The following is a 55,722-nucleotide window of genomic DNA, read 5'->3' as shown; positions in this document are numbered from 1 at the left end:
GCGGTGGCTGATGCTGAGCTGCTTGCCGATTTCCTTGCTGGTCAGGCCATCCATGAGGAAGGCCGCCACCTCGCGCTCGCGGGGCGTGAGCTCCGCTTTAACCGCGCGGCGTGAACTCAAGTCCTCGAAGCTCCAGATGCCAGCCGCGTGCGGCGCGTCGCGGTTCAGCGCGCGGCCAGTCACATGGCACCAGAAGGTCTCGCCCTTGAGCTGGCCGCCCACGCGCTTCATGATTCTGTTGTCCGCGTAGGTGCCGTTGCGGCCCAGCAGGGGCTCGATGCGCGCGCCCGTGCGTTCGTATTCGTCGGCGCTGGGGTAGAGGATCTGGAAGCTCTCGCCGATCAACTGGTCGCGGGTGGCGCCGAACATGTCACACAGGGCCTGGTTGCAGTCGACCATGGCGCGCTGGCGCGAGAGCGCCAGCCCCACGGGGGCGAGGTCAAAGGCCAGGCGGTAATCGATGTCCATAGGGTTTGGCTTTACGAAGTACTACGTATGTCTTTACGTAGTATCGTAGCGGCCTGTTTGCTTCCCTCCTGGAGACCATTCCGTGAACAAGATCTATCCGAGCGCGGCCGCTGCGCTGAAGGACATCGTTGCCGACGGCCAATTGCTGGCGGTCGGCGGCTTCGGCCTTTGTGGCATCCCCGAGGCGCTCATCGATGCGCTGCGCGACAGTGGCGCAAAGAACCTCACCGTGATTTCCAACAACGCCGGGGTCGACGGCTTCGGTCTGGGCAAGCTGCTGGAAACACGGCAGATCAGCAAGATGATCTCCAGCTACGTGGGCGAGAACAAAGAGTTCGAGCGGCAGTACCTGGCTGGTGAACTGCAACTGGAGTTCACGCCCCAGGGCACGCTGGCGGAAAAGCTGCGCGCCGGCGGGGCCGGCATTCCGGCCTTCTTCACCAAGACGGGCGTCGGCACGCTGGTGGCCGAAGGCAAGGAACTGCGCGAGTTCGATGGCGATACCTATGTGATGGAGCGCGCTCTGGTGCCCGATGTCTCGCTGGTCAAGGCGCACCGCGCCGACAAATCGGGCAATCTGCAGTTCCGCCTGACCGCTCGAAACTTCAATCCCGCCGCTGCCATGGCCGGCAAGATCTGCGTGGTCGAGGTGGAGGAGGTTGTGGAGACTGGCGCGCTGGTGCCCGACGAGGTGCACCTGCCCGGCATTTACGTGCACCGCATCGTGCACAACCCGAACCCCGAAAAGCGCATCGAGAAGCGCACCATCACCGAGAAAGCTGGAGCCTGACCATGCCCTGGACCCAAGACCAAATGGCCGCGCGCGCGGCACAAGAGCTCGAAGACGGCTTCTACGTCAACCTCGGCATCGGCATTCCAACGCTGGTGGCCAACCACACCGGCGACAAGGAAGTGTGGTTGCAGAGCGAAAACGGCATGCTGGGCATTGGTCCGTTTCCCACGGAAGACCAGGTGGATGCCGACCTCATCAACGCCGGCAAGCAGACCGTGACCACGCTGCCGGGCTCCAGCATCTTCGGCAGCCACGACAGCTTCGCCATGATCCGCGGCGGCAAGATCAACCTGTCCATCCTGGGCGCGATGCAGGTCAGCGAGAAAGGCGACTTGGCTAACTGGATGATCCCGGGCAAGATGGTCAAGGGCATGGGTGGCGCCATGGATCTGGTGGCCGGCGTGAAGCGCGTGATCGTGCTCATGGAACACGTGGCAAAAAAGAAGGACGGCACCGAAGACCTGAAAATCCTGCCGGCCTGCACACTGCCCCTCACCGGCGTTGGCGTGGTGGACCGCATCATCACCGACCTCGCCGTGATGGACGTGACGCCCGACGGCCTCAAACTGGTCGAGCTGGCGCCTGGCGTCACTCGCGAGTACCTGCAATCCAGGACCGGCGTTGCGCTGATCTGAGCCGGTAAAATCGCCCCTGTGCAGCGCCCGCTCCTCGCGGGCGTTTTCTTTTGTTCACCGAGATCCCCTTGGAAGCCTTTCTTCTGTCCACCGGCATCGTCGCCCTCGCCGAGATGGGCGACAAGACGCAACTGTTGTCTCTCGTGCTGGCCGCCCGCTTCAAAAGGCCCTGGCCCATCGTCTGGGGCATCCTCGTGGCAACCCTGCTCAACCACGCGCTGGCCGGCGCAGCGGGCGCCTGGATCATGGCAGCCGTGGGACCGAATGTGATGCGCTGGGTGCTCGGCATTTCGTTCATCGCCATGGCGGTGTGGATGCTCATCCCCGACAAACTCGACGACGAAGACGCCGTGCCCAAGCGCCAGATGGGTGTGTTCTTCGCCACCACCTGGGCTTTCTTTCTGGCAGAGATGGGCGACAAGACCCAGATCGCCACCGTGGCGCTAGGCGCGCAGTACGAACCGCTGATCGCCGTGGTGTTGGGCACCACCTTCGGCATGATGCTGGCCAACGCGCCCGTGGTCTTTTTTGGCGATGCACTCACGCGGCGTGTGCCGATCAAGGTGGTGCACATCGTGGCCGGGCTGATTTTCGCGGTGCTGGGTGTGCTCGCGCTGCTGGGTGTGGGATCGTCGCTGACGGGCTAGGCCGCGCCGCCAGATTGCGGCACTGTCCTACGGAACGGGTGGTGATTTCTCGGTATGGTCACTCGACGTTGCTCCCCACGCGGCAACGCACCCACACGGAGAGAACCCATGGACAACATTTACGACGCACTGCGCGAGAGCCACGAAGTTCAGCGCAGACTGTGCCGGCAACTCACGCGCATCAAGACGTACGACGCGCGCGCTCAGGAAATTTTTCGGGAACTGCGCATCGAGCTCGCGGCTCACGCCGCCGCCGAGGAACGCTTTCTCTACGCGCAAATCCTGCTCGACGACATGGGCCTCAAGTCGTCGCGGCACGCACTTTCGGAGCACCACGAAATCGATGAGTGTGTCGAAGACATTGCCAAGGCGCGGGGCAAGCCCGAAGAATGGCTGGCCGGCGTGAAAAAGCTGTCTCACGAAGTGCACCACCACCTGAAAGAAGAAGAGCGAAAGTTCTTTCAGGTGTCGGGCAAGATTCTGAGCGAGCGACAGAAGCAGGTGCTGGCGAAGAAGTACCGCCGCGATCTGGAACGCATGCGCGAGGTGGTTGCGCCCTGAAGGGATTTGGAGCGGTGAAGGGAAGCCAAAAATCTCCGTAAGTGATTGATTAATCTGGCGTAGAGATCGCTGAGCTCTCACCTGTTCCCCGATTTGTTCCCCGATATTGGGTGGGCTACCCACGAAAGACGGCTTGCCTCGTTGCCGGTGAAAGTCTCCGTCCGGCCATCCCAACTTGGCGGGACGCAACTCACACCTCAGAAGCTAGACTACAGGAATCAGGAATCGGCCAGAATCGGTCGCCACCAAGAGTCTGCTTTCGAGTGCGTTGCTGCTCCTGTGGCCGAGGAACCTACATGGGCCCGTATTGGTCTGCTGCATCAGTCGGCTGCCAGCTGCAAATAAACCTATTGGGGAGGCACACCGCATGCGCACGGCCATTGCCATTCGCGACGAGTACCTAGACTCATTAGCTCACATCCGCGTCGCCTACGGCAAGGTGTGCAGCGGCGTCGGACGGGGGGGGCTGTTCACGTTCCCAGACGTGCACAAGCTATCCGAGGGGCTTTTCATCAGCGCGTTGACCTATTGGGAAGCGTTCTGTAAGGACGTAATCACCACGGACCTGGCGACGCTTGCGACCGGAACTCTTCGCTCGGAGGTGAAGGCGTTTCGGACAAAGAACGCCTCCTACAGATTGGCCGAGAAAATCTTGAACCATCCGGACCATCCAGCGAGATTCGTCGAGTGGTCAAGTTTCGACACGTTCGTTAGTCGTGCAGATGCCCACATCGGGGCCGGGCATCGATTCGTTCTCCCGCAGGCAACGGTGCAGGACTTGACCAAGCTGAAGAAGATACGGAATGCCATCGCGCACAAATCTGACAAGGCTTGGGACGACTTCTCGAAAATGATCCGAGCAGCACCGTTCAACCTTACGGGCGCACAGTGCAGGGGCGTAACGCCAGGGCGTTTCATTTACTCGACTCAATGGTCCGGGACGACCGTGATTCTTCACGCCTTGACGACCCTAGAGAACGCCGCGAATACGCTCGTCCCGTAGCCTCCCAGAGCGCACTACTGACCGCCTCTAGTTGAGCAAGGTGCGTATTTGACTGAAGGCAACGGGCCCCGAGCAATCTTGTCCCAGGTAAACCAAGAGTTAGGCACCTATGTTTGCGAATCTGACAGCCGCTGCATTTGACGACCCAGACTTCAAGGAGGACTCTGTTCGGGAGTTGGTGATCGTCCCAATCCTTTCGCGACTTGGATACCTGCCTTCTGGCGGGGCTCGAGTCTTGCGCAGCAAGAAGCTACGACAGCCGTTCATTCGATTGGGCACACGCAATCATCCGGTGACGATCATCCCTGACTACACCCTTGTTTTGAAGGACAAACCTGCTCTTATCCTTGATGCAAAGGGCCCGAATGAAGGGGTCCTTGACCCCATGCATGTTCAGCAAGCGTATAGCTATGCCGTTCATCCCGAGATTCGTTGTCGAGAGTTTGCGCTGTGCAACGGCCGAGAGCTTGCAATTTTCAGTACCGATCACGCCGACCCTCTCTTACATCTCGCGTTTGACGAATTCGAGTCGCGGTGGGAGGAAATCGTGAAGTACATGTCGCCGGAGTATCTGGCCGAACCCGCGCGCCGCAAATTCGCGCCCGACTTTGGGTTCAAGCTCCACCGACTAGGGTTTTCTCACGACTCGGCTTTGGTCATGTTCGGCACTCGTCTGAACCTGTTTGGACGAGTGAACGACAATCTCATCACTGCGAGCGCGAATACAGAGTTTGCGGGAGAACCTCACTGCGTCAGCTTCGATTTCTCACCGTCGATGCTCCCAACGATCGTTTCAGGCCTCCCTCAGCCACTCGCCGAGCAGTTCTGTGAAGCTCTCGGTCGCTCTCCCTTCATGGCTGCCGCGGGCTTGGCAATAGAGCTAGACCTGGTCGCGCACTTAGGGCCTGAGACGCAAGGCCAAAGTGAATCTTTCATGCCTCTGATCATTGAACAAGTGCGCGAGTCTCGCTTCAATCCTGAAGCAGTGGCCGGAGATCCGAACGATGTTCCCCCACATGTGTTCAAGCTTCGCGACGCGTTCGTCATCAAACATGGGCCGGAAGATGCCTAACTGGTCGGCCGACTCGGACACATTGCGGTAAGTGGCCGCACATTGCCATTGGAAGTCCGGCACGGTGCAGCCCTAACCGCAACGTGCCGCTCACCGTCACGTTGAGCGACTGCTTTCCTCTTGACCATCCGGCCGCTTTGTGGCCGATGGGCGTCATGCGATCTCAAGCTGGACCGGGCCCAAAACTGCATTGCAGCAGTTATGGGCCACGAGCGACCATCCCTTCACTGGCGAGAAGGCTTGGGCTCAAGATCGGCTTCCATCTGCTTCACCAAGTCACTCAGGCACTCCGCACCTTGGTTTCTGTCTCGGTCGGACAACTGTGCAACGCCTGAATAGATGCGGTCGATGCCTTCCCCTTTGACCCTTACGCCTATGGTCAGCGGCGTGCCGTCAGCCACTGAGTCAAACAACTTCGCAACAGCAGCAATTGATTCGCCGTAAAGCAGGTAGCCCTGATTCTCCCCCGGGATCACTTTGCCATTCAGCGCCTTGGTCGGCTTCTCGCCTTGTGCCTTCATCCAAAAGCTTGCGATCTGTCTGTTCTCGGCCTTCCCCGGCGCGCCAGCTTTGACTGCAACGCGAACAGCCCCGCCCTTGAGCAACGCCACACCCTCTGCGTAAATGTTGAAGGACGTATCCAAAATGATGACTGACGTAAGCCCCGCAAGGGACTGCGGAATGCTTTTGAGGCGATAGCCACACCCCTGAATCGCACCATCCTTGATCTGCATCTGAGGTTCTGCAATGACCGTTGCCTGTTCAACAGTCCCAGCCATTGCAGTTGACGCAGCAATGACAAGCGCGCATAGCGCGGAGCAATGTAGAGGCAATTTCAAATGTGTTCTCCCTTGGTCAGCGGGGTAACGCGGTCAGCAGTTCCCGCGCTTCTTTAATCTCGGCACTCACCAGGCGCGACAACTGTCGGAGCATTTGCCGATGACCGCCTTTGTAACCGTTCTTTGACGCGGTGGCCTTACCGCTGGATGTCTTCGGTCCGGTGGACTGCCTCCAAGGTTTCCATGTACGGATCAGTGCCGCTTGCCGCGCCCGTCGTTCTGGCGTCCATCCGTTTGACATGCAGTGCTCCTTGGTTGAATTTCACCATGTTCGTTGCTGTCTCGACGAACGCAGCCAGATTTCAGATGTTTCGTGACTTTTCCCATTGGTCAGAGATGTTTCCTGATGAAGAATCCAAGGAGATCCGTTGCTGTCGGGATCTTTTATGAGGTCAGTGAGCATGAAAACAGGAAAATGGTTGGTGGTGCTGCTCGCGGTAGGTACTGTGGTTTCGGTGTGTGCAGAGATGTATCGAGTCAATGTCCGTCGAGTTGATCAAGATCTTTACAAGACGAGCGAGGGCTTCTTCATCCAGACGAAATACTGCTATGAATACACCTATGGCGACGATGCTGTATTGAGGTACGAGCGCTACTCCTACGACAACAAGCTCATCTTCGATAGCGGGACTACCTGCGAGGTCGCAAAGGTGTTCAGGTGAATACTCGGTTCTGGACAACCCGCAGACTAAAAGCAACTTGCGAGTCATGCGGTTGTACTCCGCACGCTCCCCGTCGTCGCTGCGGCAAGTGTGATCAACTCGTTTGCGTCTCCAACTGTTGGGATCGGAAGATAAACGTCTGCCGCTCTTGTGCCAGAAAAGTTCTTCTAACATTGAATGAGGGAAAGGCGGGCGGGGCGGTGGCACCCCTCCCAACTAAATCACAAGATGCCAACAAACCGCCTATAAATGCAGCGCAGTACGTTCCAAAAACCGTGATCTGCACCAAATGCCACCAATGGACAACGCTACCCTGCGCCAGGTGCGGATCGCGCGAAGGTCGTTGAATCACCTACTCCCTTGAGTTTTCCGGTGTCCATCCGTTCGCCATGCTGTCGCTCCAATAGTTCGGTCTGCGCGGGTTTTGTTTCTCCCGCGTGCGCGGGGGCGTGCGTACTGGTCGCGTAAGGCGGTGCCGCCCCGTTGTTGACCTGTTGCGGGCCGTGGGCAATGTTGGCCTGCTTCACGAAAGTCGCCTGCCGTGGATATTTCAAATCCACCAGCGCCGAAACGGTGGCCCGGCTTTGGGCTTGGGCCTTCAGTGCCAGCGCCATGAAGGTTTCAAACTGCCTTAGCTGTTGCTGGTTCGCCGCCCGCCGTGCGAGGCTGGTGAACATAGTTTGCAGCGCCGTGGCCTGCGATACGAGCATGGCCTCAAGCCTTGTCAGGTCTCCACCTTTCACCTCTTTGATGGTTTCGCGCAGGCACTCCACCATTTCCGCAAGGTCACAGTCTTTGCCCATGATGTTGCCCTGATAGGCCTCGATTACCGATGCCGCATTGATTGAAGGCACCAGCGCCGCCCGCGACAAAGATTGCTCGGGGGTCTGAGACGGCGTTGCCGGTATCGGCAGGGACTTGGGATCGTGTTTCGGTTTGGTCTTGCTCATGGCTTTTTCCTTTCTCGTTCGCGTGGACATAAGGCACTCACGGGGTGAAACCGTGGCAACGCTGCGGCATCGTCACCAGCTCACGCGACAGCCCTTGAGCCGATACGTCCGCGCTCGTTGCATTGCCGCAGCTCCAGCGGCCTGCGCCCGCAAGGTGTGAGCACTCCAGACACAACCGCCGGTCATCGGCCTCCCTGTCTCGCATCACCAGCTTGTCTGCCAGGCGTTCCGCTTCATTCAGCCCCATGCCTTGGTCCGTGAACCGCGCCAGCCGCCGCGTGAACGTGTCAATCTCCCCCGTGTTCATCGCGGTGGTGTGCGGCCAGCAATACAGGTCGGGGTCTGGCGGTGGGGCTGCGTCGTTTGCCGCATCTGCCTCGCCCGCTGAATTTTGAGAAAGGGCCGCCGGGTTGCCTACGAAACCTACGAAACCGGGTTCTGTAGGTTTTGTAGGTGGGGCGCAGGGCACTACCGCTGTTTTCTTCAGTCGCTCAAGCCAACTCATGCGCCAGCACTCCCGATCAACGCCACCGGGTTGATGGCATAGCGGTCACTTGGCCTACCGCCCGCTGGCACCGTCTGCCCGGGCCCCAGCTTGAGCCAGTCGAAGTCGGCCAGTACGTCAGCAGCCTTGCGCACCGCGTCGGGGGTCGCCAGTCCTGCCCATCCTTTTTGAGCCACCAGACGGGGGGTGAAGCTGTCCATCAGCACGCCGTCTCGGTCTATCAGCTTGCCGCCTTTGATCTTCGTCAGCAGCGCCGCCGCTGCGACTGTCTCAGGGATCACTGCCGCCGCATACAGGCGCTGTGCATGGGTGCGCAGGAAGTCGCCCCACACCAGCGCCCGGATCAGCTCACGCTCTCCGATCACGTTGCCGCTGTCGGGCGTGTCGATCAACGCGAACACCAGCGCCAGGGCAGGGATCAGCTTTCGGTACTTGGACAGGTGCGACACCATCGCCGGGTGCATGTCATCCCCGCGAATCTCGATTTCAAAGGGCACCAGCCACTCCACAAACAAAGCCTGCGCAGCGGCATCAAAACGCCATACATGCGCGTCTGTCTCGCTTGCTGGCGCTAGGGATGCGAGGCGCTCGAAAACTGCCCAGGCGGTCTGTTTCGCCGGGGTGTCGGGCCACTGGTCAACGTGGACAAAATCACCACTGGTGTCAGGCCACACCGTCAAGCCGAACCGCTGCAGCAGGCCATCATCTGCACTGCCACCCGCAACGGCACCGCGCACGTATTCCTGAACGCGGCCCGGCTGGATGCCGCCCAGCATCGACAGACAAACACGGGGCACATGCACGGTGCCTCGCTGGATGCGGTCAAAGGTGTATCCCTGATTGCCGTCATAGGCTTGGAGATAGAAGGCGCGTGATCCTTCTTGCCCTTGCTTGTCCAGGCTGGTCAGCAGCCCGTACAGTTCATCCCGATAGGAGAGAGTGCCCCATGGGTTCTCTTGCAACAGTTCGCCCAGCTTTTCCACCGTCGCGTCGTTGACGATGTAGCGCCGGGCCACGGGTTCGGCGGGTGCGTCGATTGGCTCTAGCAAGGCACGCGCTGCCGCCGGGTCTTTTAAGGCAAGCCCCTTGGCCTTCTTGCCGTTGGCGTCGCCCGCCAATTCGGCCACCTTGCAATCGAGCGCCCATGCATCGTGTGCCACCTGCCATTGCTCAAACTCGTTCGCCTGCAAACGGTTGAGCGGTCGCAGTGTGTCGGCCAGTGCAGGGCTTTTTTTCACGCCTGGCCGGCCTACCGTCATACCCCACAGATTCGGCACTACTTGCCAATCATCGCGTGCCTTGGGTTGCACCACAGCACGGGCACCGATCAGGCTTGATGCAGCCACCAGTGCGGCTACAGCCGGGAAATCAGGCGGGCATTGCATCCGGTGGGCAATGTCCATCACCCAGGGCCGCAACGCGTCTGGCATCAACTCCGCGTCGAAGGCTTGAACAGGTGGCAACGCATCAGGCAAGGGCGTGGGCTCCGGCCATGCGCCGCTTGATATGGCGGTAGCTTGCGCCGCTTGAATGCATTGGCGTACCGCGACCAGCCCGGCCAACTGGTGCAGGTCATTGAAGTCCGTCGCCTTGTCTGGTCGGCCTGCCGGGAACACGGGCACAGCCACACATCCGCCCACAGATTGCGCCGCCGCAGTCGCCTTGCTCAGCCCGGGGTTGCCCTCGGTCATGTGGTCATCGTCAGCGGCCACCGTGATCTTCAGCGCCTGGTATTTGATGCGCAGCGCAGATGCCACGGCCTCCAGGTTGCCCGCATTGAACGCCACCGCCACCGCGTGCCCTGTCGCCTCATGGATGGTCGCGCCGGTGGCGTAGCCTTCGCACACGATCAGCACGCCATCAGGTTTTCCGATGGCGAAGTAACAGCCCTTCACCCGTCCGCCAGGTTGAAAACGCTTGCTGCCGTCCGGTGCGATGGTTTGCAGGCTGTGCAGTGCCCCCGATGTATCCCGCATCGGGATCAACAAGTGATGGCCGTCAGACTTCACGCCGTGGGGCTTGATGCCCTTGCGCGTCAGGTATTCATGCTCGGTCGTCGGTGTCGCCTGAGTCAAGATCAGTGCCGCCGCCGCTGCAGCCTGCCGCTGCCGTTCCACCTGTTCTGCCTCGCGCTGCATCCGCATGGCGTTGACTCGCTGGCGGTGGGCATCGCGCTCCGTCGCAGTCATCTCGTTGTCGGCCTTGCCGCACCAGGTGGATTGCAGGCCCTCGCGCCAGCATCCGAATGCACCAGACGGGATGCCGTCCAGGTGCAACAAATACCAGCCCGAATCATCAGCCCGCTTGCCGCTGGTGCTGAAACGGTGGATGGCGCCGTCCGCCTCGATCGCGTCTGGCGGTGTCAGGCCAGCCGATGCAATCGCGGCCCGGAAATGCTCGGAGGGATCAGACCCTGCAATCACAGCCGCCCCCCAATCTGCTCCAGGAATCGCCGCGCCGTGTCAATGGTGGGCAGGTAGCGCACCAGTCCGCAACGTTCGGCCCAATATGTCACCGCCCCGTCTGCCGGGTCTGTTCGGTGTAACGCGTGGCCCTTCATTGCGAACGCTGCCCGCAGGTTAGAAAACGCTTTGTCGTTGCGCTCCGCCGTGGGAAAATTGAGATCGTTGATCGTGTTGCCTGCCGTGGGATTGCCGTCCCCGGTGGGCGTTTCTTTTGGGGTGGTGTTGATCGTCATAGTCACCCCTTACGCGGCCAGCAATACGGCCAGCTTTTTTCCCCGCTGCGAATGAAGCAGATTCACCAGTTCGCGGATCTCGTCCTCTGATTGACCGCTGATACGTGCCGCGTTGATGGCTTCGACTTCATTTGATGGCCAGCCAACAGACCTCTGCCCGATCTGCACAGGCTTGGTGAAAAGACCGGCCTTGATAGCGTTGTAGATGCTTGCATGGGAGCGGTGTCCCGTTTCAGCCTTAACGGCTGGCATTCTCAAGATAGACATTTTTGCCCCTATATGACATTGGCGCAACTTGCCAACGGGGCTAAATATCAAACCTAGTGTTCTCGATGGAGGGCAGTTGCCAAAATCAATGGGCAAATGCCCGCCGATGTCTTACTTGGCGCGACTTCCTAAGGCATCAGGTATTTTTTTCAGGTGCTCCTCTATCGCTCGTTTTGAGACGGGCGCACCCATGCGGACGGTTAAATCTTCTATCACCACCGCAGCCTTGCTGGGAGTAGAGATCTTGATATTCGCCTCTTGCGCCAAGGCGGCAATGATGGTCAGCAAGGTGTCGCGCTCGCGGGTCAGCAACGGTTTCTCGGCTCGTTCTGACCCTTCACTCATGCTCTGCTCAAGCTGTCTCAGTGCATCGGTCCGGACTACTAGAACGCTGTCTGTCGGTAAGGCTCCTGCTGGAAAATATTCAACACTGCGACGCGTCGGAGATCGCTTTTGTTTGTCGATGATTTTTGATTCATTGAATTCAAAAGACGTCTGAATTTCGTAGAGACCTCCACTTTCTGAAGCAACGAAAATACCTTCAAGCGTTACCCCAGTGACCTCTGGTCCGTTCGTTAAGTTTTGATATTCATGCTCTACATCTATCCGCTCACCGCCCGTCAATGGCAAATCCCAGATGCCTTCATTCAAGCGAGTGACGCCTTCCGTTACTTGAAATGTGCCTCTTGAATCTGACCAGATTCGTCCACCAGCAGGAATACTCACCGTGCGCACGCCATCCAACGAAGGCATTTCAACCCACTTAATGTCATCGACATTAACTGGTGTGCAATAGCGGCCATATGCTCCGTTGACCAATTGAACTGAAAGCTTTAAGTGACCATCAAGTGCAAGTCTCAAAACATCTGCTTCACCCACCTTTTCACCGAAGATCGTAGATAGTCTTATTGCAGTGTCGCTAATCGACATCCACTTTTTCAGCTTGAATAAGTTACTCATGCGCCCCTCGCGCCACCCTGAATTGAGGTGCCAGCCCAGCCCGTCAGGGAAACGGGTTTTTCGGGGATCAGCCTAGGGCTGGCAAAAATCTTAGGCCCGTTTGAACTCGATCACCTCGGCACCGGCTCGCAGCTTGTCCAAATAGTCGGCCCACGTCTGCATCATCTGGCGACGCTGCCCCAGGTAGTCGGCACGGTCATAGGCGCTGCCTAGCGGCCCGCTTTTCCCGTGGCCAAGTTGAGCTTCCACCATGTCAGCGGGAATACCGGGGATGCGCTCCGCGATCATGGTGCGGGCCATCGCTCGAAACCCGTGGGCCACATGTTCATCGTTTCCAAAGTCCAGCCGACGCAGCGCCGCATTGATCGTGCCGTCGCTCATTGGTTTGTTGCGGTCCCGCGCCCCCGGAAGCACATAGCGCCCGCCCCCGGTCAACTGCTCCAGCATTTTCAGAATGCGCACCGCTTGGGTGGACAGGGGCACGAGGTGGGGCTTGCCGTTGACCTTCTCGTGTTTCTTGCGCTTCATGTCAGACGGTGGAATGGTCAGCATGGCCCCCTCCAGATCAACCCATGCCCATTCCATTGCCCGGATGTTGCCGGGCCGCTGAAAGAACAGGGCAGAGAGTTGCATTGCCGCCAGCGTGGCCGGTTGCCCGGTGTAGCCGTCGATGGCCCGCAGCAAGCCCCCGGCCTCCACCGGATCAAGCACCGCTGAAAAGTGTTTCGCCACATGGGGCTTGAGTGCGCCCTTCAGGTCGCCCGCCGGGTTGCTCTCACAGTAGCCTGTCTGAATGCCGTAGCGGAACACCTGCCCGGCCATCTGTTGCAGGTCTTGCGCCGTGCTGAGAATGCCCTTCGCCTCTGCCTTGCGCAGCGCCGCCAATAGAGACGGGGCTTTGATTTTGCTCACCGGCAAACTGCCGATGTGTGGGAACAGGTAAATCTCGTTCATCCGCAGCCACTTGGTGCCGTGGCCGTCGCTCCAGCCCGCCGCCTTGACGGCGTGGAACTCACGGGCCACCGCTTCAAAGGTAGTTGCCCCGGTCGCGGCCTTGGTCAGCTTTTCAAGCTTGCGCGACTCTATCGGGTCACGGCCCTCCGCCTTTTGCACCTTGGCTGCATCCCGCTTGTTTCGTGCCTCCCTCAAGGTCACTGCCGGATAGCTGCCCAGCGCTAGGCGCGTCTCCTTGCCCCCCTTGTACAGCTTCAGAAACCAACGCTTTGAACCGCTCGGACTGACTTCCAGGTACAGGCCTGCCGAATCGGTCAGGCGCATCCGCTTCTTGTCGGGCGGGCAGGTGCTGTTCTTGCAATCAGGATCAGTGAGCATCGGGGAACAGCTTTCCAGGTTTGTGCCCCGGTTCTACGGGTAGGGGTTTGTTTGTTCCCCGCATTGTTCCCCGCTCTCGTTCCGACTGTCAATGTCTGCCGCTGGACGTTGCTGCAACGCAGAGTGTTGATTCACCAATGAAAAAGGCCGTCAGGTGCATGTCCTTGACGGCCTTTAGATGCTCATGTGGAGCGGGTGAAGGGAATCGAACCCTCGTATGAAGCTTGGGAAGCTGCCGTTCTGCCATTGAACTACACCCGCGAAGGCGTGGAGTTTACTTGAGGATGTCGCCCATGCAGAGGAACTTGATCTCCACGTAGTCGTCCATGCCGTGGTGCGAACCTTCGCGGCCCAGGCCTGACTGCTTGACGCCGCCGAAGGGCACATGCTCGGTGGCGAGAATGCCCACGTTGATGCCCACCATGCCGTATTCCAGTGCCTCGCTCACCCGGAAGATGCGGCCCACGTCGCGGCTGTAGAAGTAGCTGGCCAGGCCGAACTCGGTGTTGTTCGCGGCGTCAATCGCTTCCTGCTCGGTGTCGAACTTGAACACGGGAGCGAAGGGGCCGAAGGTTTCTTCCTTCGCACAGAGCATGTCGGCGGTGGCTTCGGCCACCACGGTGGGTTCAAAAAACTGGCCACTGCCCATTGAGGTGAGGCGTTTGCCTCCGGCCACCACGCGCCCGCCTTTGGCCAGCGCGTCGTCCACATGGCGCTGCACTTTCACCAGGGCGGCTTCCTCGATCAGCGGGCCCTGGTTCACTCCCTCGTCGAAACCGTTGCCGACCTTGGCGGTCTTCACCCGCGCGGCGAATTTCTCCACGAAGCTGTCGTACACGCCAGCCTGCACGTAGATGCGGTTGGAGCACACGCAGGTCTGCCCGGCGTTGCGGTACTTGCTGGCAAAGGCGCCTTCCACCGCGCTGTCGATGTCGGCGTCGTCGAACACGATGAAGGGTGCGTTGCCGCCGAGTTCGAGCGACATCTTTTTGACGGTGGGCGCGCTCTGCGCCATGAGGATACGGCCCACCTCGGTAGACCCAGTGAAGCTGATGTGGCGCACCACGTCGCTGGCGCACAGCGTCTTGCCGACCGCGATGGATTGGTCGCTGTCGGCGGTGATGACGTTGAGCACGCCAGCCGGAATGCCGGCGCGGATGGCCAGTTCGGCGGCAGCCAGCGCGGTCAGCGGCGTGAGCTCGGCCGGCTTGATGATCACCGGGCAGCCCGCCGCCAGCGCTGGCGCCACCTTGCGCGTGATCATGGCCAGCGGGAAGTTCCACGGCGTGATGGCCGCGCACACACCGATGGGTTGCTTCAGCACCAGCAAGCGGCGGTTGTTGTCGAAGGTGGGCAAGGTTTCACCATTGACGCGCTTGGCCTCCTCGGCAAACCACTCCACGAAGCTCGCGCCGTAGGCCACCTCTCCCTTGGCCTCTGCCAGGGGCTTGCCTTGTTCGGCGGTCATGAGGCGGCCCAGGTCGTCCTGGTTGACCATCAGCAGGTCGAACCACTTGCGCAGGATGTTGCTGCGCTCCTTGGCGGTCTTGCCCTTCCAGGCGGGCCACGCGGCGTTGGCGGCCTTGATCGCTGCTTCCGCATCGCTCGGGCTGAGGTTGGCCACGTCGGCCAGTTTGCGGCCAGTGGCGGGATCAAGCACGTCGAAGCGGCTGCTGCCAGCCACCCACTGGCCGTTGATCAGGCCATCGGTCTTGAGCAGGCTGGGATCTTTCAGCAGGGCCAGAGGGGATGTCTTCATGTCCATCGGAGGTCTCCATCGGGTCGGTGTTCGGTGGGGCGGCAATCATTTAACTTGTTAAACAACTGGCCTGCGATTGTGCCGCTTGCGGTCGTGAAAGCATAGCGGGCCGGCATGTTGGAAAATAGCGGGTTTGGTGCAGCCAGGCGCCGCCCGCTTTCAACGACCTTTCACCCACAAGGCCCCCATGACCCGCCCCGCATCCGTTGCCGACATTCGCAAGAGCTTCCTGGATTTCTTCGCCTCCAAGGGTCACACCGTGGTGGCGTCAAGCCCGCTCGTGCCCGGCAACGACCCCACGCTCATGTTCACCAACTCGGGCATGGTGCAGTTCAAGGACGTGTTCCTTGGCACCGACAAGCGGCCCTATGTGCGTGCAGCATCGGTTCAGGCCTGCCTGCGCGCTGGCGGCAAACACAACGACCTCGAGAACGTGGGCTACACCGCGCGCCACCACACCTTCTTCGAGATGCTGGGCAACTGGTCGTTTGGCGATTACTTCAAGCGCGAATCGCTGAAATGGGCCTGGGAACTGCTCACCGAGGTGTATCAGCTGCCCAAGGAGCGCCTGCTGGCCACCGTGTACGAAGAGGACGACGAGGCCTACGACATCTGGACCAAGGAAATCGGCTTGCCGCCTGAGCGCGTGATCCGCATCGGCGACAACAAGGGCGGGCGCTACAAGTCCGACAACTTCTGGATGATGGCCGACACCGGCCCCTGCGGCCCCTGCAGCGAAATTTTCTACGACCACGGCCCCCACATTCCCGGCGGCCCTCCGGGCAGTCCCGATGAAGACGGCGACCGTTTCATCGAGATCTGGAACAACGTGTTCATGCAGTTCAACATGGACGAAACCGGCGCCGTTACGCCGCTGCCCGCGCCCTGCGTGGACACGGGCATGGGTCTGGAGCGGCTCGCCGCGATCCTGCAGCATGTGCACAGCAACTACGAGATCGACATCTTCGACGCGCTCATCAAGGCCGCCGCCCGCGAAACGCACATCAGCGATCTGGCCAACCCCTCGCTCAAGGTGATTGCCGACCACATCCGCGCCACCGCCTTTCTGGTGAGCGATGGCGTGATTCCTGGCAACGAAGGGCGTGGCTATGTCCAGCGCCGCATCATCCGCCGCGCCATTCGCCACGGCTACAAGCTCGACCAGAAAACGCCGTTCTTCCACAAGCTCGTGCCCGATCTGGTGAAGCTCATGGGCGCTGCCTATCCGAACCTGGCCCGTCAGGAGCAGCGAATCGTGGAGGTGCTCAAGGCCGAAGAGGAGCGGTTCTACGAAACGCTGGCCAACGGCATGGAAATTCTCGACGCGGCGCTGGCCGGTGGTGCGAAGGTGCTGCCGGGCGATGTGGCCTTCAAGCTGCACGACACCTACGGCTTCCCGCTCGATCTTTCGGCTGACGTGTGCCGCGAGCGTGGCCTCTCTGTGGACGAGGCGGGCTTTCATGCCGCCATGGACAAGCAGAAGGCGCAGGCGCGTGCAGCGGGCAAATTCAAGATGGACAAGGCGCTGGACTACAGCGGCGCGGGCAACCAGTTTCTGGGCTACGAGCAGCTCGAGGCGCCCGGCAAGATCGTGGCGATCTACCTCGATGGCACTTCGGTCGCTGAGCTCAAGACCGGCCAGGGTGGCGTGATCGTGCTCGACAGCACGCCTTTCTACGCCGAGAGCGGCGGGCAGGTGGGTGACGAGGGCGTGATCACCAGTGGCTCTGCCCGGTTCGCGGTGAGCGATACCCAGAAAGTCCGCGCCGATGTGTTCGGACACCACGGCACGCTGGAGCAGGGCACGCTTAACGTGGGTGACAGCGTCGATGCAAAGGTGAACACCGCGCTGCGCGCGGCCACCGTGCGCAACCACAGCGCGACCCACCTCATGCACAAGGCGCTGCGCGAGGTGCTGGGTGACCATGTGCAGCAAAAGGGCTCGCTCGTGAACGCCGAACGCACGCGCTTCGACTTCACGCACAACGCGCCCGTGACGGACGCGCAGATCCGGAAGATCGAGGCGCTGGTGAACACCGAGATTCTCGACAACCACGCCACGCAGGCGCGGATCATGGACATCGAATCGGCGCAGAAGACGGGCGCCATGATGTTGTTTGGCGAGAAGTACGGCGAGACCGTGCGCGTGCTCGACATTGGCTCCAGCCGCGAACTCTGTGGCGGCACGCATGTGCAACGCACCGGCGACATCGGCATGTTCAAGGTGGTGAGCGAAGGCGGTGTGGCCGCCGGCATCCGCCGCATCGAAGCCATCACGGGCGCGAATGCCCTGGCTTACCTGCAGTCGCTCGAGGACACCGTGGCGCAGGCCGCCAGCGCACTCAAGGCACCCACGGCCGAACTCACGTCGCGCATCGGACAGACGCTGGACCAGGTGAAGTCACTAGAAAAGGAGCTGACCGCGCTCAAGGGCAAGCTCGCTTCCAGCCAGGGCGACGAACTCATGGCGCAGGCGGTGGACGTCAAGGGAATCAAGGTGCTGGCGGCCGTGCTCCAAGGTGCCGATGCGAAAACGCTGCGCGACACCATGGACAAACTGAAGGACAAGCTGAAGACCGCGGCCATCGTGCTCGCGGCGGTGGACGGGGGCAAAGTGCAGCTGGCCGCCGGCGTCACCACCGACAGCATGGGCAAAGTGAAGGCGGGCGAGCTGGTCAACTTCGTGGCGCAGCAGGTGGGTGGCAAGGGCGGCGGCAAGGCCGATATGGCCATGGCCGGTGGCACGGATGCCGCGGGCTTGCCCAAGGCGCTCCAATCGGTGCAGGGCTGGGTGGCCGAGCGCCTGTGAACGCCTGGAGCCGCAGGCAATGCCTTGGGGTGCTGGGCGCGGCGGTGCTCCTGCCTGCTGCGCATGGGCAAACGCCTGCCTATCAGCGCAGCCCCTGGCCGCGCTCTGAAGCCACGCCCAAGCTGGAAACCCTGGACTTGCAAGGCCAGCCTGTGCGGCTTGCCGACTTCAAGGGCCGTGCGGTGCTGCTCAATTTCTGGGCGAGCTGGTGTGAGCCCTGCCGGGCCGAGATGCCCACGTTGCAAGGCTTGCCGCCCCTGCTGGGTGAAGACCGCCTGGCTGTCATTGCGCTGAATTTCAAGGAGCCTGTGCAGCGTGCACAGCGCTTCGTTTCCCAGACCGGTCTCACCTTGCCGGTGTGGATCGATCCGCTGGGCGAGCATGCCCGGGCCTGGGGCGTGCGCGTGTTCCCCACCACCGTGCTGATCGACCGCCAGGGTCGTGCGCGCGAGCGCGTGCGCGGCGAGGTCGACTGGAGCAGCAATGAGGCGCTGGCTTGGGTGGAGCGGTTGATCGCGCTCTGATCCTCAGCACGCGGGCCCCATAATCCCCGCAGTTGGCACACCTCGAGTGGCCGGCTTTTCCAAGGCGATGCATCGCACCCTGTGTCTGCGGTTCCGCCCGTTTCCCAACATTCCGGAGTTCTTTTCATGACCACCGATCGCCGCACTTTCCTGCGTTGCGCTGCCACGTCCGTCGCCGCCGCATCCCCGCTCTTCCACTCCGCCTTTGCACAAGCGCCCGCGCCCCAGCCGGCGCGGCGGGAGTTCAATCCCCAGGTCGGCGCATGGCGCACCTTCGATGTGACGACGCGCGTGGACATCGCCAAACCGCAAGGCACCACGCAGGTCTGGTTGCCCGTGCCCACGGTGGAAAGCGACTGGCAACGGTCTTTCACCAGCGATTTCCGCAGCAATGGCAACGCGCGGCTGACCGAAGACCGTCAGTACGGTGCGCGTATGCTGCAAGTGAGCTTCGAGCTTGGTGTGGCCGCACCCTACGTGGAACTCACCAGCCGCGTGCAGACCCGAAACCGCGCGGAAGATTTCGCGCAGAAAACCTCCAGCACCGAAGATGCCGCCGGCCTGCGCTTCTGGACCCAGCCCACGCGCCTGCTGCCCACCGATGGCATCGTGCGCGACACGGCAATAAAGGCCACGCGCGGCGCGCGAACCGACGTGCAGAAGGCGCAGCAGATTTACGACTGGGTGGTGGCCAACACCTACCGCGAACCCAAGGTGCGTGGCTGCGGCGAGGGGGACATCAAGACCATGCTGGAAACCGGCAACCTGGGTGGCAAGTGCGCCGACCTCAACGCCATCTTTGTCGGCCTGTGCCGCGCCGCCGGCTTGCCCGCGCGCGACGTCTACGGCATTCGCCTTGCTCCGTCGGCGTTTGGCTACAAGGAACTCAGCGGCAACCCCGCCAGCCTCAAGGGCGCGCAACACTGCCGTGCCGAAGTGCACCTGGCCGGTCACGGCTGGGTGGCCATGGACCCTGCCGACGTGGCCAAGGTAATGCGCCTGGAAACGCCAGACTGGATCAAGACCACGCAGCATCCTGTGGTGGCCCCGGTCAATCGCGCGCTGTTTGGTGGCTGGGAAGGCAACTGGATGGCCTGGAACATGGCGCACGACGTGAAGCTGCCGCAGGCCCAGGGCCCGGAGCTCGGCTTCTTCATGTACCCCACGGCCGAGACCGGTGGGCAACGCCTCGACTCTTACGCCCCGGACGACTTCAAGTACCAGATTACGGCGCGCGAAGTGCGGGCCTGAGGGACGGCCAGGCCAGGGTGAGCGCGCTGCGGAAGCGGCGCTGCTCACCCGTCACGGGATCGACAAAGCCGATTTCGCAAGCCAGCAACCGCAGCGGTTCGGCGTAGTCCTCGGCTTCGTCCGGACCTCGAAGCACTTGCGGGTAGAACTGGTCGCCCGCGATGGGCAGGCCGAGCGCATTCATGTGCACGCGCAGCTGATGGCGCTTGCCGGTGAGCGGCGCCAGCCGGTAGCGCGCCCAGTGGTCCATCGATTCCAGCAGTTCGATGCGGGTCTCGCTGTTGGGCTCGCCCATCACTTCGCACATTCGGAAAAACGCGCCGTCTTCCTCGGCGATGCGGCTGCGCCGAACCACGGGCCAGCTCATAGTAGGATCGTGCGGTGCGACCGCTTCGTACAGCTTGTGCACGGCGCGCTCGCGGAATAGCCCCTGGTAGGCGTCGCGGTCTTCGGGCCGGAGGCTGAACAGCACCAGACCGGCGGTCTCGCGGTCGATCCGGTGGATCGGACTCAGCGAATCGATGCCCAGGCGGCGTTTCAGCCGGACCAGCAGGGTTTGTTGCACATAGCGCCCGCCCGGCGTGACCGGCAGAAAGTGCGGCTTGTCGACCACCAGCAGGTGATCGTCGCGAAAGACCACCGACTCCGTGAAGGGAACCTCGGGTTCCTGTTCGAGTGCGCGGTAGTAGTAGACGCGCGACCCTGGGACAAAAGGCGCATCGGGCAGCTGGGGTTCACCCGTCTCGCCAAGCACCTCGCCACTCGCCATGCGCTGCCGCCAGCTTTCGCGCCCCACGGCCGGCAGGCGCTCGGCCAGGAAATCTAGCAGCGTGGGCCAGGGGGCGTGCTTGTCGGAGGGCAGCGCCACGCAACTCGGCGACACCCCGAGGCGGGTCGGAATCAGCGAGTTCCTGGGCAGGCGGGCCAAGGGCTTCCGTTCAGAGACGGCGGAACACCAGATCCCACACGCCGTGGCCCAGCTTGAGGCCACGGTTCTCGAACTTGGTGAGTGGCCGGTATTCGGGCTGGGGCACGAAGCCAGTGCTGCCCGCGACCGCGGTGTTCTGCAGCATCGGCTCGGCAGTCAACACCTCCAGCATCTGATGGGCGTAGGGTTCCCAATCGGTCGCCAGGTGCAGATACCCACCGGGCTTGAGGTGGTGCGCCAGGCGGTTCACAAACGGGCCCTGGATCAGGCGGCGCTTGTGGTGGCGACTCTTGTGCCAGGGATCGGGAAAGAAAATGTGCACCCCGTCCAGGCTGTTCTCGCCGAGCATGTGGTTCAGTACTTCCACTGCATCGTGACGAATGATGCGGATGTTTTCCAGACCCTGCTCACCGGCGAGCTTGAGCAGCGCCCCCACGCCGGGCTCGTGCACCTCGCAGCACAGAAAGTTGTCGCCAGGCCGCACGGCCGCAATGTGCGCGGTGGCGCCGCCCATGCCAAAGCCGATCTCCATGACAAGCGGCGCGGTGCGGCCAAATGCAGCCTGGGCATCGAACTCACCGGGGGTGTAGTTCAGCAGGAAGTGCGGGCCGTAAAGCTCGTAGGCTTTGGTCTGCGCCACGGTGGTGCGCCCAGCCCGCAACACGTAGCTTTTCACCTCGCGCAGGTAGGGCACGTCGCTGGGGGGAATGCGCGGCAGCGCGTGGCGGGGGTCGGTCATGGGGGCGCGGCGATCGGTCGACGAAGGGATGGATTTTAGGCGCGCCAGGCCTTCGTCCACTCGGCGAGTGCGCCTGCCACCGTGCCGGTCGGTGCAGCGTGAAGCCCGAGCGTTTGCGCAGCGCGCCTCACCGCAGCCAGCGGATCGCGCAGATCCAGCGCCTGCGCGCCGTTCTGCTTGCTGAGCTTTTCGCCGTTGGCACCCAGCACCAGGGGGGTGTGCAGGTAAGCCGGCGTCGGCAGGCCCAGGGCGCGTTGCAGCAGCATCTGGCGCGCGGTGTTGTCGGCGAGGTCTTCACCACGCACCACATGCGTGATGCCCTGTTCGGCGTCGTCCACCACCACCGCGAGCTGGTAGGCCCACAGTCCGTCGGCGCGTCGAAGCACGAAGTCGCCCACCTCTGCCGTCACGTCCTGCGTCTGTGATCCCAGACGCCGGTCGCTCCACTCCACACGGGCCTCGGCAGGGTTCACCGCGAAGCGCCAGGCACGCGCCGGCTTTCCCTGAAGGCCGCCATTTTCGGGTCGGCAGGTGCCCGGGTAGGTGGCGGTCTGATGGCGTTCGCGGCTCACGCCCCGGGCAAGCAAAGCGGTTTCGATGTCCTTGCGCGAACACGCACAGGGGTAGGCTTGTCCGCTGGCGATGAGCGTGTCGAGCGCCTGCTGGTACCGCGTTGCCCGAGCCGATTGCCAGACCACAGCCTCATCGCTGACCAGGCCGCAGGCGTCGAGTTGTAGCAATATTTCCTGATCAGCGCCGGGGACGCAGCGCGGCGTGTCCACGTCTTCCATCCGGATCAGCCAGACACCGCCGTGAGCGCGAGCATCGAGCCAACTGGCCAGTGCGGCAACCAGCGAGCCGGCGTGCAGCGGCCCGGTGGGGGAGGGGGCAAATCGACCTCGGTACCGGGCCGTCATGGCCAATGCGGCCTTGCAGTCAGGCGATGGCCAGCGCCATCTCCAGTCCGGAGACGAAGGCATCTTCCACGCGGTGGCCCAGGCACCAGTCGCCGCAGACGCCGATGCCGAGCGATTTGTCGAACAGATGGGTCTTACCCAGTGGCGTCTGCGTTTGGGCGAAGCGCCAGCGGTGCACCACCGCGTGCGTGGGTGCCGCACGAATGCCGGTGATCTCGGCGAAACCCTTGAGCAGCTTGGCCTTGACGCGCTCGTTGTCGTCTTCCAGGTGCTTGGTGGACCATGCAGGACTGGCCTGAACGGTCCAGCGTTCGATGGGCTCGCGCCCGGGCTTGCTCGATTCACGCGCCAGCCAGCTGATGCGGTGGTGGGTGCTGCGCGCCGCATTCCACTGCGGTCCCAGGTGGGGCAGGCCGGGCTGCATGGCCTGCGGGTACGCGACCATGAGCGTCCAGCAAGGCGCCACGTGCACCGCGGTCAGTGTCTTGCGCAGCTCGGGCGCCAGGCCGGAGGTGAGCAGCAGGTCGTGAATCTGCGGGTGCGGCATGGCGAGCACGACCCGGTCGAAACCGCCAAGCACCTGCTGGCCACCCTGCGCGTCCTCGGCGCGCAGCTGCCATTGCTCCGCATGCAGCGCATCGCGCTCGATGCGCGAGACATGGGTGTCCAGCAGCGCGCGGGCCAGCAGGCCGCCGTGCATTTCAGGTTGCACCAGCGGCTGCGCCCAAAGATTGACCAGCGCGCTCATGCCGGGCGAGGCCACGAAATGGGGTTCGGTGGGGGGCGGTGCGCTGGCCAGCACGTGGCCGTATTCGTCGAGCACGCGCACGGTGCTGGCGCTCCACGGCCGAACGACGGCGGTGGCGTTGTTGCGCAGCGCGGTGTCGAAACGCGCGTCGCGCACAGTGAAGTACTGTGTGCCGTGATCGAAACCACCGAACTCCGTGCGTCGCGTCGCCATGCGGCCACCGAAGCCGCGGCTTTTCTCCAGCAACGTGACGCGGTGACCCGCCTGCACCAGGGTGCGAGCGCAGACGACACCCGCCATGCCGCCACCCACCACCGCAATGTGCAATGGAACGAAACCGGCCACCCGGGATCGGGCCATCGGTGTGGCGGCTGCGCGGGGTTTTTTGTGTTTTTGCATGTCTCGGTGCGCTAGGTGTTGCGGTTGGGCGTGTCGCCGACTGTAGCAGCCCGACTGGCGAATGCGGGGCGGGTCGAGGTCAAATCTGGTGGTGGTTGTGCAGCAGGGCATCGCGCGTTTTCGGGCTTTGCAGGCGGTCGAGCCACCAGCGCAGCGCGCGCCCGGTGTCGCCCGTGCTGCGGGGCTGGCGCCAGGCATAGGCCACGCGCAGCGTGCGGTTGGGTCGCTGCACCGTTTTGACGACCAGTCGCCCGGCATTGATGAAAGGCTGCGCCAGCGGCAGCGGCAGGAAACCGCTGCCCAGGCCACGCAGTTGGGCCTCCAGCTTGTGCTGCATCGTTGGCACGGTGAGCACGTCCTGCCCGGGCAGCAGGTTGTGGGTCACGCCACGCCCGCGCTGGGTGCTGTCGGCCACCGCCACGGCGCGGTGTTCGCGCATGTCTTCGTCAGACAGGCTGTGTGTGACCGCAGCCAGTGGGTGGTGCGGCGCCACGGCGTAGACGAACTGCAGAGCGCCCATGGGGGCTGACTGAAACTCGCTGAGCGTCATTTCGCTGGGCACGCCCAGGGCAATGTCGGCCTGGCCGCTCTGCAGCGCTTCGACGGTGCCGGAGAGCGTTTCCGCACGAAGCTTCAGCCGTGTGGGCGCGCCTTCCGCATAGAACGCTTCGCACAGTTCGAACAAGGTGGCGCGGGCGATGATGGCGTCTGCCGCAATGGTGAACTGCGGCTCCCAGCCGGTGGCCACGCGTTTGACGCGCTGTGCCACCGCGTCCAGTTCGTTCAGCAGGTATTGGCCGGAGCGCAGCAACTCGGCTCCTGCTGGCGTGAGAACGGCGCGGCGTGCGCTGCGGTCAAACAGCAGCACGTCGAGCGCGTCTTCCACCTGACGGATGCGGTAGGTGAGGGCGCTGGGCACCATGCCCACCTCCCGCGCAGCAGCGGCCATGCTGCCCAGCCGCGCCACGGCCTCCAGCAAACCGAGGTTTTCGGGCGAAAGGGCTGATCGTGGCGTGGAGGTGGCCATCGGTGTTTTTTTTCGATCATTCAAATGATTTGAATGATGCCATCAAATCCGTGCAGTCCAAAGAGGGGTCTGGCCACCCACAATTCTACCCATGTCAGCTAGAGGCGCCACAGCGCAGAAGCCAGCCCCACCGACGGAAAGGACCACGCCATGCTCCAGATTCGACGCTCCGAAGCCCGTGGCTATGCCGACCACGGCTGGCTCAAGAGCTACCACTCGTTTTCTTTCGCCGAGTACTTCGATCCCGCGTGGATGGGGTGGGGCAACCTGCGTGTGATCAACGAAGACCGCATCGCTCCCGGTACCGGCTTTGGCACGCACGGCCACCGCGACATGGAAATCATCAGCTACGTGCTGCAGGGCAACCTGGCGCACAAAGACAGCATGGGCAACGTGAAGGGCATCCCGCCCGGCGACGTGCAGCGCATGAGCGCCGGCAGCGGCGTGCGCCACAGCGAGTTCAACCACGCGCCCAACAGCACCACGCACTTCCTGCAGATCTGGATCGAGCCCAACGTGCGAGGCATCGAGCCAGGCTACGAACAGAAGAGCTTTGCCGAAGCTGAAAAGCGCGGGCAACTCCGCCTGGTTGCGTCGAAAGACGGCGCGAAGGGCTCGGTGACGATCCATGCCGATGCTGCCATGTATGCGGGTCTGCTCGACGGCAACGACGCCGCCGAACTCACGCTGAACCCGGCTCGCAAGGCCTATGTGCACCTGGTGCGAGGCGAGCTCGATGTGAACGGTCAGCGCCTGCAAGGCGGTGATGCCGCGGCGCTCACGGGTGAGAACCGCCTGGCGCTGACCAATGGCAAAGATGCCGAAGTGCTGGTGTTCGATCTCGCCGCCTGAAGATTTTCCCTACCCTCAACCCCTTCTACTTTTTTCACTTTTCACTTTCAAAGGAATCACCATGAACGCTCTTCAAAATCCCCTGGCCCTGATCGGCCGCATCCTGCTCGCCATCGTTTTCGTGCCGGCCGGCTTCAGCAAAATTGCTGGCTTCGCCGGCACCGTGGGCTACGCCACCGCCATGGGACTGCCCCTGCCGCAGGTGGGCGTTGCCATTGCGCTGGCGATTGAACTGATCGGTGGCCTCGCGCTGCTGATCGGCCTCGGCACCCGTTATGCCGCCATCGCACTGGCCGTGTTCACCCTGGTGGCCAGCTACTTCTTCCACGCCTACTGGGCTGTGCCGGCCGAGCAGCAGATGATGCAGCAGCTCATGTTCTTCAAGAACATCGCCATCACCGGTGGCTTGCTCGCCTTCGCCGCCTTCGGTGCCGGTGCCTTCAGCGTCGATGCCCGCCGCAAGGCCTGAGCCCATCCCCTGTTCCACTTTTCAAGGATCATTCATGTCCAAAGTTGTTGTGGTTTACCACTCGGGTTACGGTCACACCCAGCGCATGGCGCAATCGGTGGCCCAGGGCGCCGGCGCTGAGCTGATTGCCATCGACGCCGATGGCAACCTGCCCGAAGGTGGCTGGGAAGAGCTGGACGCGGCCGATGCCATCATCATGGGCTCGCCCACTTACATGGGCACCGTGAGCTGGCAGTTCAAGAAATTCGCCGACGCGTCCAGCAAGCCCTGGTTTTCGCAGAAGTGGAAGGACAAGATTGCCGCGGGTTTCACCAACAGCGCCGGCATGAATGGCGACAAGCTCGCCACGCTCAACACGCTGTTCACCCTGGCCATGCAGCACGGCATGATCTGGGTGAGCCAGGGCCTCATGCCCAGCAATACCAAGGGCGCGCAGCGCAACGACGTGAATTACCTGGTGAGCTACAGCGGCGCCATTGCCCAGAGCCCTTCGGATGCGGGTGCAGGCGACATGCTGCCGGGCGATCTTGAAACCGCAAGGTTATTTGGTGAGCGGGTGGCTGCCGTGGCTGCCAGGTTCAACCGCTGATCGAGGGGCGTGCCCGGGCCAGCCGCCGGGCCGCCCCCAAGGCAGGCCCAGCCCCCTCGGGGGGCAGCGACCCGCGCAGCGGCGGGGCGTGGGGGCGTATATTTGCCGTATGAAAGTCCTCAGCATCATCCCCTGGGCAGACTGGCTCGCGCTGGTCTGCTTTTTTGCGTTGTGGACCGGGTACGCCTGGTTCGCCCGGGTCTGGGGCCGCAAGGTGGGCTCGCTGATCCAGACCACCAACCGCTACCGCGCCTACTGGATGATGCAGACCACCGCGCGGGAGCCGCGCATGCTCGATGGCCTGATCACACAGACCCTCTCCAGCACGCCGGCGTTCTTTTCGTCCACCTCCATCCTGGCCATTGGCGGCTTGTTTGCCCTGCTCGGCACCACCGACAAGGCCACCGAACTCATGAGCGAAATCCCTTTCGCTCAAACCACCACGCTGATTGTTTTCGAGTTCAAGATCCTGGTGCTGGTGGCGATCTTCGTCTATGCCTTCTTCCGGTTTTCCTGGTGCATGCGGCAGTACACGTTCGTGGCGCTGGTGATCGGCGCCATGCCACCCGCGGCCGATTTCGACTCGGGCATGGCCGACCGCCAGTCTTACGCCACCCGCGCGGCAGGCATGGTCGGCGCAGCGGCCGAAACCTTCAACGACGGCCTGCGAGCCTACTATTTTTCGTTTGCCGCGCTGGCCTGGTTCATCTCGCCCGTGGCCATGGTGGTGGCCACGCTGCTGGTGGTGGCCATTCTCTACAGCCGCGAGTTCCGCTCCGAGGTGTTGCAGCTCTTGAAAGAAGATGTGACACCCATCGTCTGATCGGTCTTGCCGGGACCACGCCTTCTAAAATGGCCGGATGTTCACACACCTGCGCCTGCACACTGAATTTTCCATCGTCGATGGCACCAACCGCATTGACGACGTGGTGGCCGCTGCAGCCGCCGATGGCCAGCCCGCGCTGGCAATCACCGACCTGAGCAACCTGTTTGGGGCGGTCAAGTTCTACAAGGCGGCGCGCGGCGCGGGCGTCAAACCCTTGATCGGTGCCGAGGTGATGCTGCAGGGCTTCGCCGAGGAAACGCCCGGCGCCATGCCCGGGAGTCATCAGCCCGCCGCACCCCGTGTCCTGCTGCTGGTGCAGGACTACCAGGGCTACCTCAACCTGTGCGAGCTGCTGGCGCGCGCCTGGACACGCAATGGCGCGCGAGATCAGGCGGTGGTCCACCGCGACTGGCTCGAGGAACTCAACGCGGGCCTCATTCTGCTGTCGGGCGCGCAGGCTGGCCCGGTGGGCCAGGCGTTGCTGCAGGGCGATACTCAGCGCGCTGCCGAACTTGCCTTGCAGCTTTCCACGCTGTTCACACATCGCTTCTATCTGGAGTTGCAACGCGCTGGCCGCGCCGATGACGAGCGCCATGTGAGTCAGGCGGTGCAGCTGGCCGCGCGCCTGCACCTCCCGGTGGTGGCAACGCATCCGGTGCAGTTTCTGGAGGCCGACGACTACGAGGCCCACGAGGCGCGGGTGTGCATTGCCGACGGCGAGATTCTGGGCAACAACCGGCGCGTGCGCCGCTTCACCCGCGAGCAGTACTTCAAGAGCGCGGCGCAGATGCAGGCACTGTTCGCCGACGTGCCTTCAGCGCTGGCAAACTCGCTCGAAATTGCCAGGCGCTGCAACCTCACGCTCACGCTGGGCAAGCCGCAGTTGCCCGATTTCCCGACGCCGCTGGTGAACGGCGTGCCCATGCCGATGGAAGAGTTCTTCCGCCAGTCCTCTTTTGAAGGGCTGGAGGAACGCCTGGCCCACCTGTATCCCGATGCGGTGAAGCGCGATGCGGAGCGGCCGCGTTATGTCGAACGGCTTGAGTTCGAGATCAACACCATCCTGAAGATGGGGTTCCCCGGCTACTTCCTCATCGTGGGAGATTTCATCAACTGGGCCAAGAAGAACGGCTGCCCGGTCGGTCCTGGCAGGGGCTCGGGCGCTGGTTCGCTGGTGGCCTATGCGCTCAAGATCACCGACCTTGATCCGCTGCAATACAAGCTGCTGTTCGAGCGTTTCCTGAATCCGGAGCGCGTGTCCATGCCCGACTTCGACATCGACTTCTGCCAGTCCAACCGGGACCGGGTGATCGATTACGTGAAAGACAAATACGGCAAGGACGCCGTGAGCCAGATCGCCACCTTCGGCACCATGGCTGCGCGCGCCGCCATTCGCGACGTGGGACGCGTGCTGGACTTTTCCTATGGCTTCTGCGATGGCATTTCCAAGCTGATCCCCAACAAGCCGGGTATGTCGGTCACGCTGCAGTACCCGCCCGTGCCGAAGAAGGAAGGCGACAAGAACAACTACGCGATCGAGATGGAGCCGGTGCTGGCCGAGCGCATCCAGAAGGAAGACGACGTCAAGACGCTCATCGAACTCGCGCAGAAGCTCGAGGGCATGGCGCGCAACGTGGGCATGCACGCGGGTGGCGTGCTGATCGCCCCGGGAAAACTCACCGATTTCTGCCCGCTCTACGCTCAGCCCGGCAGTGAATCGGCGGTGAGCCAGTACGACAAGGACGACGTGGAGGCCATCGGCCTGGTGAAGTTCGACTTTCTGGGCCTGGCCACGCTCACCATCCTGGAAATTGCGCGCGAACTGATCGTTAAGCGCCATCCCGGTCAGGAAAACTTCCGTTTTGAAGATGTGCCGCTGGACGACGCGAGGGTGTATGCGTTGTTCTCGCGCGGCCAGACCGAAGCGGTGTTCCAGTTTGAAAGCCGCGGCATGCAGGGCATGCTGCGCGACGCCAAGCCCAGCCGCCTGGAAGACTTGATCGCTCTCAACGCGCTGTACCGCCCAGGTCCCATGGACCTGATTCCCAGCTTCGTCAACCGCAAGCATGGCAAGGAGGCCATCGAGTACCCGCACCCGCTGGTGGCCGACATGCTGTCTGAGACCTACGGCATCATGGTCTACCAGGAACAGGTGATGCAGACCGCGCAGATTCTGGGCGGTTACTCGCTCGGCGGCGCCGACATGCTGCGCCGTGCCATGGGCAAGAAGAAGGCCGAGGAAATGGCCGAGCACCGCGCGATCTTCCGCGCCGGTGCCGCGAAGAACAACATCTCCGAAGAAAAGGCCGATGAGGTCTTTGACTTGATGGAGAAGTTCGCGGGCTACGGCTTCAACAAGTCGCACGCCGCCGCTTATTCACTGCTGGCGTACCACACGGGTTGGCTCAAGGTGCACTACACCGCCGAGTTCTTCTGCGCCAACATGACCGTGGAGATGGACGACACCGACAAGCTCAAGGTGTTGTTCGAGGACGCGCAGAAGATGGGCATGGCGTTTGAAGCGCCGGACGTCAACCGCGGCGTGCACCGCTTCGAGCCCATCAGCAACAAGTCCATCCGTTATGGCCTGGGCGCCATCAAAGGCACGGGCCAGCAAGCAATTGAAGCCATTGTGGCGGCGCGAGAAGGTCGCGGCGAAGGCCCGCGTGGAGGCGAGAAGGGTCCGTTCAAGAGTTTGTTCGACTTCTGCGTGCGTGTCGATCGCACGCGCCTGAACAAGCGCACGGTGGAAGCGCTGATCAAGGCGGGTGCTTTCGATTCACTGCACCTCAATCGCGCTGAACTGCTCGCCTCTGTGGACCGCGCGTTTGAATTTTCTGCGGCGAGCCTTGCCAACGCCAACCAGGGTGGCCTTTTCGACATGTTGGGCGGCGACGATCACGGCTCCAGCACCCAGGAACCCGATCTCGTGCCGGTGACGCCCTGGGGCATCAAGGGGCGGCTCACGCACGAGAAAAGCGCCATCGGCTTCTACTTTTCGGGGCACCTGTTCGACGAGGTCGAGCGCGAGGTGCGCCGCTTTGCGCGCACCCCGCTGGGTGACGTGATGGAGAGCCGCGACCCGCAGATACTGGCTGGCATCGTGACCGACTTCCGTGTCATCAATGGCCAGCGCGGCAAGCTCGCGCTGTTCAAGCTCGACGACAAGACCGGCGTGTTCGAGACCAGTGCCGATGAGAACCTCATCAACGCACATCGCCACCTGCTCAAGGACGACGAGCTCATCGTCGTGCAGGCGGTGGCGCAACCCGACCGCTTCTCCGGAGGTGTGCGCCTGAAAATCCAGCAGGTATGGGACCTCGCCGCGGCGCGCTGCCGATTCGGCAAGTATTTGCGTGTGGCGGTCAATGGCCATGCGCCGGCGGTGGCTCAACTGGTGCGCGAATTTCCCCCGAAGCGCGAAATCACCGAGCAGGGCGAACTGGTGCGGGGTCTACCCGTGAGGCTGTCCCTGTTGCGAGAAGGTGCGCAGTGCGAACTTCAACTGGACGACAGGGCGTTGTTCTTTCCCACCGATGCAGCGTTGGCCAGCTGGATGGCGCAGGCGCACGAACAGAAGGCAGAGATTGTTTTCGACTAGGAGAGCCTAGTCCAGTGGTCGCAACCCGATCACCATCGAAGACGGCACGGTGCCGTTGGTGTCCTTGGGAAGCGTGGCGGTGCGGTCGATCGCGCGAAGCACGGCTTCGTCCCAAGCGGCGTTGCCACTGCTCTTCACGAGCTTGCGTGAGGTGATGGTGCCATCGGGTTGCGTGCGCACCTCCACCTCGGCGCGCGGGTTGCCGGGTGCCATGTCGGTGAACACCACGTTGGGACGTATGCGTGCGGCCACGCGGCCGGCGTAGCCCGGCGTGGGGCCGCTCGATTGCTGTGCGGTGCCGGTGCTCTGGGGGCCACCAGTGGCACCGGCCTGGCCCATCATGCGTTTGATCTGGTCTTCGCGCGCCTGCGCCAGCCGTTTCTCTTCTGCGGCTTCCTTGCGTTCCTGCTCCCGCTTCTGTTCCGCCAGTTTCTGCTGGCGTTCTTTCTCGGCTGCGGCTTTTTCAGCGGCGGCCTTCCTTTCGGCTGCCAACTTGTCCGCCGCAGCCTTCTGCGCGGCCAGCTTCTTGGCCTCTTCCTCACGCTCGCGCTTGTCCGCCTCGGCTTTTTTCTTCGCCTGCGCGGTGGCGATCTCCGCCTGGGTGGGCCCGGGTGGTGGCGGAGCCGGGGTGGGTGCGGGCGCAGGCTTGGGCGGCGGTGGCGTGGGCGTTTGCTGAACCTGGGGCGGGGGAGGCGGGGGCGCCACCTCGCGCGGTGCAGCCTGCTGCGGCGTGCGCGACCAGAGTTCGGCCTCGACCGACATGGGCTCGGCATCGTGCTGCCACTGCACGCCCATGGTGAGCGCGATCACCAGCAGGCCGTGCGCCACCAGCGCCAGACCCATGGGACCCAGCCACCGGCCGTTGCGCGGCGGTGCGAGGTCTAGATGATCGGCGGTGGACTGCATGGTTTCGTCTGGATGCTTCAGCGCGAGGTTTGCACGGACAGGCCCACGCGCGCAACACCGGCACGCTGCAAGGTATCCATGACGCGAACAACGGCTTCGTACTTCACGTTCTTGTCGGCACTGATGACCACCGGCACCCCGCCTTCGGGCATGCTGCCCTTGGCCATCTGCAGTTGCTGTACACGGGCCACCAGCTGACCGAGGGCCACAGGCTGCGGCTCACCGCTCGACGATCCTTCGCGCACCTTGATCTGCTCGTCCTTGTCGATCACCACCGCGACGAAACGATCGGGCTGGCGGCCGGCCTGGCCCACGGTGGGCAGTGCGATCTGGCTCGGTGTGATGAGCGGCGCGGTGACCATGAAGATGATCAGCAGCACCAGCATCACGTCAATGAACGGGACCATGTTGATCTCGTTGATGGTGCGGCGGCCTCGGCCGCGAGAAGAGACGGCGGGCATGTTCAGTGTCCTGATGCGGTCTGGGATTGCGCGCCGAGGTTGCGCTGCAGGATGTTGGAAAACTCTTCCATGAAGGTTTCCATGCCATTGGCGACGCGGTCAATGTCGTGCGTGAACCGGTTGTAGAACACCACCGCCGGGATGGCGGCGAACAGGCCGATGGCGGTGGCCACCAGCGCCTCGGCAATGCCCGGGGCCACGGTGGCCAGGGTGACCTGCGCCAGCGCGGCCAGGCCCGTGAAGGCGTGCATGATGCCCCACACGGTACCGAACAGGCCCACATACGGAGCCACCGAGCCCACCGTGCCGAGGAAGGAGAGATTGGCTTCCAGTGCGTCCAGCTCGCGCTGGAAGCTGGCGCGCATGGCGCGGCGTGCACCGTCGAGCAAGGCGCCGTTGTCGGTGATGCGGCGCTCGCGCAGCTTCTGGTATTCGCGCATGCCGCTGGCAAAGATGCGTTCCATGGGGCCGCCGTGGCGCGCGCTCTGCGCGGCAGCGGCGTAGAGCTCGTTGAGGTTGGTGCCCGACCAGAACTCGCGCTCGAAGTCTTCGTTGTGGTTGCGTACGCGGCGAATGGCGAAGACCTTGCGGAAGATCGCGGCCCAGCTAATGACCGAAACCACCACCAGCAGCACCACCACGGCCTGCACCACCCAGCTCGCGTTGAGCATCAATTGAACGATGGAGAGATCTTGGGTCATGGTTTCTCGGAGACAGTTGGTGGGAGAAAAGTTTCGGATGAGGCGCTCAGGCCCTGGCTTGCAGGGCCTCCAGCAGGGGGGCGGGGATGCGTTGTGGACGCAGACTTTGAGCATCAACCCAGCCGATGCGGATGGTCCCCTCGCAGAGCATCAACGGAGGCGCGCCGGGATCGGGGGCCTGGAGAAGCGCGCGTTGCTCGATTGTGAGCGAGGCCCGACCCGCTTCCTGCACCCGGGCTGTAACCAGAAGCAAATCATCCAGCCGGGCGGCGCGGTGGTATTGCACCCGGGTTTCGCTCACCACAAACATGCCACCCACTTCGTCGCGAAGTTTCTGCTGCCCTACGCCCAGCTCGCGCAGCCATTCCGTGCGGGCGCGCTCGAAGAACTTGAGGTAGTTGGCGTAGAACACGATGCCGCCGGCGTCGGTGTCTTCCCAGTACACGCGCACGGGCCAGGTGAATGGAGCTCCCACGCGGGTGGTCACAGAGCCTGCTCCAGACGCGCAACCGCTTCCTGCAGCTGGACCATGGAATTCGCGGTGGAGAAGCGCAGGTAGCGCCCGGGTTCGGCGGTGCCGAAGTCGCGTCCCGGCGTGGTGGCCAGCTGGCAGCGCTTCATGAGTTCAAAGGCCAGTGCCCAGCTGCCGCCTTCATCGGGTCTCGTGCCCGTGGGCGGTATGCCCCAGCGTACGCACAGGCTGCTCACGTCGGCCCACGCGTAAAACGCGCCGTCGGGCATGACGGGCACTGTCAGACCCAGGCGGTTGAGCTCCGGTATGAAGTAGTCGCGCCGCGCCTTGAAGGCCGCGCGGCGGCGCTCGTACTCGGCCAGGCTCTCAGGCTCGAAGCAGGCCAGCGCGGCGTGCTGTGCGATGGTGCTGGGGCAGATGAAGAGGTTCTGCGCAAGGCGTTCCACCGCAGGCACCAGGGCGGGTGGCAACACCAGCCAGCCCAGGCGCCAGCCGGTCATGCTGAAGTACTTGGAGAAGCTGTTGATGCTGATGACCTCGTCGCCCAGTCCGTCGGGCAGGCCGAGTGCGCTGTGGCCGTAGTCGTCCTCGTAGCTCAGGCCCAGGTAGATTTCGTCGACCAGTGTGATGCCGTTGCGCTCGCGCACCAGGCGAGCAATGCGCTCGAGTTCGTCGCGTGCAATGGAAGTGCCCGTGGGGTTGGACGGCGATGCCAGCAACACCCCACGCGTGGCGGGTGTCCAGTGCGCCTGCACCTGCTCCGCGGTGAGCTGAAAGCGCTGCGCGGCCCCGCTGGGTACCAGCACAGCGCGGCCCTCGGCGGCCTGCACGAACTGGCGGTTGCAGGGGTAGCTCGGATCGGGCATGAGCACCTCGTCGCCCGCCTCAATGAGCGCCAGGCAGGCCAGTTGCAGTGCGGCGGATGCCCCGGCGGTGACCACAATGCGTGCCGGGTCGATGGCCAGCCCGAAGCGCGATGCATACCAGCCGCTGATGGCCTGGCGCAGCGCGGGCAGGCCTGTGGCCGGCGTGTACTGGCTGCGGCCGTCGCGAATGGCGCGCTCGGCAGCGGTCACCACCAGGGGTGGCGCCGTGAAATCGGGTTCGCCGATGTTGAGGTAGATCATCGGGCGCTCGCCGGCCCTGGCGCCTGCCGCCATGGAGGCAGCCGCCTTGGCCAGCTCCATCACATAGAAGGGCTCGATGCGCTGGGCTCGCTGCGCGATCCTCATGGAGCGGTCTTGCGGGAACCGCTGGTGCGTGCAGGCGAAGCGCTTACTTCGGCCGCCCTCAATTGAGCGGCCAACTGGTGCAGCACGCCGTTCACATACTTGTGGCCGTCGGTGCCGCCGAACGATTTGGCCAGTTCGATGCATTCGTTGAGCACCACACGCCAAGGTACGTCCTGGCAATGCTGGAACTCGTAGGTGCCGATCCAGAGCACGCCATGCTCGATGGGCGATATCTCGACCAGGGGTCGGTCCAGACTCGGCGAAATCAGCGCGTCAAGGGCTTCCGCTTCGGCGATGCAGCCGTGCATGAGGGCATCGAAATGCGCGCTGTCGGCCTTGTGAAAGCCCGCCAGGTCCCGGGTGAAGCTGTCGATGTCGACGGCAGCGTTGCGGCCCACCAGGTGCTGGTAAAGCGCCTGCAGGGCGAACTCCCGAGCACGGGTGCGTGCCGACTTGTCGGCGGCTTTGCGGCCCGTGGTGGCGCTTTTGGCGCTGTTTTCGGTCGTGGTGGATGGGGTGTCCTGGGACATGTTCAGCCGATCTCTTGAAGCAGGTGGGCCATCTCCACCGCCACCCGGGCCGCATCGCGCCCCTTGTCGACCTGGCGCGCCACGGCCTGCTCCAGGTTTTCGGTGGTCAGGATGGCGTTGGCAATGGGGATCTGGTAATCGAGCGCGAGGCGGGTGACGCCCGCTCCCGACTCGTTGGCGACCAGCTCGAAGTGGTAGGTCTCGCCCCGGATGATGCAGCCCAGAGCGATCAAGGCGTCGAAATCGTCGCGCTCGGCCATGGCCTGCAGCGCCACCGGAACCTCCAGGGCGCCAGGCACTTTCACATGGGCGATGTTCTTTTCCTGCACGCCCAGCGCCAGCAGCTCGCTCAGGCAGGCGTCGAACAGGGCATCGGTGATGGCTTCATTGAACCGTGCCTGCACGATCCCGATGCTGAGCTTTCTGCCGTCGAGCGGGCTGGTGGTGCCTTTGTCTGCGCCGAACATGTGTGGATCCGTTTCTTAGTCGTTGTGGCCGAGATAGCCCGTGATTTCAAGCCCGTAGCCGGCCATGCTGGGCATGCGGCGCGGGTTCCCCATGAGTTGCATCTTGAGCACGCCGCATTCGCGCAGGATCTGCGCGCCCACACCGTAGGTGCGCAGATCCATGCGGCCGCGCTCGGGCGCTTGTGCAGAGCGTGCAGTGCCTTCAAACTGAGCAAGCAGTTGCGCAGCCGACTCACCGCAGTTGAGCAGCACGGCCACGCCGGCACCCGCTTGTGCGATATGGCGCAGGCTGGCCTCCAGGCTCCAGGAGTGCATGGCGCGGCCGACTTCAAGCGCGTCGAGCACCGACAAAGGCTCGTGCACACGCACGGCGATGCTGTCCTCAGGCTTCCACTGTCCCCTGACCAGGGCCAGGTGCAGTGCGCCGCTGGGCTCGTCGCTGAAGGCGGTGACGCTGAATTCTCCAAACGCGGTGTTCATGGCGCGCGTGCCGAGCTTCTTCACCAGACTTTCATGGCGACTGCGGTGCTCGATCAGGTCGGCGATCGTGCCTATTTTCAGGCCGTGTTCGGCGGCGAAGATTTGCAGGTCGGGCAGGCGCGCCATGGTGCCGTCGTCTTTCATGATCTCGCAGATCACGGCCGCCGGGCTGCAGCCCGCCATAGCCGCCAGATCACATCCGGCTTCGGTGTGGCCTGCACGCATGAGCACCCCGCCTTCGACCGCCTGCAAGGGAAAGATGTGGCCAGGCTGCACCAGATCGCTGGCCTGCGCGTTCGGTGCCACGGCCACCTGAACAGTTCGAGCGCGGTCGGCGGCCGAGATGCCGGTCGTGACGCCCTCGGCGGCTTCAATGGAGACGGTGAAGGCCGTGCCCATCTTGGTGCCGTTGCGAGGCACCATGGGCGGCAGGCGCAGGCGCTCGCAGCGTTCGCGCGAAAGCGTGAGGCAGATCAGGCCGCGGCCGAAGCGCGCCATGAAATTGATGGCTTCCGGCGTGACGTGGTCTGCTGCGAGGACAAGGTCGCCTTCGTTCTCGCGGTCTTCTTCGTCGACCAGAATCACCATGCGCCCGGCGCGCATTTCGGCAACGATGTCCTCGACCGGGGAGATGGCCACCGGGGCCAGGTTTTCACGGGCGTTCATTCAGATTCCTTGGGAGTGAGGGTGCCGGCGCCCAGCATGCGTTCCACGTAGCGTGCGACGGTGTCGATTTCGAGGTTGACCGGACTGCCTTCGGTCAGTTGGCCCAGGGCGGTGTTCTGCACCGTGTGGGGAATGAGGTTGATGCTGAACTCACACCCCTCGGGGCTGTCGCTGATCTGGTTGACGGTCAGGCTCACGCCGTTGACCGTGATCGAGCCCTTGTAGGCGAGGTACTTGCCGAGTTCGGGTGGCGCCATCACGCGCAGCTCCCAGCTCTCGCCCACCTGCGCAAAGCGTGTGACGGTGCCCACACCATCCACGTGGCCGGAAACGATGTGTCCGCCCAGGCGGTCTTGGGCGCGGAGCGCTTTTTCCAGGTTGAGGCGGTGGCCTGGCTGCGACAGCCCGGTGGTGCGGGCCAGCGATTCGGCCGAAACGTCAATGGTGAAGTGGTGGTGGGGAAGGTCAAGCGAGGTGACCGTCATGCAGGCGCCGTTGAGCGCAATGCTGTCGCCCAGGCCGACGTCGTCAAGGTACCCGGCGGGCGCCTCGATGGTGAGTCGCTTGCCGTGTTCCAAAGAGCTGCCCAGGTCGTGGAGGGCGGCGATGCGCCCCACGCCGGTGATGATGCCGGTAAACATCCTCGTATTTTCGCAGGGTTTTTCAACGCCGCACCTTCTGGCCGTCAGCGGGGCCTTAATCACCGTTCCCAGCAGCTCCGAGTGTCCAGTGGGCTGGCAACCTGCGCTGTGGCGCCCTGGCTGCGCTGACCGGTGTGGTCGAGGTGGAAGCTCCCGCAAAGATCGGCCGTCTGAGCACCCGTGGGCAGGGCACTGAGTTGGTGGCTCCAACCCGTTTCCGAACTCACCACCAGCGAGTAGCGGCCGCCCTCCACCACAAGCTGGCCCGCTGGAACGTCGCTGGTCAGCGGGTAAGCGCCTCCCACGGTCGCTTCCCGCTCCATCCATTGCGCCAGCTTCAGCAGTGCGGCACGCGCGTGTGCACGGTGGGAACGCATCACGTACTGGGCGTAGTTGGGCAAGGCAATGGCGGCCAGCACGGCGATCAGCGCCACCACAATGAGTGATTCGATCAGCGTGAAGCCGCGCTCCTTCAACGCTGCACCTCGCGCCAATCCATCCGCACACCTGAACCCGAGGCGCCGATCAGGGAGGCCTTTTCGGTGCACGCCCGATCGGTGCAGCCGGCGCCGTTTCGCACGGAGATCAGCTCCAGGCGGTTGCCGGCGCCCGGCAGGGTGATGTATTTGGAAGCGTTCACACGCGCACGGCTGGCGATGGAGGCAGTGACGCCCGGGAGTGCGAAGACCGGCGTGGCCGAAGGCCAGCCCGAAATCATGTTGAGCACCGTCAACCAGTGTTCGTCCTCCAGGATTCCACCCTCGCATCCTTCACTGGCATTGACGTCGGCGGGCACCGTGCTGGTGATGATGGCTTTCTGGCCCTCGAAATACACGGGCGCCTGCAGCACCCGCTCGCGTTGGATCGGCAGATCAAGGTACCAGCCGCGCCGTGTGGCAGCGTTCTCGCCGCGCGTGTAGGCCACCGTCCTTGCGGTGGTGTTGGCCAGCCCGGATGCGGGCGTTGCCTGGTCCGCTCCGCTGCCGTTCCCGGTTGCGGTGCTGATAACGTCCTGGCGAACCAGGGACTCGCGCCCCTCCGACGCCTTGATCCTGGCGTTGTCGAGCAGTGTCAGGCGCCCGTCCTTCTTGTCGAATCCACTCCTGTCCCAGATGCTGTAAATCGTCTGCACCTGGGTGTCCGAGGCGTCTGACATCTGGAGGTTGCGCCCGGTGCCGAACATCAACTGGATGCCACCCAGCGGATGCGCCAGCCACAGAGGTGCGGTGGTGATGGCCTGTGGCATCGCAGGGGTCGCGTTGTCCATGGCAACAAAGAACGGCTCGCAGGCCTCGGAGTTGCGGCAGGTCACGCCACTGCTATTCCAGGTGCTCACGCCCCAGTCGGCGTCACTGGGTCCGGAGAGGTTGAACTTCCAGAGCTGACCTTGCAGATCGCCGGCGTAGGCCACATCCACTTTGCCGTCGTTGTTGACGTCGATGAGGCGGGGTGCAAAGAGTCCGTTGGATTGTTTGTCCCGCGTGCTGGCGATCAGTCGAACGAGGCCTTTGTTACCGTCAAGGTACTGAATAAGCAGGACCGGCCGCTCCAGGGGGCTGTTGACGCCATTGCCCATGACCACCGCCCAGCGCCCGTTGTTCAGCTTGACGATCTGCTCGCTGCGCTGAGCGATGTCATCCACGGCAGGAGCCGCATGAATATGGCCCACGTCTTCGGCATCTGGCAAACCGCCGCTCGTGATGCTGGCGGAACTCCGATCCACCATTATGGAAGCCGCCGAGAAGCTCTGGGGGTCGGTGACATCAAGCACGATGTAGCCGCGACCACCGCTGCCCAGGCCGCTCACCAGCACCGTGCGCCAGTCCGGAGGCGCGCTGTCGTTGGAGCGCAGGTCAGCGTCTCCGGTGAACGGGTGACCATCCACGCTGTAGCGGTGCGAATAGGACGGCAAGGTGTAATCGCGCAGCATGCCGAAGACCGCCAGTGGAAGGTAGGCCAGGCGCTCGGCGCCGGTCTGGGCGTCGAAGGCGTGCAGCATGCCGTCGTTGGCACCCACGTAGACCATCGGCCTGCGGCTGGCTTCGCGCGTGCGGAAGTCCGCGTGCCCCGGGTGGTCGAAGCCGGGCCGCAGCGGACGTCCGGTATGCCAGAGGTTGGAATTGACGATGTCGCCAAGGCGCGAGCTGCGCTGGCGCATCGTTTTCCCGTATTGGCTCTCCAGAAAACGATCGCCGCGCAGGTAGCTCACGCGCCGCCGACCCACGATTTCACTGTCCTCACCTCGGAGCAGCTCCTTTTGCGCATTGGACAATTGCGCCCATTCAAAGGCCACGCCCCGGTTGCCGTTGTGCGTGAGGATGAGCCGCTGAGCTGGCGAAAGATCGGGAGAGTCGAGCAGGGCGCTGGCGCGCCAGGCGGGGACATCTTCCACGGCGTGGGTGGCCGCTGAAATGCGATGAGCGCTGAGTTCGCCGCTCCAGCGTCGCGCGTCGAACCCGGCCATGAAGAGCATGCCATCTGCGCGCAGCCGGCTGGCGCTGCCGACCAGGCTGGTCCACCTGGGCGGGTCGGTGGGCGTGATGTCTTCCAGCACACGGCCAAGCGCGTCCACGAGGCTGGGACCGTCGGGTGACAACGACTCCAGCGGTGTGTCGGTTCCAGCGAATTCACTCAAATCCAACGGGGCACTGATTCGTGATCCGCAGGGGAGATTCTTCGACCTGTCAACGCCTGCCCTGACCGACGCGATCGACCACAGAGTCGATGTTGTGCGTCCGGGAACACCCACCATGAATGCCATCGCGGGGGATTTCTACATCACGGCGGAAGAAGTAGCAGCAGTCCAAATCACGGGAACTGCTGAGAGCGGCAGCACGATCGAGCTGGCTTTCGACAGTGGGTTCAGCCGAAAGATTCTCGTGCCCACAGATGGCAACTGGGGTTATCTGGTTACCGAAGCCGATCTTCAGACCATGGGCCTGGGCCGCGAGTACGTCACAGCCACTGTGACGGATGCGGCGGGCAATGCTGCCGTTTATCAGACGCAAAGCACAATAATTGTGGAGGCGCTTTCTGCTTTGGAGGCGTCGCCGTTGATCACAGGCCCCGGCGGTGTTGCAGGGCAGGCCACTTTAGAGGTGCATCTGGACGAGAACACGAGACGGGTACTTGCTTTCTCTGCCGATCAACCCGTGATCTGGAGCCTGGCCGGCGGCCCCGACCAGTCTCGCTTCATTGTCGATCCTCTTACAGGCGAACTTCAGTTCAACGAAACACAGGACTTCGAGCAACCGCAGGACGTGGGCGCGGACAATCGGTATGTCGTTGTTCTGCTTGCCACGTCTGCTTCAGGGCAGGCGACCACGCTGGAGGTGACGATGGCGGTCGATGACATCAATGACTCCGCTCCACAGATCACAAGCGCATCTCTTGTGCACTGTGTGGAGAATGGTACCGGACCAGCCTATGTCGTCCTGGCAGCAGACGCTGACAGCATCGGCTCCGTTGTTTATTCCATGACCGGGGTGGACGAGGGTCAATTGCAGATTGATGCGATGACCGGCGTTGTTAGCTTCCTCTCGGCTCCGGATTTCGAGATCCCCCGAGATGCCGATGGCGACAACAGGTACGACATCGTGGTGACTGCAAGTGATGGTGTGCAAACCTCGATGCCCATGGCCGTCGGCATCGTCATCGGCGATGACGTGGAGGGGAACCAAGGTTCTTCCGCTGCACCCAGGATTCAATCGGTGGCCCTGGACAACCAAATTTCAGTCGATGTGCGTACCCGAATCGTGGTCGATTTCGATCAAGACGTTCACGCGGTGGCGGGCAGGTTCCTCCGGATCGTGGACGACGGGGGGACGGGGTTTCATGGGGAAAACATCGTGAATACCCAGATACTTGAGGTCACCGATTCCCGTGTAACCCTGGTCGGCAGTCGTCTTTTTCTCGACCCTGAGTTTGACCTCGACTTCAGCAGCAACTACCACGTGGAGATTGAAAACGGTGCTTTGTTGGGCTCTGCCAGCGCCCTCGCGTTTGCAGGCGTCTCTGACTCAACCACCATCAACTTTGCCACCGTCTCGCCCGCCATAGGCGGAGTGACGGGCGAGGCCTCCATCATTGCTGACGAAAGCGGCGCCATGGTGGAGAGTCTGCGCTGGTGGGATCTTGCAGGCCTCGGCAATCCGTTTGGTGCCGCGCGTGCGCTGAGCGCGAGCGGGGGCGATAGCGCCTTTGTTGCCGCCGACTACGTGACCGCAGCCGCAGCGCCCGAATATGGTTATGACGGGGTGGGCGTGTCAAACTTCAATGTGACCATCCATCAATTCACCATCGGGGATCTTCTCTATGTCGACAACCGTGGTGCGAACACGAGCGTCAACGCCGCTGCGGGTACTGTGATGATCGACAATGTGACCTTTACCGACCTGCTTTGGGAAGGTGCGAGCTCAGTTGGCGGATTTGGAGGTCAAGTCCAGATCAGTGGACTCGGGTTCGAAACCGTGGCAGCGTGGCAAATGGCGATGGGCGCAAACGCAGCCCCTTACGTCATTGCTTAGGTCGCTTTAGGGAGCTTCTGCACACGGGCCAGAATACGAAGGTCCTCACCCGTATTTCTGGTGTCGGCGATCTCCAGGCGAATACCCTGGCTCAGTTGCTGCAGCGGACCAAAATCTGCCACGCGCGCGCCCGCACCCAGCAGGCAGGGTGCGAGGTAGAGCAGCACTTCATCCACCAGGCCTTCTCGCAGGAAGGATCCGTTGAGTTTGCTGCCCGCCTCGAGATGCAGCTCATTGACCTCGCGTCGGCCGAGATCGAGCAGCATGCTGGGAAGATCGACCTTTCCGTTGGCGCCCGGCATGGCAATGAGCGTGGCGCCACGTGCCTTCAGCGCCGCCATGGCCGTGGAATCTTCGCTGGCGTGGTAAATCCAGACTTGGCGCGGCAGCCCGTTGCCCGGTGTTTCAAACAGTTGCGCCGTGGGCGGGGTCTTGAGGTGGCTGTCAACCACGACCAGATGCGGTTGGCGTGTTGTCTCCACAAGGCGCACGTCCAGCATCGGATCGTCTTCCAGCACGGTGCCCACGCCGGTGAGCACGGCGCAGGCCCGTGCGCGCCAGGCATGGCCATCGGCGCGTGCGGCCTCGCCGGTGATCCACTGGCTGACTCCGTTTTCCAGGGCGGTGGTGCCGTCGAGCGAAGACGCCATTTTCATGCGCACCCACGGTTGGCCGCGCGTCATGCGGCTGAAAAAACCGATGTTGAGTTCGCGCGACGCCAGGGCTTCGGCGGCGTCTTCCGGAAGTATTTCGACCCCGATGCCTGCGGCACGCAAACGTTGAAGGCCCTTTCCAGCCACCAACGGGTTGGGGTCTGTGGCCGCGACCACAACCTTGCCGATCTGCGCTGCAATCAGCGCGTCGCAGCAGGGCGGGGTGCGGCCGTGGTGTGAACACGGCTCCAGGGTGACGAAGGCGGTGGCGCCTCGGGTGGGGTTGCCTCGCGCCTGCGCATCGCGCAAGGCCATCACCTCGGCGTGGGGACCGCCAGCCTGCTGGGTGTGGCCTTCGCCGATCACGGCTCCGCTGGCGTCCATCAGCACGCAGCCCACGCGCGGGTTCGGATTGGAGAGGCGAAGTGAAAGACGGGCCAGATCGAGCGCCATGGCCATGGCGCCGCCGGCATCGCGCGGGGGCGCGATCACCTCCAGCAGCCAGCCGGTGTGGTGCCCGAAGCTCCCTTGGCGCCCGCCTGGTTCAGGGTGAGCGTGGCGCAAGCGGTGTCACCCGCCTGTGGCGCACCCGGCACGGCCTGAAGGATGTAGGCAGTGGCGCTCGGGTTGGCCGAATACCCGAAGGTGTAGATGCCAGCCAGGTCCGTGCGGCAGGTCAGGTTGGGCAATTCGGCTGAGGTCAATGCGGTTGCACAGCCAGCACCCGTGCGGTTGTAGGCGAGACAAGTGGTGTAGTTGCGCTCGGTCCACTGCGCGAGTTCCATCAGGCACCCCGCCGCAGTGGCACGCCGCGTTTTCTGCATGTGGCTCACATAGCTCGGGTAGGCAATGGCCGTGAGGATGCCGACGATGGCGACCACGATCATCAACTCGACCAGCGTGAAGCCGCGCTGCGCGGTATGCGGTGTCTGCCGGGGGCGTTGGAGGGTGCTCATGATCGTGGATTCCGTGGAGAAATGGGGTGTCAGTCCCGAATGATTTCGCGCCAGGTCAGGCGGCCCCGGATGGGCACGGCACCGGTGTTGACGCGGATGTCTTCCACCGTGCCCTTGGAGCCACCCACGGCCAGGCGGTTGCCGACCAGAATGGCCTCGCCCGGCATGCCCACGCCAAGATCGATCGAGCCGATGTAGGCGCCGCCAAGCAGGTCGTCGAGGAATTGGCCATTGTCGTTGACGTCGAAGAAGGGTCGGGTCAGGCGGCCGCCAGTGTACGGGTTGATTGCGTTCAGGTAGCCGTTGCCGCCCGGCGTGCATTCGTCCACCACCGGAATGATGGAGCTCACCAGCAGGGTGGGTTCGGCGAGTCGGAAGATGTTGGAGGCCGTGACGACGCGTTCGGCCGTGGCCGGTGACGGCGGGGTCGGCCAATCGAGGTAGAAGCCAGACCGACCGGCCATGTCACCCGCGGAGGCCGTGGCGAAGGAGCGCACAGGCTTGCCGTCGAAGGTACCTGACGCCTGGACGGCGCGCGCAACCAGGTTGGTGCGGCCGTTGATGACCGTGTCCCTGTCGATCAGCCCGTACCAGGTTTGCTGCGCGTTGGAACCAGGGTCGCCGGTGCGGAAGTAGCTGCCGGTACCGAAGTGGATGAAGCGCTGGCCGAAGTTGACGTCGGACGACGCATCGTTGCGGGTGATCCGCATCGGCGCGGTGATGGGTTGCGGCTGGTTGATCGCGTCCCGGGCCTGGAACATGGGTGCGCCCGCGTTGGATATACCCCAGCTCGCGGGGGTGGCACCCGACACATCGAATTTCCAGACGTTGCCGTGCAGGTCACCCGCGTAGACGTAGTCCACCCGACCGTCGTTGTTGCTGTCGAACAGACCGGGGGTGGCCAGGCCGTTGTCGCCTGCTACACCCGTGTCGATCTTCCTGATCAGCGCACCGGTGGTGAGGTTGAAGATGTACAAAACCGCCTTCTGATCGGTGCTGTTGTAGCCGTTGCCCACGATGACCACACGCTGGCCGTCGTTCGTGGTCGCCAGTACCGGGCGGCCGAGCATGTTGCCCAGGTCGGGGTCGGTGGTGGAGAAGTATTCCCAGAGCACGTTGGCAGGGGCAAAGTTGGCGGGGTCGGTCACGTCCAGGCCAAACAAACCTTTGCCGCCCCGGCCGAGCGTGGCGACCAGGTAGTTGTTGGTGATCAGCGGGGTGCGTGGAGACACGACGATGTCGCCATCAACGAAGTATTCATGCAGGTCGTTGTAGGCCGGTGAGGCCATGTTCCTCAGACGGGGAAGCATGCTGCTGGGAATGTGCGCAAACAGCTCCACGCCGGTCCTGGAATTGAAGGCGTGCAGCATGCCGTCGTTGGCACCCACGTACACCGTCTCGGTGTCTCGCACATAGGCCGGTGAAGAATGCGCGATGTCGCCCAGTACCGTGTTGGCGGAGCGGTCGCGCAAGCTGCCGCCGTTCTGGATTTCCAGCGTGCGTTCGCCGCGCAGGTAGTTCAGTAGCGGTTCGCTGTTGTTGACCAGCGCCTGCTCGGCGGTCGAAAGGTTCGTCCAGGTGAAGAGCTTGCCTTTTTCCGGGCCGGTGACATCCGACCAGTAAGTGACTTTGCGGGAGCCATGAACTGGAATGTGGTCGGCGGCTCGCCAGGATGCGATGGCGCCCACGCCGGCGTCGGTCACGGGATAGGCCGAGAGATCACCCGACCAGCGCGTGCTGTTGAAGGTGGCTTGATAGACCAGCGAATCGGTGGAGAGCACGGTGCTGTTGGCGATGATGTTGCCGCCGCTGCCGCTCTTTTCGATGATGTTGTCGAACGCCTTTCGGAGCGCTTCGCGCAACCGGAGCGGGTTCTGCACCAGGAAGTAGGTATCGGGCACGCCATCGCTGTTGGTGTCCCATTCGAGCGGGAGGTCGGGCGTGTTGCTGGCGTTGCGGTCCACGAAGCCGCCCCACTTGGCGGCGTACCAGAGCGGATCGCGCAGCAGCGTGGCGCCGCCGGTGCCCGTGTTGGGGGTGAACACGAAGGTGTTGCCTGCGGCGCCCACGCTGGGCAGCGTGGCGCAGTCGGCTGGTGGCGTGGTCACATCGCAATAGCCGGGTGTGCGGCCAGCCGGCACGTTCAGGAAGTAGGAGCCGGAGCCGGTCTCGTCGCGCGCGACAAGGTAAACACCATCCTGCGTGCTGCCGGAGATCACATAACCCATGTTCTGGTAGATGCCACCGGCCTGGTAGGTCGGGCGCACCGTGACCGAAAGCGTGTTGTCCGCATTGGCCAGCACGGTGTATTCGGAAATGGCGTCCATGTCGTGGTCGCCGCCTTGCTCCACGTCTTCAAAGTTGATCTGGAACCGTGCGTAATAACGTCCGCCGTTGATGGCTGCATCGGCATCGGCTGCGCCAGAGTTTGCAATCTGCTCGACGTAGAAGTCGACGATCTGGTTGGTCGGCTGGTAGTTGCCCTTGGTGGCCGAAATGCCCGAGCCGCCCACCGATTTGGAGAACGGCACCAGGTTGATGATGCGGCCATTGGGCAGCCGCGCTTCGATGCGCGGAAGGGGCGAACTCAGGGCCACCACGTAGTTGTCGACCGATTGCCGGCCTTGCAGCGTAGGCCGCAGGTCGGTGGTCTTGGCGTAGTAAGACATGGCCGCCGAGTAGTAGCTGCCTTGCTTGGTGGGCTCCTCGGGGGCCAGACCACGAATGGTGCCCAGCGAAGTCACGTTCTTGGGTGTTGGTGCTGCGTCGTAGGAGCCCGTGCCCGTGCCCGACTGACCGATGAAACGCAGGCCGGTGATGTTGGATTCCACCGCCGTCATGGTGGCGCCCAGGGTCGTCATGTTCAGGCCGGTGATGTCACCGGTGAAGGTGCTGAAGCTGCTGCCCGGCATCGTGTTCGAGTCGAACGATGGGTTGATATCGGAGATCGTCAGAAAGTTGGCGCGCGAGCAGAACGATGCCCTGGCTGCGCTTGTGGTGGAGTAGGGGTCGTCCCAGGTCACGCTGCTCAGGCCCACCTGCGTGTCGAAAGTGGTGGAGGTGTTGAAGGCCGCAGTGGCGGCTCCGCTGCCGGAAAAATAACGCGTGGCTTCGTACAGCATTTCCCCGATCGGGTTGCCCCAGTCCACCAGCTCACCTTCGGTCGCGGCCCTGGCCGAGTCGGCGTAGGGGTTCGACTTCCAGTATTCGTCGGAGCTGCTGCTCTGGTTGAAGCCGCGAATGCGCAGCCGGTTGAAGGTGTTCACGATGCGCGCGTTCGCATCGAAGATGCCGGTGTTGGCCGCCACTTCGTTGGAGAACGAGGAAACCACCTTGCGCAGGCGCCCACCCGACATGTGGTTGTCGTAGCTGCCCGTGAGCAGGCCGAACAGCATCGAATCGTTTTCACCGTACTCGTGCAGCAGCCCGATAGGCTTGTACTGGCCGTTGGGGTACTGCCGGCAGCCGTTGTGGTAGGTGGCGGTGCACACCAGCACACGAACCGTGCGGTTGACCTCCGCGTCGGTACCGGCGGGGAAGCCGCCAGACGACAAGCTGTCGTGCAGCACCGGGCGCTCCTTCGAGGCCCATTCCCACACACGGCGGTCGTTGCCCACGTTGGTGCGCATGCGCAGCAGCGGCGCCATGTTGCTGCAGGTGTCCAGCGTGCTGCAGTTGACGCCCCGGTTGGCGGTCAGGTTGCCGAAGAAGTGGCGGCGGTTGGTGGCGGTAGGCTGGGCCAGCGGCGTGTAGTCGCTGATCAGGTAGCCGTCGGTGGCCTGGCTGTGGTATTCCTTTGCCCAGCTGTGCGCATCTTGCGGAATGTAGGCGCGGCGCAGAATGGTCTCGGTCGCTGAGTCAACCTCGCGGTAGCCGCCGTAAAGCACTTTGCGCAGTGCGTCGATGCGGCTGGTGGTGACGTAGTTGAGCCAGTTGCCCGACCATCGGTGGGTGGTGCTGGCCGAGCACCTGCCGAGTGCGTCTGCAGTGGCTCCCGGGCTGTACAGGCCGGTGAGGCCAGAGCCGCTGTATGCATAGCACAGCGTGGAGTCGAACAAGCCGTAGTAGGTGATGCTGGGTTTAAAGCGCGTGTCCAGCGTACCGTCGCCGTCCACGTCGCTCGCGTCGTTGTAGGCCTCGTAGAAGAACTTGTGGTCGCGTCCCGCCACCAGCATCGTCATGGGCTTGGCGCTGATGGTGGCACCCAGTGGCTTTGTCGGCCAGGTCAGCGCTTGCACGCCGAGCGTGGCCGACAGGATCCCCATCATGGCGACAAACTTCAGCGCGGTGTTCAGGTGTGACAGACTTTTCATGGCGGTACTCCGAGAAAATTCATTCGGCTGCAAAGATCGACTGCAGCATCACAGCAGCCCGGTCGTTGCCGGCATTGCTGCGTGCGGTGATGCGGTAGCGCTTGCAGTCGGTTCCGGCAGACGGCGTGCCCGGCTGGCAGGGAAAGGTGTTGCCCAGGTACTCGACGATGTACTGCGGCGTGATGCTGATCGGGCCGTTGGCCACTGCAGTGGCGTCCTGCCAGCCAGTGAAGGTGGCGTCGGCCCAGCGCATGGTGGCGGTGCTGTCGGGGGCGCCGCACACCCCGGCCACGCAGGCGGCGAGCGCGGCGGGCGTGGGCACCGTGGTTTCCACCACCGTTTCGGCCTCGCGCAGGGCGGCTTCGGCCGCCTGAAAGGAAAGGCTGCGGTCGAAGGTTTGCGCGGTCATCTTCTCTTCCAGCGTGACCGTGCGCAGCGCGCTCAGGCCGACCAGCGTCATGATGACGAGCAGGATCAATGCAACGACCAGGGCCACACCCGCCTGACGCTGAGGCAGGGCGGTGCGGCGGGGCGTGAAGTGGCGTGGAGTTTTCATCAGGCAGGCCTGTTGCGCAGGTTCACGACATGGATCAGTTGGCGTTCGACCGGTTGCTGGTTGGTGCCGACCGCAGTCTGCGTTTCCAGCGTCAGGCGCAGACGCACCGCGACCACCTGCGAAGCGGCGCCGGGCGTCCAGTCGGTGACAAGGTCGGCCGCGAGCCAGTTGGAGTCGAGGGTGCCGGTCGCGGAATTGCGCAACAGGTAGTCCAGTTGCATGTCACGCACGCCTTCGGCGATTTCTTCCGGCCCGCCGGCGGTCACGCGGAACAGCGAGCGGCCTCCACGGGCGTTGTTGCCCACGTACCAGGTGCTGGCCGTCATGCGCGTGACAAAGCCGCCTGGCTGGAACGCGCGCGAATTGCCGGTCTCGGACGAGCAATCTGTGGGGAAGTTCAGGCCTTCACTGCAGTTGTCGGTGATGCCCGCGCCGTCGTCGTGCCCCACGACGGCCGACGTGCCAGAGGCGGCAGAGGTGAGCTTGGCCAGTGCGGCCGATTGACCGTCGCAGACCACGACGACGCTCTCAGGGGCAAAGCCGTGGTCGATGGTGGCGAGCGTGATCTGGGCAGTGCCCGCGTCGTGCGCGGTAATCGTCACGCCATCGAACATGCCTCCGCTGAGCACGCGCACGGCGTCGGTGTTTGCCACACGCTCATTCACGGCCACACCCGTGGCCACGATGCCCGTGGCCGCCTGAGCGCCATCGAACCCTTGGAGCACGCCGGCTTCCCAGTTGGACGTCCAGGCCGTGGTCGCGTTGTTGAGCACGTTGGCCACGAGCGTGGCGCCGCACAGGTTGCCACCCGCCTGCCGCACTTCGCGCGCCATGAGTTCGAAGGAAATGCGGGCGTTCTCCTGCAGCCGGCCCAGGTTCTCGTTGGTGCGAAAGGTCTGCTGGTTGGTCATGAAGATGTTGACCACACCACCGATGAGCAAAAGGCCCAGCACCAGCGCGACCATCAGCTCGACAATGCTGAAGCCCGCCTGACGCATGCGGCCTGGGCGGGAGAGCGGCTTGGCGGATTTGACGGTGCTGCTCATAGACGGCTCGTGGTTTCGAAGCGCTGGGTGCCCAGACCCCCGGCCCGGCTGTCGTCCCAGGTGATCTGGATGGTGCACACCCCCGTGACATCGCAGCTGATGGCGCCGCAGGTGGTGTCTTCGTTGCCCAGGCTGGTGCGAAGGCTCTGCAACCAGTCGCGGCGGTTGTTGTCGGAAAGGGAGGCGCCCGTGATCGCCAGCGGATTGCAGATCGGTGCAATGACGCCGGCGCTGACAGCGCCCGTGTTGTAGGTCAGCGAAAGCGCCGAAGCACGGTCCGCGCGCATCGCGTCGAGCATGTAATAGCTCAGCATTACCGCCTGGCCGCGTGCGTAGCTGCTCTGGTTGGTCTTGAGCGCATTGGCTTGCAGGCCGGCCATGCCCAGCAAACCCAAGGCCAGGATGAGCACGGCCACCAGGATTTCGATCAGGCCCACACCGCGCTGGCGGTGAATGCCGCTTGGGCGGGCTCGGAAGGTGCGGGCTGGGCGCATGCGGTTCCTCATGTGGCGGGGCAGGTGGCTGCGACGGAGGCGGGTGTGCTGGTGGAGACGCGTCCCGACGCGCTGATGGCAATGTCACGCGCGCGCCGGGTGTCGGCCAGTGCGGTCGCGGTGCTGCACACCCTGAGCGTGCCCGCCTGCGAGGCGCCGTTCATCAGCCTGGCCTGCCCATCGGAGGCGAAGGACACGAAATTCGTCACCCCCGCCGACCCCGCCATCACGATGTTTCCGCTGGCGGCCGCGTTGCTGGCCAGAATCACTTCGCCGGTGTCGACAGCCGCGTCCCCCGCCGACCGGGTGGTGTCGATGAAGATGATCCAGCCCTGGGCCCAGTTGCCTGCGGTGGTGCAGCCGGTGGCGTTCGCACTCTTGCACACGGTCACACGAGCGCCGCGGCGGATGGCCTCGGTACGGGCCAGCGCCAGGGCACTCACCACGTCATTGGTGCTGGTGGTGAGCCGGCTGGAAGCAACGGCCGACTGGAAACTGGGCACACCCACCATCAGCAGGATGCCCATGATCGCCACGCCGACCATGAGTTCGATCAGCGTGAAGCCTGCCTGCGGGCCGCGCAGGCGCCCAGGCCAATAGGTAAATGAATGTTTCACGCCCGAATTGTGGGCGGGTGCCACCCTTCGGACGCCTCACAGACGCCGAAGTGCCGTCTGGAGAGGATGGACGGTCAGGGCCGTACCGGACGTCACGAAAAGCCGGGGCTTTCAGCGCCGGACTTCGTCCACCAGAGCCCTGAATTCGTCGATATCCTCGAAGCTGCGGTAGACGCTGGCAAAGCGGATGTAGGCCACTTTGTCCAGTTTTTTGAGCTCACGCATCACCATTTCACCCAGGCGCGTGGCAGGCACCTCTCGGGCGCCCAGGTTGAGCAGCTTTTCCTCGATGCGCTCGATGGCCGCGTCCACCTGCTCGGTGCTGACGGGTCGCTTGCGAAGCGCCAGCGCGAACGAGGCGCGCAGCTTGGCCGGCACATAGTCCACCCGCCGCCCATCTTTCTTCACCACCGCCGGGAAACTCACTTCGGGGCGCTCGTAGGTGGTGAAGCGCTTTTCGCAGTGCCCGCACTGGCGGCGGCGGCGGATGAAATCTGCGTCCTCCGACACCCGAGTCTCAACGACCTGGGTTTCCAGATGGCCGCAGAAAGGGCATTTCATCGGTTGGCCGGCGCCGGGCCGCTCCCAAGGCAGCCGAGCCCCCTCAGGGGGCAGCGACCCGCGAAGCGCTGGAGCGTGGGGGAAGTCATTTGTACACGGGGAAACGTGCGGTAAGGGCGTTGACCTTTGCCCGAATCGCGTCGATGTTGGCCGGATCGCGCGGGTTGTCCAGCACATCGGCAATCAGGTTGGCTGTCATGCGCGCTTCCTCATCCTTGAAACCGCGTGTCGTCATGGCCGGGGTGCCGATGCGCACGCCGCTGGTCACCATCGGCTTTTCCGGGTCGTTCGGAATGGCGTTCTTGTTGATCGTCATGTGCGCGCTGCCCAGCACGGCCTCGGCTTCCTTGCCGGTGATGCCCTTGGCGCGCAGATCGACCAGCATCACGTGGCTCTCGGTGCGGCCGCTGACGATGCGCAGGCCACGGGAAACCAGCGTTTCGGCGACGATGCGCGCATTTGTCAGCACTTGCTGCTGGTAAGCCTTGAATTCGGGTGCAAGGGCTTCCTTGAACGCCACGGCCTTGGCCGCGATCACGTGCATGAGGGGGCCACCCTGCAGGCCCGGAAAGATGGCGCTGTTGATGGCCTTTTCATGCTGGGCCTTCATGAGGATGATGCCGCCGCGCGGGCCGCGAAGGCTCTTGTGCGTGGTGGAGGTGACCACATCGGCGTGCGGCACGGGGTTGGGATAGATGCCGGCTGCGATGAGGCCGGCGTAGTGAGCCATGTCCACCATGAAGATGGCGCCGACGTCTTTGGCCACCTTGGCGAATCGCTCGAAATCGATGCGCAGGCTGTAAGCCGAGGCGCCAGCGATGATCAGCTTGGGCCTGGTCTCATGCGCCTTGCGTTCCATCGCGTCGTAGTCGATCTCTTCCTTGTCGTTGAGGCCGTAAGAGACCACGTTGAACCACTTGCCGCTCATGTTGAGCGCCATGCCGTGGGTGAGGTGACCGCCTTCGGCCAGGCTCATGCCCATGATGGTGTCGCCCGGCTTGAGGAAGGCCAGAAACACGGCCTCGTTGGCCGACGCGCCGCAGTGGGGCTGCACGTTGGCGGCGTCCGCACCGAAGATTTGCTTGACGCGGTCGATCGCCAGTTGCTCGGCAATGTCGACGAATTCGCAGCCGCCGTAGTAGCGCTTGCCCGGGTAGCCTTCGGCGTACTTGTTGGTGAGCTGTGTGCCTTGTGCGGCCATCACCGCCGGCGAGGCGTAGTTCTCGCTGGCAATCAGTTCGATGTGGTGTTCCTGGCGCGCGTTTTCCGACTGGATGGCGGCAAAGATCTCGGGGTCGGTTTGCTCGATGAGCATGTTGCGGTCGTACATGGCAGTCCTTCAAGACGTGAAACCTTGCGCAGAGACAAGGGCTGCCCAGGCGAACGGCTGAACGCCGGAAACTTCAAGTTGCCGGCGGTACGCTTCCCAGTGGTTGTCCCTGCGCCGATCGAATTGAATGGGTCAGGGGGGCCACGTCAGCGCCAGCCCCCGGCCTCGGTGGGTCGGGGTTGCGCGCCTATCGCCAGTTGCGTACCCGGCTAGTTTAGCCGAGCCCGCCAGGGCGCCGTCTCGCTCAGGAGCGGGTCATGCCGCCTGAGGGCAGACTGGGCTGTGCAGGGCCTTCGGCCTCCAGCTCGGTGCCCGGCTTCGCGGGTGCAGGTACCACAGGCTCGGTGGGCGCCACCACCGGAATGGTTCTGGCCTGCGGCACATAGCGCTGCATGGGCTTGCCCAAAGCCACGCTCTGAATGCGCAGATGTTCGGCCATCACTTTGTCGATGTACCAGCTGCCGTCGGTGCTCACAGCGCCGACGTAAAGGCGCAGGCCGCCTTCGACCGAGCCCGCGCGCTTGATGCAGTCCTGCAGCACGCGCACGCCCACGCGAAGGTTCGACATCGGGTCGAACGCCGCCAGGTGGCCGCCGAAATCTTCGTACTTGTCGGTGTGCACACGCGTGAGGACCTGCATGAGCCCCTGGGCTCCTACCGGGCTCTGCGCAAAGGGATTGAAGCGAGATTCCACCGCCATCACCGCCAGGATCAGCGTGGGATCGAGATTGGCCTTGGCACCGATTTCGTAAGCCTCGGCGACCAGCGCGCCCAGCGGCTCGGCGGCAACGCGGTATTTGCGGCTGAGCCAGTAGGCCACGTTGGCCTGTTGTTTGGGCAGGGCGGCGGGCAGGGCGGCGGTCACGCGGTCGATCGCGCTGGGCTCGGCGGCGTACACAGTGTCTTCTGCCAACGCCTCCTGGCGCTCCAGCAGCCAGCCCAGCAGGTGCTGTTCGGCGTTTTGGCGGAGATCGGCGCGTGCGCTCAGGGTGATCACTGCCACGGCGAGCAGTGTGCCCATCAGCGCCAGGCTGTTGTGCGTGATGTCGAAGAAGCCCTGATAAGTGTCCCGCAGCGCGGTCTTCAGGGAGGCCACGGCACCTGTGGTGCTCTGGTGTGGCGATACGTTGTTCGCGTTCATGAAATCGCTCCTTGGATGGGGTCGCCATCGACCAAGGGCCTCGTGGGGCAGTGGTCGAGTTAGCCTTTCTGGCAGCGTTGCGGGTTAACCCTGAACGGGCAAGCGAGCGGATCGTAGGTGCTTATAAATACCCAGTCAATGTTTTTGAATCAATTTTTAACAACCATAGGTTATGTACAAGTGTTAGAAATCGTAAGCAAACCGACTTCTCTAGCGCGCATCCCTGTGCGCACAGGGCCTGCGGGCCAGCGCTCTGGTAACGACCGCTCGTCGGCTGGTGACCACCTTTCATGATCCAGAACGCGTTTTCGGGGCTCCCGAATGGCGTCTGAGCACGCCATTGAAAATCTGCATGGGCTCAGCGGGCCTGCGGTCTTGATCCCCTCTGGCAACGCGAGTAACCTGTGACTGTCTGTTTTTGACAGACGCACGCTGGCACCGCGGTGTACCGCACGCTGGCAACCCACGGGAGCAATCTCTTGCTTCCAGGCCGGAGGGACATCCAACTCCCACCGCCAAATCGACGGCAAGAGCATTTAGCCCGCCGTCAACCCCGGCAGGCTCCGTCTGCCGGGGTTTCTTTTTGGGCAAAGGTGGTACGCCAGGGGTCATAGGCGACACTCGCAAAATCGCTCCGCTCTCTATTGCCCGATGAACGCCTTGACCACCTCTGTGAGCCGCAAGCCCTGGCTGAGGCTTGTCCTGATCGGCCTGGCTGGTCTTTTGCTGATCTGGGCAGTGGCGTGGCTCGCTGTGCCCCCACTCCTGAAGTGGCAGTTGCAAAAGCAGGCTTCGGCGCTGCTGGGCCGGGCCGTCACCGTGGAGCGGGTCGACTTTCGCCCGTGGACGCTCCGCCTTTCGATTGAAGGGCTTCGGGTGGCGGACGCCGCGGGCAGCGGCGCGCAGTTTTCCCTCGCGAGGCTGCATGCCGATGCCGAGCTGCAGTCCATCCTTCGCCTGGCACCGGTGATCGCCGCGCTGCACATCGAGCAGCCCCACCTGAATCTGCGCCACCTGGGCGAAGGCCGCTACGACGTGGACGACATCCTGAAGCGCCTGCGCCCCACCGAGGCAGCCGAGCCTTCGGACCCAGCCCACTTTGCGCTGTTCAATATAGATGTCTCCAGTGGAGAGCTGGACTTCGCCGACGACAGCACCAACTCCGTTCACAGGCTCACCGAGCTCAAGCTGGGCGTGCCGTTCCTCAGCAATCTGCCTTCCCGCCTGGAGGTGGTGACTGAGCCTCGCCTCGCGTTCACGCTGAATGGCAGCGCGTTCGACTCGCGGGCCAGCACCACCCCGTTTGCGCAGACGCGCGACACCGAGGCCATGGTGGATGTGCCGACGCTGGACCTTGCGCCGTACCTTCCGTACTGGCCGGCGCAATGGCCAGTGCAGCCGAAGGCGGGCGCTCTTCACCTCGCCCTCAAGCTCGACTTCGAGCAACAGGCGCAACCGCGCCTGCTGGTTTCGGGCAAGGTGGCGCTGTCGGGCCTGCGCGTGGTGGAGCGAATGGGATCGGCGGCGGAGGTGGATCTGCTTGGCTGGGAACGGCTGCAAGTGGAGGTCAACCGGCTGGAACCCCTGGCGCGGGTGGGCGATCTGGCGTCGGTCGAACTCCAGTCGCCCAGGCTGGATCTGGCGCGCGACGCTCAGGGTCGCCTGAACCTGGATCGCATCCTTGCGGCGCTGCCAGCCCAGGCGCCGCCGTCTGCCCCGACTGCCGCAGCCCCCACCCCCGCCCCGTGGCAGGTAAGCGTGGCCCGCGTGTCGATCGATGGCGGTACGGTTCCCTGGAAAGACGATTCCGTTCGGCCGACGGCGGATCTGACCATGAGCGAGCTGAGCGTCCGGTTGCAGAACCTGCGCTGGCCGATGGACACCGCCGCGCCCTTTGAGGCCAGTGTCCGGCTGGGGGAAACGCCGATCTCGCTGAAGGGCAGTGCCTCGGCGAGCGAAGTGCAGGCGCAGCTCGACGTGGGCGAGCTGGCACTGAGCACATTCGCCCCTTACATGGCGGACGTGCTGGTGCCCGAGCTCGACGGTCGGGCCCGTGCCGTGCTCGGCATGTCCTGGCGCGCGCCGCAGGGCGAGCGCCCCATGGACCTCCAGGTGGACGTGTCGAGCCTGCAAGTGGACGCTC

Annotated in this window: 53 protein-coding genes, 1 tRNA gene and 1 riboswitch (2 of these 55 only partly in view); of the genes, 17 read left to right on the top strand and 37 right to left on the bottom strand. The window is 63.4% G+C overall.

All coding sequences use genetic code 11. The features are described 5' to 3' along the window. Window positions 1-468 carry the 5' portion of a LuxR C-terminal-related transcriptional regulator gene (locus CAP37_RS11365; protein ID WP_086124258.1) on the bottom strand. It extends 87 nt beyond the left edge of the window, so only the first 468 of its 555 coding nucleotides appear in the window; it begins with the start codon at window positions 466-468; its stop codon lies off the left edge, out of view. 82 nt (window positions 469-550) lie between these two features. Between CAP37_RS11365 and CAP37_RS11360 the strand changes: the two genes are divergently transcribed. The 6 genes from CAP37_RS11360 (at window position 551) to CAP37_RS11335 (ending at window position 5,179) form a co-directional block, all read left to right on the top strand. Further along, window positions 551-1,258: a CoA transferase subunit A gene (locus CAP37_RS11360; RefSeq protein WP_086124257.1), complete on the top strand. Its 708-nt coding sequence runs from the start codon at window positions 551-553 to the stop codon at window positions 1,256-1,258. 2 nt (window positions 1,259-1,260) lie between these two features. Further along, window positions 1,261-1,896, top strand: coding sequence for a 3-oxoacid CoA-transferase subunit B (locus CAP37_RS11355; protein WP_086124256.1), 636 nt, complete (start codon window positions 1,261-1,263; stop codon window positions 1,894-1,896). A 68-nt stretch (window positions 1,897-1,964) separates the two neighbouring features. Further along, entirely contained in the window at window positions 1,965-2,543 is a 579-nt protein-coding gene (locus CAP37_RS11350; protein WP_086124955.1) for a TMEM165/GDT1 family protein, read from the top strand. A 108-nt stretch (window positions 2,544-2,651) separates the two neighbouring features. After that, window positions 2,652-3,104: a hemerythrin domain-containing protein gene (locus CAP37_RS11345; protein WP_086124255.1), complete on the top strand. Its 453-nt coding sequence runs from the start codon at window positions 2,652-2,654 to the stop codon at window positions 3,102-3,104. A 367-nt stretch (window positions 3,105-3,471) separates the two neighbouring features. Then, complete coding sequence (locus CAP37_RS11340) at window positions 3,472-4,107, top strand: hypothetical protein (protein ID WP_086124254.1); 636 nt, start codon at window positions 3,472-3,474, stop codon at window positions 4,105-4,107. 109 nt (window positions 4,108-4,216) lie between these two features. After that, on the top strand, window positions 4,217-5,179 hold the full coding sequence (locus CAP37_RS11335; RefSeq protein WP_086124253.1) for a type I restriction enzyme HsdR N-terminal domain-containing protein: 963 nt from the start codon (window positions 4,217-4,219) through the stop codon (window positions 5,177-5,179). 224 nt (window positions 5,180-5,403) lie between these two features. On the opposite strand, the gene CAP37_RS11330 is transcribed toward CAP37_RS11335, so the two are convergent. After that, complete coding sequence (locus tag CAP37_RS11330; RefSeq protein WP_218776851.1) at window positions 5,404-6,018, bottom strand: hypothetical protein; 615 nt, start codon at window positions 6,016-6,018, stop codon at window positions 5,404-5,406. A gap of 401 nt (window positions 6,019-6,419) precedes the next feature. Here CAP37_RS11330 and CAP37_RS11320 point away from each other — a divergent pair, with 401 nt between their 5' ends. After that, entirely contained in the window at window positions 6,420-6,680 is a 261-nt protein-coding gene (locus tag CAP37_RS11320) for a hypothetical protein (RefSeq protein WP_086124954.1), read from the top strand. Window positions 6,681-6,988: 308 nt separating this feature from the next. Here CAP37_RS11320 and CAP37_RS11315 read toward each other — a convergent pair whose 3' ends face one another. The 9 genes from CAP37_RS11315 to CAP37_RS11275 form a co-directional block, all read right to left on the bottom strand. Further along, complete coding sequence (locus tag CAP37_RS11315; protein ID WP_086124250.1) at window positions 6,989-7,630, bottom strand: hypothetical protein; 642 nt, start codon at window positions 7,628-7,630, stop codon at window positions 6,989-6,991. 37 nt (window positions 7,631-7,667) lie between these two features. Further along, on the bottom strand, window positions 7,668-7,937 hold the full coding sequence (locus CAP37_RS11310; RefSeq protein ID WP_086124249.1) for a hypothetical protein: 270 nt from the start codon (window positions 7,935-7,937) through the stop codon (window positions 7,668-7,670). Between the two features lie 194 nt (window positions 7,938-8,131). Next, the gene (locus CAP37_RS11305; protein WP_086124248.1) at window positions 8,132-10,558 is read right to left on the bottom strand and encodes a DUF3987 domain-containing protein; all 2,427 of its coding nucleotides are present in this window, start codon (window positions 10,556-10,558) and stop codon (window positions 8,132-8,134) included. Continuing rightward, complete coding sequence (locus CAP37_RS11300) at window positions 10,555-10,833, bottom strand: hypothetical protein (protein WP_086124247.1); 279 nt, start codon at window positions 10,831-10,833, stop codon at window positions 10,555-10,557. The genes CAP37_RS11305 and CAP37_RS11300 overlap by 4 nt, the downstream gene beginning before the upstream one ends. Before the next feature lie 9 nt (window positions 10,834-10,842). Beyond that, window positions 10,843-11,100 carry an AlpA family transcriptional regulator gene (locus CAP37_RS11295; protein WP_086124246.1) on the bottom strand — a complete coding sequence of 86 codons (258 nt, stop codon included), beginning with the start codon at window positions 11,098-11,100 and terminating at the stop codon, window positions 10,843-10,845. A 111-nt stretch (window positions 11,101-11,211) separates the two neighbouring features. Next, entirely contained in the window at window positions 11,212-12,060 is an 849-nt protein-coding gene (locus CAP37_RS21545) for a hypothetical protein (RefSeq protein ID WP_143435928.1), read from the bottom strand. Window positions 12,061-12,150: 90 nt separating this feature from the next. Continuing rightward, window positions 12,151-13,392 carry an integrase arm-type DNA-binding domain-containing protein gene (locus tag CAP37_RS11285; RefSeq protein WP_086124244.1) on the bottom strand — a complete coding sequence of 414 codons (1,242 nt, stop codon included), beginning with the start codon at window positions 13,390-13,392 and terminating at the stop codon, window positions 12,151-12,153. Between the two features lie 187 nt (window positions 13,393-13,579). Further along, window positions 13,580-13,653 (bottom strand) — tRNA-Gly (locus CAP37_RS11280). 13 nt (window positions 13,654-13,666) lie between these two features. Continuing rightward, entirely contained in the window at window positions 13,667-15,157 is a 1,491-nt protein-coding gene (locus tag CAP37_RS11275; RefSeq protein WP_086124243.1) for an NAD-dependent succinate-semialdehyde dehydrogenase, read from the bottom strand. Window positions 15,158-15,338: 181 nt separating this feature from the next. Between CAP37_RS11275 and alaS the strand changes: the two genes are divergently transcribed. The 3 genes from alaS (at window position 15,339) to CAP37_RS11260 (ending at window position 19,735) form a co-directional block, all read left to right on the top strand. Then, window positions 15,339-17,960 (top strand): alanine--tRNA ligase, encoded by a 2,622-nt coding sequence (gene alaS / locus CAP37_RS11270; RefSeq protein WP_086124953.1) that lies wholly within the window; start codon window positions 15,339-15,341, stop codon window positions 17,958-17,960. Further along, window positions 17,957-18,484 carry a TlpA disulfide reductase family protein gene (locus tag CAP37_RS11265; protein WP_218776850.1) on the top strand — a complete coding sequence of 176 codons (528 nt, stop codon included), beginning with the start codon at window positions 17,957-17,959 and terminating at the stop codon, window positions 18,482-18,484. The genes alaS and CAP37_RS11265 overlap by 4 nt, the downstream gene beginning before the upstream one ends. A 126-nt stretch (window positions 18,485-18,610) precedes the next feature. Beyond that, window positions 18,611-19,735, top strand: a complete 1,125-nt coding sequence (locus CAP37_RS11260; protein WP_086124241.1) for a transglutaminase family protein — start codon at window positions 18,611-18,613, stop codon at window positions 19,733-19,735. Here CAP37_RS11260 and CAP37_RS11255 read toward each other — a convergent pair. The 5 genes from CAP37_RS11255 to CAP37_RS11235 all read right to left on the bottom strand — a co-directional run bounded on the left by CAP37_RS11255 (window position 19,710) and on the right by CAP37_RS11235 (window position 24,493). Further along, on the bottom strand, window positions 19,710-20,663 hold the full coding sequence (locus CAP37_RS11255; protein ID WP_086124240.1) for a pseudouridine synthase: 954 nt from the start codon (window positions 20,661-20,663) through the stop codon (window positions 19,710-19,712). The two genes, CAP37_RS11260 and CAP37_RS11255, sit on opposite strands and share 26 nt — an antisense overlap. A gap of 10 nt (window positions 20,664-20,673) precedes the next feature. Further along, a complete protein-coding gene (trmB, locus tag CAP37_RS11250) occupies window positions 20,674-21,402 on the bottom strand; it encodes a tRNA (guanosine(46)-N7)-methyltransferase TrmB (RefSeq protein WP_086124952.1) in 729 nt (242 codons plus the stop codon). 35 nt (window positions 21,403-21,437) lie between these two features. Further along, a complete protein-coding gene (gene gluQRS / locus CAP37_RS11245) occupies window positions 21,438-22,319 on the bottom strand; it encodes a tRNA glutamyl-Q(34) synthetase GluQRS (RefSeq protein ID WP_086124951.1) in 882 nt (293 codons plus the stop codon). A gap of 19 nt (window positions 22,320-22,338) precedes the next feature. Continuing rightward, window positions 22,339-23,427, bottom strand: a complete 1,089-nt coding sequence (locus tag CAP37_RS11240) for an NAD(P)/FAD-dependent oxidoreductase (protein WP_086124239.1) — start codon at window positions 23,425-23,427, stop codon at window positions 22,339-22,341. Window positions 23,428-23,545: 118 nt separating this feature from the next. Then, a complete protein-coding gene (locus CAP37_RS11235) occupies window positions 23,546-24,493 on the bottom strand; it encodes a LysR family transcriptional regulator (RefSeq protein ID WP_086124238.1) in 948 nt (315 codons plus the stop codon). Between the two features lie 150 nt (window positions 24,494-24,643). Between CAP37_RS11235 and CAP37_RS11230 the strand changes: the two genes are divergently transcribed. From CAP37_RS11230 to dnaE, 5 genes are all read left to right on the top strand, one after another. Then, window positions 24,644-25,345 carry a pirin family protein gene (locus CAP37_RS11230; RefSeq protein ID WP_086124237.1) on the top strand — a complete coding sequence of 234 codons (702 nt, stop codon included), beginning with the start codon at window positions 24,644-24,646 and terminating at the stop codon, window positions 25,343-25,345. A gap of 61 nt (window positions 25,346-25,406) precedes the next feature. Beyond that, the gene (locus tag CAP37_RS11225; protein ID WP_086124236.1) at window positions 25,407-25,814 is read left to right on the top strand and encodes a DoxX family protein; all 408 of its coding nucleotides are present in this window, start codon (window positions 25,407-25,409) and stop codon (window positions 25,812-25,814) included. Window positions 25,815-25,848: 34 nt separating this feature from the next. Beyond that, window positions 25,849-26,403: a flavodoxin family protein gene (locus tag CAP37_RS11220; protein WP_086124235.1), complete on the top strand. Its 555-nt coding sequence runs from the start codon at window positions 25,849-25,851 to the stop codon at window positions 26,401-26,403. Between the two features lie 109 nt (window positions 26,404-26,512). Then, window positions 26,513-27,226: a DUF599 domain-containing protein gene (locus tag CAP37_RS11215; RefSeq protein WP_086124234.1), complete on the top strand. Its 714-nt coding sequence runs from the start codon at window positions 26,513-26,515 to the stop codon at window positions 27,224-27,226. A gap of 37 nt (window positions 27,227-27,263) precedes the next feature. Beyond that, complete coding sequence (gene dnaE / locus CAP37_RS11210; protein ID WP_086124233.1) at window positions 27,264-30,830, top strand: DNA polymerase III subunit alpha; 3,567 nt, start codon at window positions 27,264-27,266, stop codon at window positions 30,828-30,830. 6 nt (window positions 30,831-30,836) lie between these two features. Here the strand turns inward: dnaE and tolA are convergent, their stop codons facing one another. From tolA to CAP37_RS22000, 11 genes are read right to left on the bottom strand one after another with little or no spacing between them, the layout of a single operon-like run. Further along, window positions 30,837-31,736: a cell envelope integrity protein TolA gene (tolA, locus tag CAP37_RS11205; protein WP_086124232.1), complete on the bottom strand. Its 900-nt coding sequence runs from the start codon at window positions 31,734-31,736 to the stop codon at window positions 30,837-30,839. A 17-nt stretch (window positions 31,737-31,753) separates the two neighbouring features. Further along, window positions 31,754-32,197 carry a biopolymer transporter ExbD gene (locus CAP37_RS11200; RefSeq protein WP_086124231.1) on the bottom strand — a complete coding sequence of 148 codons (444 nt, stop codon included), beginning with the start codon at window positions 32,195-32,197 and terminating at the stop codon, window positions 31,754-31,756. Window positions 32,198-32,199: 2 nt separating this feature from the next. Next, window positions 32,200-32,898 (bottom strand): protein TolQ, encoded by a 699-nt coding sequence (gene tolQ, locus CAP37_RS11195; protein WP_086124230.1) that lies wholly within the window; start codon window positions 32,896-32,898, stop codon window positions 32,200-32,202. 46 nt (window positions 32,899-32,944) lie between these two features. Beyond that, window positions 32,945-33,385: a tol-pal system-associated acyl-CoA thioesterase gene (gene ybgC, locus CAP37_RS11190; RefSeq protein ID WP_256926939.1), complete on the bottom strand. Its 441-nt coding sequence runs from the start codon at window positions 33,383-33,385 to the stop codon at window positions 32,945-32,947. Then, on the bottom strand, window positions 33,382-34,602 hold the full coding sequence (locus tag CAP37_RS11185) for a pyridoxal phosphate-dependent aminotransferase (protein WP_086124229.1): 1,221 nt from the start codon (window positions 34,600-34,602) through the stop codon (window positions 33,382-33,384). Before CAP37_RS11185 ends, ybgC begins: the two co-directional genes overlap by 4 nt. Further along, window positions 34,599-35,132 (bottom strand): transcription antitermination factor NusB, encoded by a 534-nt coding sequence (nusB, locus tag CAP37_RS11180; RefSeq protein ID WP_086124228.1) that lies wholly within the window; start codon window positions 35,130-35,132, stop codon window positions 34,599-34,601. The genes CAP37_RS11185 and nusB overlap by 4 nt, the downstream gene beginning before the upstream one ends. Before the next feature lie 2 nt (window positions 35,133-35,134). Beyond that, the gene (ribH, locus tag CAP37_RS11175) at window positions 35,135-35,599 is read right to left on the bottom strand and encodes a 6,7-dimethyl-8-ribityllumazine synthase (protein ID WP_086124227.1); all 465 of its coding nucleotides are present in this window, start codon (window positions 35,597-35,599) and stop codon (window positions 35,135-35,137) included. Window positions 35,600-35,614: 15 nt separating this feature from the next. After that, window positions 35,615-36,745: a bifunctional 3,4-dihydroxy-2-butanone-4-phosphate synthase/GTP cyclohydrolase II gene (ribBA, locus tag CAP37_RS11170; protein ID WP_086124226.1), complete on the bottom strand. Its 1,131-nt coding sequence runs from the start codon at window positions 36,743-36,745 to the stop codon at window positions 35,615-35,617. Beyond that, entirely contained in the window at window positions 36,742-37,386 is a 645-nt protein-coding gene (locus CAP37_RS11165) for a riboflavin synthase (RefSeq protein ID WP_086124225.1), read from the bottom strand. The genes ribBA and CAP37_RS11165 overlap by 4 nt, the downstream gene beginning before the upstream one ends. Before the next feature lie 59 nt (window positions 37,387-37,445). Continuing rightward, complete coding sequence (locus CAP37_RS22010) at window positions 37,446-37,862, bottom strand: type IV pilin protein (protein ID WP_306297832.1); 417 nt, start codon at window positions 37,860-37,862, stop codon at window positions 37,446-37,448. Continuing rightward, complete coding sequence (locus CAP37_RS22000; RefSeq protein ID WP_256926938.1) at window positions 37,859-40,027, bottom strand: pilus assembly protein; 2,169 nt, start codon at window positions 40,025-40,027, stop codon at window positions 37,859-37,861. The genes CAP37_RS22010 and CAP37_RS22000 overlap by 4 nt, the downstream gene beginning before the upstream one ends. Here CAP37_RS22000 and CAP37_RS11150 point away from each other — a divergent pair. Continuing rightward, window positions 39,927-41,912, top strand: coding sequence for a cadherin repeat domain-containing protein (locus CAP37_RS11150; protein ID WP_256926937.1), 1,986 nt, complete (start codon window positions 39,927-39,929; stop codon window positions 41,910-41,912). The two genes, CAP37_RS22000 and CAP37_RS11150, sit on opposite strands and share 101 nt — an antisense overlap. Here the strand turns inward: CAP37_RS11150 and ribD are convergent. From ribD to CAP37_RS11100, 10 genes are all read right to left on the bottom strand, one after another. Beyond that, window positions 41,909-43,024 carry a bifunctional diaminohydroxyphosphoribosylaminopyrimidine deaminase/5-amino-6-(5-phosphoribosylamino)uracil reductase RibD gene (ribD, locus tag CAP37_RS11145; protein ID WP_086124948.1) on the bottom strand — a complete coding sequence of 372 codons (1,116 nt, stop codon included), beginning with the start codon at window positions 43,022-43,024 and terminating at the stop codon, window positions 41,909-41,911. The two genes, CAP37_RS11150 and ribD, sit on opposite strands and share 4 nt — an antisense overlap. A gap of 29 nt (window positions 43,025-43,053) precedes the next feature. After that, on the bottom strand, window positions 43,054-43,521 hold the full coding sequence (locus tag CAP37_RS11140; RefSeq protein ID WP_086124222.1) for a type IV pilin protein: 468 nt from the start codon (window positions 43,519-43,521) through the stop codon (window positions 43,054-43,056). Between the two features lie 29 nt (window positions 43,522-43,550). Further along, on the bottom strand, window positions 43,551-47,834 hold the full coding sequence (locus CAP37_RS11135) for a pilus assembly protein (protein ID WP_086124221.1): 4,284 nt from the start codon (window positions 47,832-47,834) through the stop codon (window positions 43,551-43,553). A gap of 19 nt (window positions 47,835-47,853) precedes the next feature. Further along, window positions 47,854-48,390 carry a PilX N-terminal domain-containing pilus assembly protein gene (locus CAP37_RS11130; RefSeq protein ID WP_086124220.1) on the bottom strand — a complete coding sequence of 179 codons (537 nt, stop codon included), beginning with the start codon at window positions 48,388-48,390 and terminating at the stop codon, window positions 47,854-47,856. Further along, on the bottom strand, window positions 48,390-49,436 hold the full coding sequence (locus tag CAP37_RS11125; RefSeq protein ID WP_086124219.1) for a PilW family protein: 1,047 nt from the start codon (window positions 49,434-49,436) through the stop codon (window positions 48,390-48,392). The genes CAP37_RS11130 and CAP37_RS11125 overlap by 1 nt, the downstream gene beginning before the upstream one ends. Next, the gene (pilV, locus tag CAP37_RS11120; RefSeq protein ID WP_086124218.1) at window positions 49,433-49,930 is read right to left on the bottom strand and encodes a type IV pilus modification protein PilV; all 498 of its coding nucleotides are present in this window, start codon (window positions 49,928-49,930) and stop codon (window positions 49,433-49,435) included. The genes CAP37_RS11125 and pilV overlap by 4 nt, the downstream gene beginning before the upstream one ends. A gap of 8 nt (window positions 49,931-49,938) precedes the next feature. Next, on the bottom strand, window positions 49,939-50,547 hold the full coding sequence (locus CAP37_RS11115; RefSeq protein ID WP_179190189.1) for a GspH/FimT family pseudopilin: 609 nt from the start codon (window positions 50,545-50,547) through the stop codon (window positions 49,939-49,941). A 111-nt stretch (window positions 50,548-50,658) separates the two neighbouring features. Next, window positions 50,659-51,108: a transcriptional regulator NrdR gene (gene nrdR / locus CAP37_RS11110; RefSeq protein WP_086124216.1), complete on the bottom strand. Its 450-nt coding sequence runs from the start codon at window positions 51,106-51,108 to the stop codon at window positions 50,659-50,661. 85 nt (window positions 51,109-51,193) lie between these two features. Further along, window positions 51,194-52,438: a serine hydroxymethyltransferase gene (glyA, locus tag CAP37_RS11105; RefSeq protein ID WP_086124215.1), complete on the bottom strand. Its 1,245-nt coding sequence runs from the start codon at window positions 52,436-52,438 to the stop codon at window positions 51,194-51,196. Between the two features lie 36 nt (window positions 52,439-52,474). Continuing rightward, window positions 52,475-52,649, bottom strand: a riboswitch (ZMP/ZTP riboswitch). Between the two features lie 33 nt (window positions 52,650-52,682). After that, the gene (locus CAP37_RS11100; protein ID WP_086124214.1) at window positions 52,683-53,579 is read right to left on the bottom strand and encodes a lytic transglycosylase domain-containing protein; all 897 of its coding nucleotides are present in this window, start codon (window positions 53,577-53,579) and stop codon (window positions 52,683-52,685) included. Between the two features lie 660 nt (window positions 53,580-54,239). On the opposite strand from CAP37_RS11100, the gene CAP37_RS11095 reads away from it, so the two are divergent. Next, window positions 54,240-55,722 carry the beginning of a DUF748 domain-containing protein gene (locus tag CAP37_RS11095; RefSeq protein ID WP_218776849.1) on the top strand. Its footprint extends 2,132 nt past the window's final position, so the window shows 1,483 of its 3,615 coding nt (coding positions 1-1,483); its start codon is at window positions 54,240-54,242; its stop codon lies off the right edge, out of view.

It is taken from the genome of Hydrogenophaga sp. IBVHS1 (assembly GCF_002127265.1).
Lineage (GTDB): Bacteria > Pseudomonadota > Gammaproteobacteria > Burkholderiales > Burkholderiaceae_C > Hydrogenophaga.
Note: the sequence above shows the minus strand (reverse complement) of the source record. Positions and strands in the feature narration are given on the sequence as shown.

What these genes read in the sequence shown, in the direction of transcription:
- CAP37_RS11215 (WP_086124234.1), top strand. Translation starts at nt 26,513, where the DNA reads ATGAAAGTCCTCAGCATCATCCCCTGGGCAGACTGGCTCGCGCTGGTC.
- tolA (WP_086124232.1), bottom strand. Translation starts at nt 31,736, where the DNA reads ATGCAGTCCACCGCCGATCATCTAGACCTCGCACCGCCGCGCAACGGC.
- CAP37_RS11345 (WP_086124255.1), top strand. Translation starts at nt 2,652, where the DNA reads ATGGACAACATTTACGACGCACTGCGCGAGAGCCACGAAGTTCAGCGC.
- CAP37_RS11315 (WP_086124250.1), bottom strand. Translation starts at nt 7,630, where the DNA reads ATGAGCAAGACCAAACCGAAACACGATCCCAAGTCCCTGCCGATACCG.
- gluQRS (WP_086124951.1), bottom strand. Translation starts at nt 22,319, where the DNA reads ATGACGGCCCGGTACCGAGGTCGATTTGCCCCCTCCCCCACCGGGCCG.
- CAP37_RS11235 (WP_086124238.1), bottom strand. Translation starts at nt 24,493, where the DNA reads ATGGCCACCTCCACGCCACGATCAGCCCTTTCGCCCGAAAACCTCGGT.
- CAP37_RS11100 (WP_086124214.1), bottom strand. Translation starts at nt 53,579, where the DNA reads ATGAACGCGAACAACGTATCGCCACACCAGAGCACCACAGGTGCCGTG.
- ribBA (WP_086124226.1), bottom strand. Translation starts at nt 36,745, where the DNA reads ATGAACGCCCGTGAAAACCTGGCCCCGGTGGCCATCTCCCCGGTCGAG.
- CAP37_RS11130 (WP_086124220.1), bottom strand. Translation starts at nt 48,390, where the DNA reads ATGAAAACTCCACGCCACTTCACGCCCCGCCGCACCGCCCTGCCTCAG.
- CAP37_RS11285 (WP_086124244.1), bottom strand. Translation starts at nt 13,392, where the DNA reads ATGCTCACTGATCCTGATTGCAAGAACAGCACCTGCCCGCCCGACAAG.
- CAP37_RS11125 (WP_086124219.1), bottom strand. Translation starts at nt 49,436, where the DNA reads ATGAGCAGCACCGTCAAATCCGCCAAGCCGCTCTCCCGCCCAGGCCGC.
- CAP37_RS11320 (WP_086124954.1), top strand. Translation starts at nt 6,420, where the DNA reads ATGAAAACAGGAAAATGGTTGGTGGTGCTGCTCGCGGTAGGTACTGTG.
- CAP37_RS11220 (WP_086124235.1), top strand. Translation starts at nt 25,849, where the DNA reads ATGTCCAAAGTTGTTGTGGTTTACCACTCGGGTTACGGTCACACCCAG.
- CAP37_RS11140 (WP_086124222.1), bottom strand. Translation starts at nt 43,521, where the DNA reads ATGAGCACCCTCCAACGCCCCCGGCAGACACCGCATACCGCGCAGCGC.
- CAP37_RS11335 (WP_086124253.1), top strand. Translation starts at nt 4,217, where the DNA reads ATGTTTGCGAATCTGACAGCCGCTGCATTTGACGACCCAGACTTCAAG.
- CAP37_RS21545 (WP_143435928.1), bottom strand. Translation starts at nt 12,060, where the DNA reads ATGAGTAACTTATTCAAGCTGAAAAAGTGGATGTCGATTAGCGACACT.
- CAP37_RS11340 (WP_086124254.1), top strand. Translation starts at nt 3,472, where the DNA reads ATGCGCACGGCCATTGCCATTCGCGACGAGTACCTAGACTCATTAGCT.
- CAP37_RS11225 (WP_086124236.1), top strand. Translation starts at nt 25,407, where the DNA reads ATGAACGCTCTTCAAAATCCCCTGGCCCTGATCGGCCGCATCCTGCTC.
- CAP37_RS11185 (WP_086124229.1), bottom strand. Translation starts at nt 34,602, where the DNA reads ATGAGGATCGCGCAGCGAGCCCAGCGCATCGAGCCCTTCTATGTGATG.
- CAP37_RS11355 (WP_086124256.1), top strand. Translation starts at nt 1,261, where the DNA reads ATGCCCTGGACCCAAGACCAAATGGCCGCGCGCGCGGCACAAGAGCTC.
- CAP37_RS11165 (WP_086124225.1), bottom strand. Translation starts at nt 37,386, where the DNA reads ATGTTTACCGGCATCATCACCGGCGTGGGGCGCATCGCCGCCCTCCAC.
- CAP37_RS11150 (WP_256926937.1), top strand. Translation starts at nt 39,927, where the DNA reads ATGTCTTCCAGCACACGGCCAAGCGCGTCCACGAGGCTGGGACCGTCG.
- CAP37_RS11135 (WP_086124221.1), bottom strand. Translation starts at nt 47,834, where the DNA reads ATGAAAAGTCTGTCACACCTGAACACCGCGCTGAAGTTTGTCGCCATG.
- CAP37_RS11310 (WP_086124249.1), bottom strand. Translation starts at nt 7,937, where the DNA reads ATGAACACGGGGGAGATTGACACGTTCACGCGGCGGCTGGCGCGGTTC.
- dnaE (WP_086124233.1), top strand. Translation starts at nt 27,264, where the DNA reads ATGTTCACACACCTGCGCCTGCACACTGAATTTTCCATCGTCGATGGC.
- nrdR (WP_086124216.1), bottom strand. Translation starts at nt 51,108, where the DNA reads ATGAAATGCCCTTTCTGCGGCCATCTGGAAACCCAGGTCGTTGAGACT.
- CAP37_RS11260 (WP_086124241.1), top strand. Translation starts at nt 18,611, where the DNA reads ATGACCACCGATCGCCGCACTTTCCTGCGTTGCGCTGCCACGTCCGTC.
- CAP37_RS11300 (WP_086124247.1), bottom strand. Translation starts at nt 10,833, where the DNA reads ATGACGATCAACACCACCCCAAAAGAAACGCCCACCGGGGACGGCAAT.
- CAP37_RS11200 (WP_086124231.1), bottom strand. Translation starts at nt 32,197, where the DNA reads ATGCCCGCCGTCTCTTCTCGCGGCCGAGGCCGCCGCACCATCAACGAG.
- tolQ (WP_086124230.1), bottom strand. Translation starts at nt 32,898, where the DNA reads ATGACCCAAGATCTCTCCATCGTTCAATTGATGCTCAACGCGAGCTGG.
- CAP37_RS11295 (WP_086124246.1), bottom strand. Translation starts at nt 11,100, where the DNA reads ATGTCTATCTTGAGAATGCCAGCCGTTAAGGCTGAAACGGGACACCGC.
- trmB (WP_086124952.1), bottom strand. Translation starts at nt 21,402, where the DNA reads ATGACCGACCCCCGCCACGCGCTGCCGCGCATTCCCCCCAGCGACGTG.
- CAP37_RS11230 (WP_086124237.1), top strand. Translation starts at nt 24,644, where the DNA reads ATGCTCCAGATTCGACGCTCCGAAGCCCGTGGCTATGCCGACCACGGC.
- glyA (WP_086124215.1), bottom strand. Translation starts at nt 52,438, where the DNA reads ATGTACGACCGCAACATGCTCATCGAGCAAACCGACCCCGAGATCTTT.
- ribH (WP_086124227.1), bottom strand. Translation starts at nt 35,599, where the DNA reads ATGTTCGGCGCAGACAAAGGCACCACCAGCCCGCTCGACGGCAGAAAG.
- nusB (WP_086124228.1), bottom strand. Translation starts at nt 35,132, where the DNA reads ATGTCCCAGGACACCCCATCCACCACGACCGAAAACAGCGCCAAAAGC.
- ribD (WP_086124948.1), bottom strand. Translation starts at nt 43,024, where the DNA reads ATGGCCATGGCGCTCGATCTGGCCCGTCTTTCACTTCGCCTCTCCAAT.
- CAP37_RS11240 (WP_086124239.1), bottom strand. Translation starts at nt 23,427, where the DNA reads ATGGCCCGATCCCGGGTGGCCGGTTTCGTTCCATTGCACATTGCGGTG.
- pilV (WP_086124218.1), bottom strand. Translation starts at nt 49,930, where the DNA reads ATGCGCCCAGCCCGCACCTTCCGAGCCCGCCCAAGCGGCATTCACCGC.
- alaS (WP_086124953.1), top strand. Translation starts at nt 15,339, where the DNA reads ATGACCCGCCCCGCATCCGTTGCCGACATTCGCAAGAGCTTCCTGGAT.
- CAP37_RS11275 (WP_086124243.1), bottom strand. Translation starts at nt 15,157, where the DNA reads ATGGACATGAAGACATCCCCTCTGGCCCTGCTGAAAGATCCCAGCCTG.